General features: G+C 56.1%; 57 protein-coding genes and 1 pseudogene (1 of these 58 only partly in view). 37 read left to right on the top strand and 21 right to left on the bottom strand.

What is annotated here, in order from left to right; genetic code table 11:
• Window positions 1-204 (top strand): annotated as a pseudogene (locus AQ1_RS15250) (hypothetical protein); the annotation flags it as partial.
• A 175-nt stretch (window positions 205-379) separates the two neighbouring features.
• Here the strand turns inward: AQ1_RS15250 and AQ1_RS01150 are convergent.
• Window positions 380-814 carry a tetratricopeptide repeat protein gene (locus AQ1_RS01150; protein WP_042083167.1) on the bottom strand — a complete coding sequence of 145 codons (435 nt, stop codon included), beginning with the start codon at window positions 812-814 and terminating at the stop codon, window positions 380-382.
• A gap of 153 nt (window positions 815-967) precedes the next feature.
• Entirely contained in the window at window positions 968-2,011 is a 1,044-nt protein-coding gene (locus AQ1_RS01155; protein ID WP_042083170.1) for a GGDEF domain-containing protein, read from the bottom strand.
• 226 nt (window positions 2,012-2,237) lie between these two features.
• Here AQ1_RS01155 and AQ1_RS01160 point away from each other — a divergent pair, with 226 nt between their 5' ends.
• From AQ1_RS01160 to AQ1_RS01185, 6 genes are all read left to right on the top strand, one after another.
• Complete coding sequence (locus AQ1_RS01160; RefSeq protein WP_042083173.1) at window positions 2,238-3,197, top strand: homoserine kinase; 960 nt, start codon at window positions 2,238-2,240, stop codon at window positions 3,195-3,197.
• On the top strand, window positions 3,197-4,573 hold the full coding sequence (thrC, locus tag AQ1_RS01165; protein WP_042083176.1) for a threonine synthase: 1,377 nt from the start codon (window positions 3,197-3,199) through the stop codon (window positions 4,571-4,573). The genes AQ1_RS01160 and thrC overlap by 1 nt, the downstream gene beginning before the upstream one ends.
• Window positions 4,574-4,721: 148 nt before the next feature.
• On the top strand, window positions 4,722-4,979 hold the full coding sequence (locus AQ1_RS01170; RefSeq protein WP_042083178.1) for a helix-turn-helix transcriptional regulator: 258 nt from the start codon (window positions 4,722-4,724) through the stop codon (window positions 4,977-4,979).
• Window positions 4,976-6,274 carry a type II toxin-antitoxin system HipA family toxin gene (locus AQ1_RS01175; RefSeq protein WP_042083181.1) on the top strand — a complete coding sequence of 433 codons (1,299 nt, stop codon included), beginning with the start codon at window positions 4,976-4,978 and terminating at the stop codon, window positions 6,272-6,274. Before AQ1_RS01170 ends, AQ1_RS01175 begins: the two co-directional genes overlap by 4 nt.
• A gap of 34 nt (window positions 6,275-6,308) precedes the next feature.
• On the top strand, window positions 6,309-7,241 hold the full coding sequence (locus AQ1_RS01180; protein WP_042083307.1) for an NAD(P)H-dependent flavin oxidoreductase: 933 nt from the start codon (window positions 6,309-6,311) through the stop codon (window positions 7,239-7,241).
• Between the two features lie 140 nt (window positions 7,242-7,381).
• The gene (locus AQ1_RS01185; RefSeq protein WP_081836984.1) at window positions 7,382-8,539 is read left to right on the top strand and encodes a PA0069 family radical SAM protein; all 1,158 of its coding nucleotides are present in this window, start codon (window positions 7,382-7,384) and stop codon (window positions 8,537-8,539) included.
• A 34-nt stretch (window positions 8,540-8,573) separates the two neighbouring features.
• Here the strand turns inward: AQ1_RS01185 and AQ1_RS01190 are convergent, their stop codons facing one another.
• Together AQ1_RS01190 and AQ1_RS01195 are read right to left on the bottom strand one after the other, a co-directional pair.
• Window positions 8,574-9,080, bottom strand: a complete 507-nt coding sequence (locus AQ1_RS01190) for a type III secretion system chaperone family protein (RefSeq protein ID WP_042083183.1) — start codon at window positions 9,078-9,080, stop codon at window positions 8,574-8,576.
• A 284-nt stretch (window positions 9,081-9,364) separates the two neighbouring features.
• Window positions 9,365-9,754 (bottom strand): accessory factor UbiK family protein, encoded by a 390-nt coding sequence (locus tag AQ1_RS01195; RefSeq protein ID WP_042083187.1) that lies wholly within the window; start codon window positions 9,752-9,754, stop codon window positions 9,365-9,367.
• Between the two features lie 222 nt (window positions 9,755-9,976).
• On the opposite strand from AQ1_RS01195, the gene lgt reads away from it, so the two are divergent.
• The 5 genes from lgt (at window position 9,977) to AQ1_RS01220 (ending at window position 14,740) form a co-directional block, all read left to right on the top strand.
• Window positions 9,977-10,951, top strand: coding sequence for a prolipoprotein diacylglyceryl transferase (gene lgt, locus AQ1_RS01200; RefSeq protein WP_313979116.1), 975 nt, complete (start codon window positions 9,977-9,979; stop codon window positions 10,949-10,951).
• The gene (locus tag AQ1_RS01205; protein ID WP_313979119.1) at window positions 10,948-12,069 is read left to right on the top strand and encodes a class I SAM-dependent methyltransferase; all 1,122 of its coding nucleotides are present in this window, start codon (window positions 10,948-10,950) and stop codon (window positions 12,067-12,069) included. The genes lgt and AQ1_RS01205 overlap by 4 nt, the downstream gene beginning before the upstream one ends.
• Window positions 12,070-12,145: 76 nt before the next feature.
• A complete protein-coding gene (locus AQ1_RS01210) occupies window positions 12,146-12,922 on the top strand; it encodes a purine nucleoside phosphorylase YfiH/LACC1 family protein (RefSeq protein ID WP_042083189.1) in 777 nt (258 codons plus the stop codon).
• A gap of 219 nt (window positions 12,923-13,141) precedes the next feature.
• Window positions 13,142-14,074 carry a ribose-phosphate pyrophosphokinase gene (locus AQ1_RS01215; RefSeq protein WP_042083191.1) on the top strand — a complete coding sequence of 311 codons (933 nt, stop codon included), beginning with the start codon at window positions 13,142-13,144 and terminating at the stop codon, window positions 14,072-14,074.
• A gap of 177 nt (window positions 14,075-14,251) precedes the next feature.
• Window positions 14,252-14,740 carry a fasciclin domain-containing protein gene (locus AQ1_RS01220; RefSeq protein WP_042083195.1) on the top strand — a complete coding sequence of 163 codons (489 nt, stop codon included), beginning with the start codon at window positions 14,252-14,254 and terminating at the stop codon, window positions 14,738-14,740.
• Between the two features lie 114 nt (window positions 14,741-14,854).
• Here AQ1_RS01220 and AQ1_RS15390 read toward each other — a convergent pair whose 3' ends face one another.
• Window positions 14,855-15,688, bottom strand: coding sequence for a hypothetical protein (locus tag AQ1_RS15390; RefSeq protein ID WP_150006824.1), 834 nt, complete (start codon window positions 15,686-15,688; stop codon window positions 14,855-14,857).
• Between the two features lie 117 nt (window positions 15,689-15,805).
• Between AQ1_RS15390 and AQ1_RS01230 the strand changes: the two genes are divergently transcribed.
• Window positions 15,806-16,471: a Fe2+-dependent dioxygenase gene (locus AQ1_RS01230; protein ID WP_042083201.1), complete on the top strand. Its 666-nt coding sequence runs from the start codon at window positions 15,806-15,808 to the stop codon at window positions 16,469-16,471.
• 84 nt (window positions 16,472-16,555) lie between these two features.
• Here the strand turns inward: AQ1_RS01230 and apbC are convergent, their stop codons facing one another.
• Window positions 16,556-17,656 (bottom strand): iron-sulfur cluster carrier protein ApbC, encoded by a 1,101-nt coding sequence (gene apbC / locus AQ1_RS01235; RefSeq protein ID WP_042083203.1) that lies wholly within the window; start codon window positions 17,654-17,656, stop codon window positions 16,556-16,558.
• Between the two features lie 183 nt (window positions 17,657-17,839).
• Between apbC and hflK the strand changes: the two genes are divergently transcribed.
• The 4 genes from hflK (at window position 17,840) to AQ1_RS01255 (ending at window position 21,670) form a co-directional block, all read left to right on the top strand.
• Window positions 17,840-18,964, top strand: coding sequence for an FtsH protease activity modulator HflK (gene hflK, locus AQ1_RS01240; protein WP_042083205.1), 1,125 nt, complete (start codon window positions 17,840-17,842; stop codon window positions 18,962-18,964).
• Window positions 18,964-19,833 (top strand): protease modulator HflC, encoded by an 870-nt coding sequence (gene hflC, locus AQ1_RS01245; RefSeq protein ID WP_042083209.1) that lies wholly within the window; start codon window positions 18,964-18,966, stop codon window positions 19,831-19,833. Before hflK ends, hflC begins: the two co-directional genes overlap by 1 nt.
• 15 nt (window positions 19,834-19,848) lie before the next feature.
• Entirely contained in the window at window positions 19,849-20,046 is a 198-nt protein-coding gene (locus AQ1_RS01250; protein ID WP_042083211.1) for a DUF2065 domain-containing protein, read from the top strand.
• 103 nt (window positions 20,047-20,149) lie between these two features.
• A complete protein-coding gene (locus AQ1_RS01255; protein ID WP_052370698.1) occupies window positions 20,150-21,670 on the top strand; it encodes a Do family serine endopeptidase in 1,521 nt (506 codons plus the stop codon).
• A gap of 112 nt (window positions 21,671-21,782) precedes the next feature.
• Here the strand turns inward: AQ1_RS01255 and AQ1_RS01260 are convergent, their stop codons facing one another.
• Window positions 21,783-22,514 (bottom strand): YceI family protein, encoded by a 732-nt coding sequence (locus AQ1_RS01260; protein WP_081836977.1) that lies wholly within the window; start codon window positions 22,512-22,514, stop codon window positions 21,783-21,785.
• A 120-nt stretch (window positions 22,515-22,634) separates the two neighbouring features.
• Between AQ1_RS01260 and AQ1_RS01265 the strand changes: the two genes are divergently transcribed.
• Complete coding sequence (locus tag AQ1_RS01265; RefSeq protein ID WP_042083214.1) at window positions 22,635-23,411, top strand: hypothetical protein; 777 nt, start codon at window positions 22,635-22,637, stop codon at window positions 23,409-23,411.
• Between the two features lie 22 nt (window positions 23,412-23,433).
• Window positions 23,434-24,204: a hypothetical protein gene (locus tag AQ1_RS01270; protein ID WP_152550369.1), complete on the top strand. Its 771-nt coding sequence runs from the start codon at window positions 23,434-23,436 to the stop codon at window positions 24,202-24,204.
• Between the two features lie 66 nt (window positions 24,205-24,270).
• Here the strand turns inward: AQ1_RS01270 and AQ1_RS01275 are convergent, their stop codons facing one another.
• Complete coding sequence (locus AQ1_RS01275) at window positions 24,271-24,654, bottom strand: hypothetical protein (protein WP_150006829.1); 384 nt, start codon at window positions 24,652-24,654, stop codon at window positions 24,271-24,273.
• A 217-nt stretch (window positions 24,655-24,871) separates the two neighbouring features.
• Window positions 24,872-27,208 (bottom strand): M1 family metallopeptidase, encoded by a 2,337-nt coding sequence (locus AQ1_RS01280; RefSeq protein ID WP_042083222.1) that lies wholly within the window; start codon window positions 27,206-27,208, stop codon window positions 24,872-24,874.
• Window positions 27,209-27,354: 146 nt separating this feature from the next.
• Here AQ1_RS01280 and AQ1_RS01285 point away from each other — a divergent pair, with 146 nt between their 5' ends.
• Window positions 27,355-28,908 (top strand): GNAT family N-acetyltransferase, encoded by a 1,554-nt coding sequence (locus AQ1_RS01285; RefSeq protein WP_042083323.1) that lies wholly within the window; start codon window positions 27,355-27,357, stop codon window positions 28,906-28,908.
• Between the two features lie 12 nt (window positions 28,909-28,920).
• Here the strand turns inward: AQ1_RS01285 and AQ1_RS01290 are convergent, their stop codons facing one another.
• Together AQ1_RS01290 and AQ1_RS01295 are read right to left on the bottom strand one after the other, a co-directional pair.
• Window positions 28,921-29,844, bottom strand: a complete 924-nt coding sequence (locus AQ1_RS01290) for a cation diffusion facilitator family transporter (RefSeq protein WP_081836978.1) — start codon at window positions 29,842-29,844, stop codon at window positions 28,921-28,923.
• A gap of 36 nt (window positions 29,845-29,880) precedes the next feature.
• The gene (locus AQ1_RS01295; protein WP_042083224.1) at window positions 29,881-30,369 is read right to left on the bottom strand and encodes a hypothetical protein; all 489 of its coding nucleotides are present in this window, start codon (window positions 30,367-30,369) and stop codon (window positions 29,881-29,883) included.
• A gap of 80 nt (window positions 30,370-30,449) precedes the next feature.
• Here AQ1_RS01295 and AQ1_RS01300 point away from each other — a divergent pair, with 80 nt between their 5' ends.
• The gene (locus AQ1_RS01300; protein ID WP_390624377.1) at window positions 30,450-31,838 is read left to right on the top strand and encodes an amidohydrolase; all 1,389 of its coding nucleotides are present in this window, start codon (window positions 30,450-30,452) and stop codon (window positions 31,836-31,838) included.
• A 126-nt stretch (window positions 31,839-31,964) separates the two neighbouring features.
• Complete coding sequence (locus AQ1_RS01305) at window positions 31,965-32,381, top strand: DUF3775 domain-containing protein (RefSeq protein WP_042083329.1); 417 nt, start codon at window positions 31,965-31,967, stop codon at window positions 32,379-32,381.
• Window positions 32,382-32,488: 107 nt separating this feature from the next.
• Here AQ1_RS01305 and AQ1_RS01310 read toward each other — a convergent pair whose 3' ends face one another.
• On the bottom strand, window positions 32,489-33,124 hold the full coding sequence (locus AQ1_RS01310; RefSeq protein WP_042083227.1) for a glutathione binding-like protein: 636 nt from the start codon (window positions 33,122-33,124) through the stop codon (window positions 32,489-32,491).
• A 100-nt stretch (window positions 33,125-33,224) separates the two neighbouring features.
• A complete protein-coding gene (locus tag AQ1_RS01315) occupies window positions 33,225-35,315 on the bottom strand; it encodes a TonB-dependent receptor (protein WP_052370705.1) in 2,091 nt (696 codons plus the stop codon).
• 177 nt (window positions 35,316-35,492) lie between these two features.
• On the opposite strand from AQ1_RS01315, the gene AQ1_RS01320 reads away from it, so the two are divergent.
• Complete coding sequence (locus tag AQ1_RS01320) at window positions 35,493-35,990, top strand: transcriptional repressor (protein ID WP_042083229.1); 498 nt, start codon at window positions 35,493-35,495, stop codon at window positions 35,988-35,990.
• A gap of 179 nt (window positions 35,991-36,169) precedes the next feature.
• Window positions 36,170-36,796, top strand: a complete 627-nt coding sequence (locus AQ1_RS01325) for a nucleoside/nucleotide kinase family protein (RefSeq protein ID WP_150006833.1) — start codon at window positions 36,170-36,172, stop codon at window positions 36,794-36,796.
• A 23-nt stretch (window positions 36,797-36,819) separates the two neighbouring features.
• Here the strand turns inward: AQ1_RS01325 and AQ1_RS01330 are convergent, their stop codons facing one another.
• From AQ1_RS01330 to AQ1_RS14315, 4 genes are all read right to left on the bottom strand, one after another.
• Entirely contained in the window at window positions 36,820-37,197 is a 378-nt protein-coding gene (locus tag AQ1_RS01330) for an acyl-CoA thioesterase (protein WP_042083234.1), read from the bottom strand.
• 45 nt (window positions 37,198-37,242) lie between these two features.
• The gene (locus tag AQ1_RS01335) at window positions 37,243-38,436 is read right to left on the bottom strand and encodes a mechanosensitive ion channel family protein (protein WP_042083235.1); all 1,194 of its coding nucleotides are present in this window, start codon (window positions 38,434-38,436) and stop codon (window positions 37,243-37,245) included.
• Between the two features lie 75 nt (window positions 38,437-38,511).
• Window positions 38,512-38,745 carry a hypothetical protein gene (locus tag AQ1_RS01340; RefSeq protein ID WP_042083239.1) on the bottom strand — a complete coding sequence of 78 codons (234 nt, stop codon included), beginning with the start codon at window positions 38,743-38,745 and terminating at the stop codon, window positions 38,512-38,514.
• Window positions 38,742-39,566 (bottom strand): DUF1499 domain-containing protein, encoded by an 825-nt coding sequence (locus AQ1_RS14315; protein WP_161760365.1) that lies wholly within the window; start codon window positions 39,564-39,566, stop codon window positions 38,742-38,744. The genes AQ1_RS01340 and AQ1_RS14315 overlap by 4 nt, the downstream gene beginning before the upstream one ends.
• Window positions 39,567-39,675: 109 nt before the next feature.
• On the opposite strand from AQ1_RS14315, the gene AQ1_RS01350 reads away from it, so the two are divergent.
• The 4 genes from AQ1_RS01350 to AQ1_RS01365 all read left to right on the top strand — a co-directional run bounded on the left by AQ1_RS01350 (window position 39,676) and on the right by AQ1_RS01365 (window position 42,935).
• On the top strand, window positions 39,676-40,107 hold the full coding sequence (locus AQ1_RS01350; protein ID WP_042083242.1) for a CBS domain-containing protein: 432 nt from the start codon (window positions 39,676-39,678) through the stop codon (window positions 40,105-40,107).
• A gap of 107 nt (window positions 40,108-40,214) precedes the next feature.
• Window positions 40,215-41,633, top strand: a complete 1,419-nt coding sequence (locus AQ1_RS01355) for an aminotransferase (RefSeq protein ID WP_042083245.1) — start codon at window positions 40,215-40,217, stop codon at window positions 41,631-41,633.
• Window positions 41,611-42,321, top strand: coding sequence for a class I SAM-dependent methyltransferase (locus AQ1_RS01360; RefSeq protein WP_313979169.1), 711 nt, complete (start codon window positions 41,611-41,613; stop codon window positions 42,319-42,321). The genes AQ1_RS01355 and AQ1_RS01360 overlap by 23 nt, the downstream gene beginning before the upstream one ends.
• The gene (locus tag AQ1_RS01365) at window positions 42,318-42,935 is read left to right on the top strand and encodes a methyltransferase (protein ID WP_042083249.1); all 618 of its coding nucleotides are present in this window, start codon (window positions 42,318-42,320) and stop codon (window positions 42,933-42,935) included. The genes AQ1_RS01360 and AQ1_RS01365 overlap by 4 nt, the downstream gene beginning before the upstream one ends.
• Here AQ1_RS01365 and AQ1_RS01370 read toward each other — a convergent pair.
• The 3 genes from AQ1_RS01370 to AQ1_RS01380 are packed head-to-tail and all read right to left on the bottom strand — an operon-like array spanning window position 42,913 to window position 46,270.
• Window positions 42,913-43,917 (bottom strand): NAD-dependent epimerase/dehydratase family protein, encoded by a 1,005-nt coding sequence (locus tag AQ1_RS01370; RefSeq protein WP_052370709.1) that lies wholly within the window; start codon window positions 43,915-43,917, stop codon window positions 42,913-42,915. The genes AQ1_RS01365 and AQ1_RS01370 overlap by 23 nt on opposite strands.
• Window positions 43,914-45,137, bottom strand: a complete 1,224-nt coding sequence (locus tag AQ1_RS01375) for a hypothetical protein (protein WP_152550370.1) — start codon at window positions 45,135-45,137, stop codon at window positions 43,914-43,916. The genes AQ1_RS01370 and AQ1_RS01375 overlap by 4 nt, the downstream gene beginning before the upstream one ends.
• Window positions 45,138-45,166: 29 nt before the next feature.
• A complete protein-coding gene (locus AQ1_RS01380) occupies window positions 45,167-46,270 on the bottom strand; it encodes a sulfotransferase family protein (protein WP_042083338.1) in 1,104 nt (367 codons plus the stop codon).
• 256 nt (window positions 46,271-46,526) lie between these two features.
• On the opposite strand from AQ1_RS01380, the gene AQ1_RS14320 reads away from it, so the two are divergent.
• Window positions 46,527-47,150 carry a TIGR02466 family protein gene (locus AQ1_RS14320; RefSeq protein WP_052370712.1) on the top strand — a complete coding sequence of 208 codons (624 nt, stop codon included), beginning with the start codon at window positions 46,527-46,529 and terminating at the stop codon, window positions 47,148-47,150.
• A gap of 10 nt (window positions 47,151-47,160) precedes the next feature.
• Here the strand turns inward: AQ1_RS14320 and erpA are convergent, their stop codons facing one another.
• On the bottom strand, window positions 47,161-47,502 hold the full coding sequence (erpA, locus tag AQ1_RS01390; RefSeq protein ID WP_042083255.1) for an iron-sulfur cluster insertion protein ErpA: 342 nt from the start codon (window positions 47,500-47,502) through the stop codon (window positions 47,161-47,163).
• Window positions 47,503-47,654: 152 nt separating this feature from the next.
• On the opposite strand from erpA, the gene AQ1_RS01395 reads away from it, so the two are divergent.
• The 8 genes in view from AQ1_RS01395 to AQ1_RS01430 are tightly spaced (at most 38 nt apart) and all read left to right on the top strand, a layout consistent with a single transcriptional unit that may run on beyond the window.
• Window positions 47,655-48,881, top strand: a complete 1,227-nt coding sequence (locus AQ1_RS01395; protein WP_313979179.1) for a deoxyguanosinetriphosphate triphosphohydrolase — start codon at window positions 47,655-47,657, stop codon at window positions 48,879-48,881.
• Entirely contained in the window at window positions 48,878-50,632 is a 1,755-nt protein-coding gene (gene argS, locus AQ1_RS01400; protein ID WP_042083260.1) for an arginine--tRNA ligase, read from the top strand. The genes AQ1_RS01395 and argS overlap by 4 nt, the downstream gene beginning before the upstream one ends.
• A 38-nt stretch (window positions 50,633-50,670) precedes the next feature.
• A complete protein-coding gene (locus AQ1_RS01405) occupies window positions 50,671-51,528 on the top strand; it encodes an SPOR domain-containing protein (RefSeq protein ID WP_042083263.1) in 858 nt (285 codons plus the stop codon).
• On the top strand, window positions 51,525-52,544 hold the full coding sequence (gene nagZ / locus AQ1_RS01410) for a beta-N-acetylhexosaminidase (RefSeq protein ID WP_042083264.1): 1,020 nt from the start codon (window positions 51,525-51,527) through the stop codon (window positions 52,542-52,544). The genes AQ1_RS01405 and nagZ overlap by 4 nt, the downstream gene beginning before the upstream one ends.
• A 25-nt stretch (window positions 52,545-52,569) precedes the next feature.
• On the top strand, window positions 52,570-53,256 hold the full coding sequence (locus AQ1_RS01415; RefSeq protein WP_042083265.1) for a site-2 protease family protein: 687 nt from the start codon (window positions 52,570-52,572) through the stop codon (window positions 53,254-53,256).
• The gene (locus tag AQ1_RS01420) at window positions 53,253-54,068 is read left to right on the top strand and encodes a segregation and condensation protein A (RefSeq protein ID WP_042083266.1); all 816 of its coding nucleotides are present in this window, start codon (window positions 53,253-53,255) and stop codon (window positions 54,066-54,068) included. The genes AQ1_RS01415 and AQ1_RS01420 overlap by 4 nt, the downstream gene beginning before the upstream one ends.
• Window positions 54,069-54,077: 9 nt before the next feature.
• Complete coding sequence (gene scpB / locus AQ1_RS01425) at window positions 54,078-54,800, top strand: SMC-Scp complex subunit ScpB (RefSeq protein WP_042083268.1); 723 nt, start codon at window positions 54,078-54,080, stop codon at window positions 54,798-54,800.
• Window positions 54,797-55,560, top strand: partial view of an ABC transporter ATP-binding protein gene (locus AQ1_RS01430; protein ID WP_042083269.1) — the 5' portion only. 280 nt of this gene lie beyond the right edge of the window; only the first 764 of its 1,044 coding nucleotides appear in the window; its start codon is at window positions 54,797-54,799; its stop codon lies beyond the right edge, outside the window. The genes scpB and AQ1_RS01430 overlap by 4 nt, the downstream gene beginning before the upstream one ends.

A 55,560-nucleotide genomic window follows, 5' to 3' on the forward strand; every position in this document is an offset into this window, starting at 1 on the left:
GATGAACGGATCGGCAAAGTCGAACGGATCGCCAACGAAGCCTCCGCTTTGGCACCCCTGATCGAACGCTGGAAAGATCAGGACCTGCTGGTGCTTTTCGAGGCCACCGGTTCTTATGATAGCTGCCTGCGGCGGGCGCTGGCAGACGCTGCCATTCCCTTTGCCCGCGTCAACCCGGCCCCCGAGCCGGGGTCCACCTCGTGACGGGCTCGTGCGTGGCAAAGATGGATCCCGGGTCAAGCCCGGGATTACGATATTTGTGGCCCGGGATGACGCAAGCTGTGCCCCGGGATGAGGCAAGTTGTGGCCCGGGATGACGAAAGAAGGGGGGCAACGGAAAGAATCAGGGCCTGCTGGTGGTTAGAGGCGGATCAGAGCCTCATTTCGGCTCATTGCTTTCGGGATCAATTGAAGCGAGCGCCTTGCCCGCGATATCTTTCACCGATTGGCCATAGCCGGAAGCCAGCCCCGCGCGGGGATTTTGTTCCAACTCAAGCACACGCCGATAAAGCGCTGCGGCTTCTTCCATGCGGCCGGTTTTTTGCAAAACCAGCGCCAGATTGATCAGCCGGTAAGGATCGTTTTCATCATAGGCCTCGGTATTGCGCAGGCGTTGTTCTGCCTGATTGAAATCACCAAGCAAAATATCCTTCATGGCATAATGATCGGCAGTTGCGGGCTCGATGAGCGCCGCATTGCGCGAGGCATGATAATCCGGCGCATCCGATACCGTTGCGCAGGCCGCTAAAGAGGCTATCGACAGCCCTAAGATGACAGGCCGTGCAAGAAGCCCAGAAATTTTTGTTGTACGCATATCATCTCTCCCGCAAATCTTTGTTACGGGGAAATGATAACTTCATGACAGCTATATGACAAATTCTTTATTTATGCACAATTTTTCAAAGCCTAAATACATAAAAACAATAACTTGAAATTGAACGAATGGACAGTTTTATTGTCATCAGGCCTAACCGAATTGTTGTAATTGCGAATCCAGGGCCATTTCGATTCGATTTCGGCCATCGCGTTTGGCGCGATAAAGGGCTTCATCGGCCCGTTGAATGAAATCATCCAGCCGTTCGCCATGGATGAAGCTCGCCACGCCGAAAGAGGCGGTGATTTTGCCATAGCTTTCTGATGTCAGCCGGTTTTTAAGGGCGCTTGCGGAAATGGATTGGCGAATATGTTCCGCCACAGTCATAGCGCTTTCGGTTGAGGTTTGGGGGAGGATGGCGATGAATTCCTCGCCGCCATAGCGCACGGGCAGGTCTTTGCCTTTCAGGGTCAGCTTCAATTTCGCGGCAACGATCTTGAGAACTTCATCGCCGATTTTATGGCCATAGCGATCATTGAATTCTTTGAAATGATCAATATCCATCATGATGAGAGACAAAGTCTCGCCGCTTTCCGCCGCATCCATGGCGCTTGCTTTCAAGACATTGAGGAACTCACGCCGATTGGCAAGCCCCGTCAGAGGATCGGTGGTAGCGTCCTTGCGCATCTGAACCAGCGACGAGCGTAATTCAGTGATTTCACAGCCCGTGACGCTGAGGTTTTTTTCAAGGCTGCTGCTGATTTCAGTGATCGCCCGCGCTTCTTTCAACAGGCCCAAAGCCAGCCTTTTGATTTCATCACCGCTGGCCAGATTGCCAGCTTCCGTTGACAGGCTGGCCACGCGCTTGCCAAATTTCTGGCTGCCCGCTTTGGTATCCTGCACATGGGTCAGAATCGTTTTGGCGATGGTTTCAAGGCGTTCGGTGGCTTCATGAACTTCCCGGCTGCCGCGTCCCGAGCCAAAATATTGTTCCGCGATCTCGGCATTGCGGTCTTCGTTGAAATCGCAACTATTGCTGATCAGCACATCGATGGTCGTTTTCAGACTCTGATTGCGGCCCGTGGCATAGCTATACCAGATCTGGTAATTTTGTGGTGTAGGCGGAATTTTATGCTGTTTCATCAGCGCAAGGGCGCTTTGTGCGAATTCTTCTGCCTGATCCAACCCGTCGTACATACTGACCGCCCTGAAATCATTCCTAGCCTTCTTATGCCAGAGACCCGTTAAGGAAAAATTGTAAGAGCAGGCAATTCAAAGGATATTATGTTTGATTTTTTTGCATTTCCGCGCGCATAAATTCTAATCATTGATCAGTTTTTATCCCTGCTTTCATCTCTGGCCTTGCGGCAAGGCATAATTTTATGTCCATTATGCCGCCCAAAGAGTCTATATCCGGGCACCTATGGCCGTATTTACCACAGTTTCCGAAAGCGACCTTGCGCACTTCCTTGCCGATTATGATCTGGGCGAGGCGGTGACTCTGACGCCCATTGCCGAAGGTGTGGAAAATACCAATTACAAGCTTTTGACCAGCACCGGCCTTTATGTGCTGACCTTGTTCGAGCGGCGCACCCCTGCGGATGCCTTGCCTTATGTGGTGGATCTGATGCTGCAGCTCGATGCCCGGGCGGTGCCGGTGCCCCGGCCCATTGCCGATCGGGAAGGCCGGGCGCTCAAATCCCTGTGCCAACGCCCGGCTTTGATCGTCAGTTTTCTGGAAGGCAAATCCCTGCTCGATCCGGGGGTTGATGCCTGCCGCGAGGCGGGCGGCGGGCTGGCCCGGCTGCATCATGGGGCTGAGGGTTATGGCGGCTTTCGTCCCAATCCATTTGGGCTTTCAAGCTGGGGGCCATTGGCTGAAAGCTGCGAACAGGCAGCAGACCGCGCGGCCAAAAGGCGGCTGCCATCCATCTTGCGCGCCCTTGATCGGCTCACCGATAGTTGGCCCTATCATCTGCCGATGGGATCGTGTCACACGGATTTTTTCCCCGATAATGTTTTTTTCAGCGATGGCCGCTTCAGCGGGGTGATCGATTTTTATTTTTCCTGCGATGAATTGCGCGCCTATGATCTGGCGGTGGCCTTGGCCTCATGGTGTTTTGATGCGCAAAATCGCTTTGTGCCGCGCCGCGCCGAAGCGATGATCGCGGGCTATAGCGCACGGCGTGGCCTTTCGGCGGATGAGCGGGTGGCCCTGCCTTTATTATGCTTAGGCGCTGCGGTGCGCTTTACCCTCACGCGGCTTTATGATCGCCTGCATCCACAAAATGATGCGCTGGTGAAGGAAAAAGACCCCGAGGAATTTGCCACCCGCATGGATCTTTTCTACGACATGACAACAGCCGGAAAAGGGCTTTTCTGATGCGCTATACCAGCACCCGGGCGGATTTGGATATTGATTTTGCAACGGTGGTGGCCAGTGGCCTAGCGCCCGGCGGCGGGCTTTATCTGCCCCAAAGCTGGCCCCATATCGATCAAGCCGAACTGGAGCGGCTGGGGGCGGGCAGCTATGCCCAAGCCTTGGCTTTTGTGGGGGGGCTGTTTGATGGCGGCGCGCTTTCCGCTGCAGCCTGGCAGGAAATTGCCCATAAAGCTTTGGCCGGATTTCGCCATTCTGCCATTGCCCCCCTCAATCAGCTTGGTGCTGATCATTGGCTTTTGGAGCTGTTTCACGGCCCCACTTTATCTTTTAAGGATTATGGCCTTCAGCCCCTGTCGCAATTGCTGGCGGCTTTATCGGCGCATAAGGCGCGCAAGCTGTTTATTCTGGGGGCCACATCGGGGGATACCGGCTCGGCGGCGATTGCCGCTTTCCGGGGGCAGCCGGGGGCGCGGATTGTGATCCTGCATCCCCATGGCCGGGTATCAGAGGTGCAAAGACGGCAGATGACAACGGTGGATGATGCCAATGTTCTCAATCTGGCGGTGGAAGGCAGCTTTGATGATTGCCAGCGCTTTGCCAAAGCGCTTCTGGCCGAGCGTGCCGAACGCACTGACGAGGCGGTGTTGTCGGTCAATTCCATCAATTGGGGGCGGCTTTTATTCCAAACCGCCTATTATGTGTATATCGGTGCGCAGATGGCGCGGGCAGGCCGGGCCTTTGCCGTGGCGGTGCCAAGTGGCAATTTCGGCAATGCCTTATCGGCCTTGATTGCCGCAAAAATGGGGGTGCCGATCCGTCATCTGATCGTGGCCACCAATGCCAATGATGCCTTGAGCCGGATTTTTACCGAAGGCAAAACAACCCGTGGGCCGGTGCGCCAAACCCTCAGCCCGGCGATGGATATTCAAATTCCCAGCAATCTCGAACGCCTGTTGTTCCTGCTCAATGGCTGCGATGCAACGAAAACCGCCGCGCAAATGGCGGATATGGCGGAAAGCGGGCATCTTGCCTTGCCGCAAAACTGGGCCGATGATCTGCCCTTCAGCCTTGAAGCCCATGCGGTGGATGATGCTGAAATTCTGCAAACTATCCGCGAAACCTTTGCCGGAACCGACCGGATCATCGATCCCCATACGGCGGTAGCGGTGGCGGCGGCCCATCGCGCAAAAGGGGCGGCGGGCTGTGCTGTTCTGTCGGTTTCCACTGCCCATCCGGCAAAATTTCCCGATGCGGTGGAGCAGGCCCTTGGTTTTGCGCCGCCCGTGCCCGAGCCTTTGGCCCGGGTTTATGATGCGCCGGAACGCTTTGAAATCGTGCCCTCAAGCCTTGATGCCGTGCGCGCTGCTATCGGCTGAGGGGTCGAAATGACGAAAAAACGGATTATTTTCCCGCTCGGGACTATTTCAGACCTGTGAGCCACTTCAAGATAGAAATTTTCCCGTTCGGGATATTTTTATAGACAGCCTTCAGGAATCCATGATACTTTCCCGTTCGGTAAAGATCATGACAAGACGCAACCTTACCACCGCTGATATCGGCGACATCGTCCGAACCACTCGCAAGGCCGCTGGCCTGCGGCAGGATGAGCTTGCGGGCGCGGCTGGCGTCGGCCTGCGCTTCATCGTCGATCTTGAAGCAGGCAAGCCGACCGCGCAAATCGGTAAGGCGCTTCTGGTCCTGGCGGCGCTGGGATGCTCGCTCGATATCATACCGCCGCCCAACACCAAAGGAGTTCGACCCAAAGGCCCTCAGACGCCATGATACGCACCCTTGATATCTGGTGGAACGGGCGCCTGGTGGGCCAGTTGACGCAAAACCAGCATGGCGAACTCGGCTTCGCCTATGCGCAGGCGTGGCTCGACGACGAGGATGCGCAGCCCTTGTCCGCTTCGCTGCCCAAGCGGGCAGAGTCGTTTACGCGCCGCGAATGCCGCCCGTTCTTTGGCGGGTTGCTGCCGGAAGAAAGCCAGCGCGATGCGGCGGCTCAGGCACTTGGCGTGTCGCGCGCCAATGATTTTGCCCTTCTTGATCGTCTTGGCGGCGATGTCGCGGGCGCGCTCCAACTCCTGCCACCCGGCGAAAATCCGGCTCGTCTTGCCTCCGAACAGCCGCCAATTCCGCTTGACGATGCGGGCCTGATCCGGGTGTTGGATGCGCTTCCCCGCCGCCCGCTGCTCGCAGGCGAAGACGGGCTGCGCCTCTCTCTCGCGGGGGCGCAATCGAAGCTGCCGGTGGTTCTGGTGGATGGCGCAGTGGCCTTGCCTGCCCCCGGCCAACCCACGACGCATATTCTCAAGCCCCCGATATCGCGCCTCAAAGCCACGACCGAGAACGAGGCCTTCGTGATGCGCCTTGCGGCCGCAATCGGTCTCGATGTTGCGCCGGTCGAAGCGCGTATCATAGAGGGTCGAACGTTTCTGCTGATCAAGCGCTATGACCGTGCCTTCGGCCCCGGTGGCATGGTGCGCCGGATCCATCAGGAGGATTTCTGTCAGGCGCTCGGCGTGCCGACGGAAACCAAATATGCCAGTGAGGGCGGCCCGACCTTCAAGGATGGCTTCGCGCTGCTCCGCCGCATCGCCGCAAGGCCCGCTGTCGATGTGCTGAAGCTTTTGGATGCGGTGATTTTCAATGTGATCGCCGGGAATGCCGATGCGCATGGCAAGAATTTCTCGATCCTTTATGATGCCAAAGGCCCGCGCCTCGCCCCGCTCTATGATCTGCTGGCAACCCTTGCCTATCCTGATCTCTCGCTGAAATTCGCCATGAAGATCGGGAAGCGCGCCACGCTAGCCGAATTGGATGCAAAGAGCTGGGCAGCCTTTGCGGCGGACGCGGGGCTGGGCCTCCCCTTGATCCGCCGGAGGATCAAAGAGATCAGCCAAAGCGTGATCGCGCGAACAGGCGATGTTGCGGCCGGGTTGGCCCGCCCTGGCTTTGACCAGACGGCTATCGAAAGCTTTGCCGAAATGATGTGCGCGCGAGCGGAGCGCTGCGCTTTGACCTCCCTGAAACGAGGCGATGACAGCCCGCTTTTTTCCCGGCACAGTGGGTGAAGCCTATCGGATTGTGCAAAAGGAGACCTGCCCCATGACCATGCCCGCTGCCCTTAAGGGGCGCTTGCGCCTGCCGGTGATCGCCGCGCCGATGTTTCTCGTTTCCGGCCCGGAACTGGTGATTGCCTGCTGCAATGCCGGGGTGATCGGCACTTTTCCCAGCCTCAATGCCCGGCCCATCGAACAGCTTGATGGCTGGCTTCAGGATATGGAAAAGCGCCGAACCCCTGATGCCGCGCCTTTCGGGGTCAATCTTATCGTTCATCGATCCAATAGCCGTTTGGCCGAAGATACAGCCCTTGTGGTGGCGCATCAGGTGCCCATCGTGATTACATCGGTGGGACATCCGGGCGATATTGTGGCCCAGGTTCATGCTTATGGCGGGCTGGTTTTTCATGATGTGATCAATATGCGCCATGCCCAAAAGGCCATCGAAGCCGGGGTGGATGGCATCATCGCCGTGTGCGCCGGGGCCGGTGGCCATGCCGGGCAGCTTAGCCCCTTTGCTTTCATCCCCAAGCTGCGCGAACAGTTTGATGGGGCGATCATTCTGGCGGGCAGCATGTCCGATGGAAAGGGGGTGCGGGCCGCCGAAATTCTGGGCGCGGATTTTGCCTATCTGGGTACGCGCTTCATCGCCACCCGCGAAAGCATGGCCGATCAGGCCTATAAAGAAATGATCGTGCAATCGGATATCAGCGATATCGTCTATACCGATCAGGTGTCTGGGATCATGGGCAATTTTCTGGCCCCCAGCCTTGCGGCGGCGGGGGTTGATCCCACCCCGGGGGCAGTCGCTAAATCGGTGGATATGGATTTATCCATGCGCGAAACCGGCGAGAAGAAAAAAGGCAAGGCCTGGAAATCGATCTGGAGCGCGGGCCAGGGCGTGGGCGGTATCAGCGATTGCCCCTCGGTTCAGGACCTTGTGGATAAATTGGCGGCGGACTATGAAAACGCCGGATAAAATGTTCTTGATATGTTCTGTTCTGTCCCTTATCATCAGGCATTATGCAGGATTGCCCGCCCATAGATGAAGACCCATTCCCATCGGCAGCCTATGCGGATGGGTATGGGGGCGATGATGAAAGCTTTGCCACGAGCCCCATGGGTTTCATCAGCCCTATGGGTTCTGCCAATCCTGTGCGGGCGTCCCTGCGGCGGGGCCGGGGGGCGGTTTCCAATGCATCGGGGCGGCATGAGCCTTTATCGCGTCAGGCCGTTGAGGATGGGTGGGCCGAGGATGAGGCGGATCTGGCGCCCCTTGCTACCCATATCACTTTGGAAAAAGCGCGCAGGATCATCACCAAAAACAGCTCGCCCGATATTCCTTTTGATCGTTCGATCAATCCCTATCGGGGGTGCGAACATGGCTGCATCTATTGCTATGCCCGGCCCAGCCACGCCAATATGGGGCTGTCGCCGGGGCTGGATTTTGAAACCCGGCTCTTTGCAAAGCCCGATGCGGCCAATCTGTTAAGGGCAGAGCTTGCCCATCCCCGCTATCGCTGCGCGCCGATTGCCATTGGCACCAATACCGATCCCTATCAACCGATCGAGCGTGATCAAAAACTCATGCGGTCGATTCTCGAAATATTGGATGAAACATCTCATCCGGTGACCATCGTTACCAAATCGGCCCTGATTTTGCGGGATATTGAACTTTTATCATCTTTGGCCCAGCGCAATCTGGTCAAAGTCGCGCTGTCTGTCACCACCCTTGATCATCGGCTGGCCCGCCGGATGGAGCCACGCGCCAGCACACCGGGTCGCCGCATCGAGGCTATGAAGGCGCTGGCCGAAGCCGGGGTGCCGGTAGGGGTGATGGTGGCCCCGGTAATCCCGGCCCTGACTGATCATGAAGGCGAGAAAATCCTCGCCGCCGCCTATGCAGCCGGGGCCCGCGAGGCAGGCTGGGTGATGCTGCGGCTTCCCCATGAAATCAAGGATTTATTTGCGGAATGGTTGCAAGAAGAACGCCCGGATCGGGCATCGCGCGTCCTGAATCTGGTGCGTGATATGCGCGGTGGGCGGCTCAATGATGCGCGCTTTGGCCATCGGATGCGTGGCGAAGGGGCCTATGCCGAGATGGTCACCGCCCGGCTGCGGCTGGCCATCACCAAAATCGGGTATAATCGGGAGATCAGAAAGCTCGATTGCAGCCTGTTTACCCCGCCCCCCAAAGCCAGTGCCAAGGGGGACCGGGGTTCAAATGGGGGGGATGCGGGCGACAGGCTGCAATATTCGCTCTTTGGCGATGGCTAGCTTCCGTCTTAAAAATCAGGCTTCTGCTTACGGTTCAGGCTTCGCCCATGGTTTCCAGCATGGCGGCATCAAGGGCTTCGCGCGGGGTTTTACCGGCCCAAACCACGAATTGAAAAACCGGGTAAAAGCGTTCGCATTCGCTCAAGGCCGTTTCCACCATCACGGCCAGATGATGGCCGGATAGGCCGCAGCCCTCTTCATCGGCGATGGTGGCATGGCGATACATCAAAAGCCCTTCATCGCACCACATTTCAAAATGCCCCAGCCACAGCCGCTCATTGATCAGGCCCAATGTTTCATAAACAGCGGCGCGTTTGGCTTCGGGAACCCGGCCATCAAAAACACAGGCAACCTGCAAAACACGTTCTTCTTCGCGCCAGAAAAAACGAAGCTGATATTCGCAATAGCCGCCGGTCACCGCAGCGGTCAATTCATCGTCTTGTCGATCATAAACCCAATCATTGGCATTGGCCAAATCTTCAACCAGATCAAGGGGATTGGATTCTGTGGCGATGCTGTCGTCGGCAATGAGCGTTGTCATGCGCTGTCACTCCTTTGGCTGCTTCCCTGTAGAAGCCACCGGGGCTATGCGGGCCACCGGCTGGTCTCGTCAAGACAGTCTTGTCGATCTTGCCAAAACACCAACATCTGCCAGGCCACTGGTTTTTGGCCAATGAACTGGCCGCTCTGTGACATTTGACACGAGAGCAATGGTGCCAGCTTGCCAGGCACTGTGCAAGGGAACTCTGGGGAAGCCGCCTCAATATCTTGTGGATAACTGCAAGATCTGGTTAAATTTTCGTTACAACTTACCAGACCTAGTATTCAATCGGTTTTGGGGCCTGTTGATCGAGTGCCCGCGGTTTTATTGGCGCTTGTTTTGCCTGTGGCCGGTTTGGCTTGAACGGGCTTATCGGCGGCCTTGCCAGCAGTGGTGGCTGGCTTTTTGGGACCGCTTTGGGCGCTCATCTCAGCTAGCCGGTCTTCAAGGGCCTTGAGCCTGTCGTTCAGGCGATCATTTTCCGCCCGGGCTTTGGCCGCCATTTCCTTCACCGCGTCAAACTCTTCGCGGGTCACAAGGTCAAGCTCGCCCAATCGACGATCGAGAAAAGCGCGCACGGCCCCTTCCGCTTCGGAGCGAACGGATGTCAGCGCCCCTGCGGCGCCGGTAGCAAGCTTTGCCAGATCATCGAAAAATCGGTTATCGGTCTGCATGTTGGTTCAGTCTTTCAAGCGTTTAGAATCACCCTCCGAATATGGGGGGATAGCCGGCTTTTTGCAAAGACTGTTTTTTCGCCCGCCTGACAGCTTTGGTTCTCCGGCGATCCCTGCCGGCTTTCTGCAAAGCGTGCCCCCATCAAACTTGACTTCGTGCTTGTGGCGCGGATGATGTGCCCCCACGAAGGGGCCGAGATAAACGGAAGGGCACAGGCGACCATGCTGGAATTTATTGATATGGGGCTGCAGCCCATGGCCAGTGGGCCTGCCTTTTTGCTGGCCAATGGGGTGTTGGCTTATCCCCAGATCGATCCTGTTCTGGTCAGCATTTTCGGATTTCCCATCCGCTGGTATTCCCTTGCCTATCTGGTCGGCCTTTTGGGGGGCTGGCTTTGGGTGCGCAAGGTTGCCGTGGCTTTGGCCGTGCCGATCACCCGCCGCCAGATCGATGATTTTCTGACATGGGCCACCTTGGGGGTGATTCTGGGTGGTCGTTTGGGCTATGTGCTGTTTTACAAACCCGCTGCCTATCTTGATAATCCCATGGCTATTCTGCGCCTTTGGGATGGGGGGATGTCGTTTCATGGCGGGCTTTTGGGGGTGACGCTGGCGATCATCTTTTATGCCCGGGCGCAAAAGCTGCCCTTGCTGGGTTTTGCCGATATGATCGCCGCCGCTGTACCCATTGGCCTGCTTTTCGGGCGGCTGGCCAATTTCATCAATAGCGAATTATGGGGCCGCCCCAGCACGGTGCCCTGGGCGATGATTTTCCCCACCGATCCCGTGCAGGTGCCGCGCCATCCCAGCCAGCTTTATGAAGCCCTGCTGGAAGGGCTGCTTCTTTTCATTGTGTTGAACGCCCTCATTTATTGGACGCATAAAGCGCGAAAATTGCCGGGGCTGATCGTGGGGCTGTTTTTTATCGGCTATGGTTTGGCGCGCTATCTGGTGGAATTTGCCCGCCAGCCCGATCAGCATCTGGGGCTGTTTGCCGATTTCATCTCGATGGGCCAGATCCTCAGCCTGCCGATGATTTTTTTCGGCCTCTGGGTGATCTGGAGCGCCGCCACGGGCCATTTCCCCCGCTGGCTCGATCCCATTTCTGCGGCCCAATCGCGCAAGAGTGCCCAAATGCGTGGAGCCGGGCAGGCCTCAGAGCGTTCGGCATCCAAAAATGAGCGGGGGCAGCGGTGAGCACCACGCCCCTTGCCCGGCTTTTACACGAGAGGATCGCGACCGATGGCCCCATGACCGTGCATCGCTATATGAGCGAAGCGCTGATGCATCCCGATCATGGCTATTATCGCAAGAATGATCCTTTGGGGGGCGCGGGCGATTTCATTACGGCCCCGGAAATATCCCAGATTTTTGGCGAATTAATAGGTCTTTGGTTGGCGGATCGCTGGGAAGCCATGGGCCAGCCACGGCGGGTGCGGCTGGTTGAGCTGGGCCCCGGGCGGGGCACCCTGATGGCTGATGCCCTGCGCGCGCTCTCTGTCGTTCCCGGCTTGAAAGAAGCGGTGACGGTGCATTTCGTGGAAGCCAATGAAGCCCTGATCAAGGCGCAAGCCCAGCGATTGGGCCGCATGGGGATCGCCAAGCCACAGTGGCATGATCATTTCGATGATGTGCCCGATGGCCCGATCCTGTTGATTGCCAATGAATTTTTCGATGCCTTGCCGATCCATCAACTGGTGAAAACTGAAAAAGGCTGGGGCGAACGGGCCATCATCAGCGATGGCCAGACTTTTTCCTTTTGTTTGTATCCTGCTGATCAGGATCAGATCGATCTGGTCGATCTGGTGCCTGAAGCCCTGCGGTCTGCCCCCATTGGCAGCATCGTGGAAATCTGCCCGGCGGGATTGGCTGTGTGCGAGGATATCAGCCGCCGGATTCTGGCTTTTGATGGGGCGGCCCTGATCATCGATTATGGCCATTGTGTTTCCGGAGTGGGGGAAACCCTGCAGGCCGTGCGCCGCCATCAAAGGGTGGATATTTTCCACCGCCCCGGGCAAACCGATCTTACCGCCCATGTGGATTTCCAGCAATTGGCGATAACCGCCAGACAACATGGCGCGGCGGTGGCGGGGCCGATCACCCAGGGGGATTTTCTCAAGGCTTTGGGCATCGATGTGCGGGCGGCTCTTTTATGTTCACGCGCCGGGGAAAAACAGCAAAAAGAGATCAAGGCAGCGGTGCGGCGCTTGACGGCCCCCGATTTGATGGGCGATCTTTTCAAGGCGATGGCCATTGTGCCCGAGCGGCATCTTCTTCCCGGATTTAGAAGGGCAGCCCATAGTGACACCGAATGAACCCACGTCTTCGGCAAGGGGTCCGTCTCTTCAGTCGGATGCGCCTCACCCCATTCCGTCCGCATTACTGGGGCAGATGCCGGGCGTGGTTCATGGATTTTTCAGCCGGTCGGGCGGTGTTTCAACCGGCCTTTATTCCAGCCTCAATGCCGGGCGTGGTTCATCGGATAAGGCGGCTGCGGTGGCCGAGAATCGCCGCCGGATCGAAGGGGCCATGGGCGGTCTGACGCTGGTCACCCCCTATCAGATCCATAGCAATCTGGCCCGCCCGATCTGGGGGATCAAAGTCGCTTCAAAAGATCGGGGCGCGGAGGGCGATGCTTTATATGATGCGGATGATCCGCCACGCTGCGATGCTTTGATCAGCGATCAGCCCGGCCTGCTTTTAGGCATTGTGACCGCCGATTGCGCCCCGGTTTTATTGGCCGATCCCAAAGCCGGAGTGTTGGCAGCCTGCCATGCGGGCTGGCGCGGTGCGGCATCCGGGGTGATCGATGCTACGATTGAGATGATGATCGCTTATGGCGCGCGGCCCGATCGCATGAGCGCGGCCATCGGCCCGATGATTGCACAGGCCTCTTATGAGGTGGGGGCCGAGGTGCGGCAGGCTTTTTTGGATCAGGACCCCGCTTTTGCGGCTTTCTTTGTCGAGGGTGGGCGGCCAGAAGCCTTTCAATGCGATCTGGAGGGGATCGTGGCGGCCCTTCTGGCTCGTGCCGGGGTGAGGGCGGTTGATCCCCTGGGCCTTGATACCTATCGCCTTGCGGATCGGTTTTACAGCTACCGCCGGGCCACCCACCTTGATGAGCCCGATTATGGCCGTCAGCTTTCGGTGATTGGGTTAAAGCCATGAAGTTTGGCCCCCGCTTTGGGGCATTCCATAGGCTGTTTTCTTATGAGGCGTTCTTTCCTGAGGATGGTCTGTTTACAGCAGGGGCGGCGCTTGCTAAGAGCGCTGCAAGATTGTCGCAGAACGGTTGGGCGACCTGACCACCGGGCTTGTGATGGGCATGGCCAGCCATGGCCGCAGCCGATGCGGTGATGGACGCAAAAGACGCATACGGAGCAGAGTATGAAAATCCTGACCGGTAATTCCAATCCGCCACTGGCCGAAGCCATTGCCGCCTATCTCAATATTCCCCTTACCAAAGCCAGCGTAAAGCGCTTTTCCGATCAGGAAATTTTCGTGGAAATCCATGAAAATGTGCGCGGTGAGGATGTTTTCGTGGCGCAATCCACCAGTTTTCCGGCCAATGATCATCTGATGGAATTGCTGGTGTGTATCGATGCTTTAAAGCGGGCTTCGGCCCGACGAATCACCGCTGTTCTGCCATATTATGGCTATGCCCGCCAGGATCGCAAACCGGGGCCGCGCACGCCGATTTCAGCCAAGCTGGTGGCCGATCTGATCACCACGGCAGGTGCGGATCGGGTTTTGACCATGGATCTTCATGCCGGTCAGATTCAGGGCTTTTTCGATATTCCCACGGATAATCTTTATGCCCTGCCGGTTTTGGGCCGCGATCTGCGCGATCATTACAGCCAGGATGATCTGATGATCGTATCACCCGATGTGGGCGGCGTGGTGCGGGCCCGGGCCTATGCCAAGCGGGTGGGCGCACCTTTGGCCATTGTTGATAAGCGCCGGGAGCAGGCCGGTGTTTCAGAAGTGATGAACATCATCGGCGATGTGAATGGCAAGGTGTGTGTGCTGGTGGATGATATCGTCGATTCGGCGGGCACCTTGTGCAATGCCGCCGATGCCCTGATGCAGGCGGGGGCAAAGGCGGTTTCGGCCTATGTCAGCCATGGTGTTTTATCGGGCGGGGCGGTGGCGCGCATCGGGGCTTCATCCCTGAAGGAACTGGTGATCACCGATTCGATTTTGGCCACGGAAGCGGTGCGCCTGTCTACGAAGGTGCGGCGCATCACCATTGCGCCCTTGATTGCCGAAGCGATGAACCGCATCAGCCATGAAACATCGGTTTCAAGCCTGTTTGATTGATTTTCCCTTTTTCATTTTTTGGGTCTGATTTTCGGTGCCTTTTTCAAATGGTCACCAAAACATGCCTTATTTTGCCATAATCAAAACCGCCATCCTTAATGATGCGTAAAGATCGACAGTGCCTGCTGAATAATCAGCGCACAGACAAGCTTTATCAGCGCATAGGAGGCGAAGACGATGAAATTTCGTTTGGTTCTGTCTGCCCTTTTGGCCCTCTTCATGGTGGCCCCGGTGGCTGCCGATGATCATAAATCCGGGAAAACGATTGTTGAGATTGCCGCAAGCAATGACGATTTTTCAACCCTTGTCGCAGCCGTGAAGGCGGCGGGCCTGGCGGAAACTTTGTCGGGCAAAGGGCCCTTTACGGTTTTTGCCCCCACCAATGCCGCTTTTGCCGCATTGCCCGCAGGCACGGTTGAAAGCCTGCTGAAGCCGGAAAACAAGCAAAAGCTTGTTGATATCCTCACCTATCATGTGGTGTCGGGCAAGGTGATGTCGGCAGATCTGGCCGGGAAAACGATCGACGCCAAAACGGTTGAGGGCGGCACTCTTGCCATCGATGCCACATCGGGGGTTTCGGTTAATGATGCAACGGTGACAACAGCCGATATCGCCGCCTCGAATGGCGTTATTCATGTGATCGATCAGGTCCTTTTGCCCAATTAAGCAGGGCCTGTTGATCCATATTTGAATGAAAAGAAAGAGCGGTTCCATCATCAGGGGCCGCTCTTTTTTATAGTGCAGCCCCCTTGTTTCGAGGGGCTGGCTCTGATCGGGTGTTTATTGCAGGCCCGATGCCAGAAGCGAGACCCGCCCCGCTTTGGCCAGCAAAAGCCCCGGATCAAGGGCTTTGTCGGCGGGCTTCAGGCTTTCGGGATAGGCTGATGAAAAAAGCGCCAGAGTTTCATCAAGGGCATCGCGAAAACGGGGATCGAGTTGCTCGCGGATCAAATCGGCGCGCCTTTGGGCGGCTTTCAGATAGCCATAGCCATCAAGCCAGGCATCCTTATTATCCCCGGCAGCCACGAGGCGATATTGCAAAGCAGCGCGATCCACCATATCGGCGATCACTGCCGCTTCGATGGCGGCGGTGCTGTGGTTGGCTCGGGGGGCTTTTTTCGCTGCGGCATCAGTGGCGGCCAGCACCGTTTTGACCGCCGCTTCCACCTTTTGGGTGGGTTTACCGGCGAAAGCCAGATCACCAGCCTTGAACATGGCCTCCACGAAGGGATCGACCCCTTGGGCTTTGAAGGCCGCTTCCAGATCATAATAAACTTCTGAAATGGGGTGAACGAACATTTCCGCCCCGGCCTGATGATCTTCAGCGCGATAAGCGGCCAGACCGGCCAGATAATGCGCCCTGATCACATCGAGAGCGGTGAGATAGACCACCGGATCATGCTGGGCGGCAACAGGATCGACCCCGCTTTCACCCCCTTCGCCGCCGCCTTCACCGCCTTCGCCGCCTTCGCCACCGCCCTCTCCGCCCTGTTGGACCACGCTGGCATAAGCCGTTCTGGTCAGATCGTCTCCGCGTGGGTTATGAGCGTGCTCCACAGCGTCTTGGTTGGCGGCCGTGGATAGCCCCGGCTCTGATAGAGGTTTATCAGCCATGGCCATCCCCCCTGTCGCAAGGCCCGGGGTGATCAGCGCGGCTGCGCCAAGGCTTGTCCAAAGTCTGCGACGACGCCATGGTGTCATTGTCTTGTCCTGAATCTAGGATTGCAAATCATGTTCATTCTCATTAGTGATGCCTTGAATTCTGATGATCTGTCAAGTTTACAAAAGATGCTGCCCGAGCTTGAGTATGAGCCGGGGGCGAAAACGGCGGGCTGGCATGCACGCGCGGTGAAATCAAACTGGCAGGCCAAATCGTCTGCCGCGCGCAGCCATTGCCAAAGGCGGATCAAACAGGCTTTGCTGGAGCATCCCCTGTTCAAGGCCGTGGCGTTGCCTGCGCGGATTGCTGATCCCCTGATCAGCCGGACGGCGCCGGGGGAGGGCTATGGCCGCCATGTGGATGATGCCCTGATGGGGCCAGCCTTGCTGCGTACTGATTTATCCTGCACGGTTTTTCTGAATGATCCCGAAAGCTATGAAGGGGGGGAACTGGTGCTGGCGGGCTTGGGTGGCGAGGAAGCCTTCAAGCTTCCTGCTGGCAGCCTTGTGCTTTATCCTTCCACCAGCCTTCATTGGGTTGAGCCGGTGCGTTCCGGCTTGCGCTTTGTGGCAGCCACATGGGTGGAAAGCCTTGTGCGGGATGCGGGCGCGCGGGAGGTTTTATTCGATCTGGGGCGCGTTATGGAACAGCTCCATCAGCACGAAGGCAAATCGGAAAGCTTTGATCTCATCGCCAAAAGCCGCGCCAATCTGCTGCGGCGCTGGGCTGGTCAGTGACCAGCCCCCTTTATCGAATACGCGCTGGTCAGTGACCAGCCCCTCTTTGTCGAACAAGCGCTGGTCAGTGACCAGCCCTCAGCGTTATTTGGCAGAGAGGCGAGCCGCGATTTTTTCGGCAATATCAAGATAGGCACGGGCCTGCGGACCATCGGGCGATACCGAGACCACCGGGGTGCCTTGATCGGATGTTTCGCGGATATCCATATGCAGGGGAATTTCGCCTAAGAAATCGGCACCCAAAGCGGCAGCGGTTTCGCGCGCCCCACCGGTTCCAAAAATATCGGCGCGATCCCCGCAACTGGGGCAAAGGAAATAGCTCATATTCTCGATGATGCCGAAAATCGGCACATCCACCTGCCGAAACATCGCCAATCCCTTACGGGCATCGATAAGGGCAATATCCTGAGGTGTGGAGACGATTACCGCCCCCGCCAAAGGCACTTTTTGGGATAAAGTGAGCTGCGCATCGCCGGTGCCGGGGGGCATATCCACCACCAATATATCCAGATCCCCCCAATGCACATCGCCCAAAAGCTGGGTGACGGCCGATCCCACCATGGGGCCGCGCCAGACCATGGCTTTTTCCTGATCCACCAGATAACCGATCGACATGGTTTTGATCCCATGGGCGATGATCGGCTCGATAATTTTTCCCGCCACATCTGGCTTGCCTTGCGCCCCCACAAGCCGGGGCACCGAGGGGCCATAGATATCGGCATCCAAAAGCCCGACATTGAGGCCCCGACGCGCTAAAGCAAGGGCGAGATTAACGGCGGTGGTTGATTTCCCAACCCCCCCCTTGCCGCTGGCGATGGCGATGATCGCCTTTACATCCTTGATCCCTTCCAGGGGAGGCGCGGGCTTTGGACCCTGTTTTCCCGGCATCTGAGGGGGGAGAGCGGGACGAGCCGCGGCGGGTGTGGAGCCCTGCGGGCGTTCGGCGGTGAGCACCACCGTGCTTGATAAAACGCCGGGAATGGCCTTCACCACCTGTTCGGCCCGGGCGCGCAAAGGCTCGGATCGGCTGGCCTTTTCGGCATCGGGAAGCTCAAGCGAGAAACCGATATGGCCATTTTTTATCACCAGCCCTGTTACATAGCCCAATGACAGGATATCCTGCCCGCTTTCGGAGTCGATGACGGTTTTCAAGGCATCGAGAATTTGTTGTTTATCGACGGTCATATTGGGCCTTTATCTTTAGTCAAATGGATATTTATCGTGACTTTGTGTCATAGAATGGAAAGCTGACATTGCGACAGGTCCCCGTCTTTCATATATAGCGTTACAGGAATTCTTTGCAAAAGCGCTGTTTTGAATCGCAGTGTTTGAAGCGCTCTGTTTTTAAATCAAGGGGAGAGAAAATTTATGCCCTGGCAAAATACCGGCGGCGGTGGCGGAAATGGCCCATGGGGTGGCGGGCCGCAAGGGCCTCAGGGGCCTCAGGGGCCAAGACGACCCCAAGGGCCTCAGCCCGATCTGGATGAGATGATCAGAAAAGGCCAGCAGCGCTTGAAACAAATGCTGCCCCAGGGCGCAGGCGGTAAAAGCGGGATCACCCTTTTGATCATTTTAGGGCTCATTCTTTGGGCGGCGACCGGGATTTATCGGGTGAATGCCGATGAGCAGGGCGTGGTCTTGCGCTTTGGCGCGGCGGCCGAGCAGCCGACGCTTCCCGGCCTGCATTGGCATTTGCCATGGCCGATTGAAACCGCTCTTACCCCAGCGGTTACGGTTGTTAATCGGGTTGATATCGGCTTTCGTCAGGGCATGGGGCAGGGCAATCGTCCGGCAGCTTTGCTTGATGAAAGCCTGATGCTTACCGGTGATGAAAATATCGTGGATGTATCTTTCACGGTTTTTTGGCAGATCAAGGATGCCACCAAATATCTGTTCAATATCCAAAGCCCACAGGAAGGAACCGTTAAATCGGTTGCGGAAAGTGTGATGCGGGAAATCGTTGGGCGCACCAACATCCAGCAGGTTTTGACCGAGGGGCGCGGTGCGATCGAAACAGAAGCCCAAACCCTGATCCAGCAATCCTTGGATACCTATGAAGCGGGGATTTTGGTTGGAGGCGTGAAGCTTGAAAAGGTTGATCCCCCCATGCAGGTGATCGATGCTTTCCGCGATGTGCAGGCCGCTGAAGCGGATCGTCAGCGTTTTCGCAATGAAGCGGATCGCTATGCCAATCAGATCATTCCCGAAGCTCGCGGGCGTGCCAATCAGATCCTTCAGGAAGCCGAAGCCTATAAGGAACAGGTGATTGCCGGTGCTCAGGGGGATGTGGCGCGTTTCTTATCGGTTTATGAGGAATATGCTCAGGCCAAAGATGTGACGCGCACCCGCATCTATCTGGAAACCATGGAAAATATCTTTACCGATATGGATAAGGTGATCATGGATCAGAATGCCGGTTCGGGTGTTGTGCCCTATATGGCGCTGCCTGCAATCAAGGGCCGCAATGACAAAACATCAGGCGGAGACAGATAATGAACGCACGCTCGATATTTTTGCTGATTGTGCTGGGCGTGGTGATTGCCATTGCCAGTACCGGCTTGTTCACCGTGCGGGAAACCGAACAGGTTATCGTGATGCAATTCGGCGATCCCCGAAGGGTGGTCAAGGAGCCGGGGCTGCATTGGAAACTACCCTTTTTACAACAGGCGAATTATTTTGATTCCCGCATTCTCAATCTTGATATCGACACGCAAGAAGTGATTGCCTCGGATCAAAAGCGCTTGCAGGTAGATGCTTTTACCCGCTTTCGGATTACCGATCCTTTGCTCACCTACCAAACTGTGCGGAATGAATTAGGGGCGAAAAGCCGCATCGATACCATCGTGGCATCTAATCTGCGGCAGGTTCTGGCCTCTGAACCTTTGCGCAACATCGTGTCTGGTGAACGCGCCAAACTGATGGAAAGAATCCGCGAACAGGTTAATCTCAATGCTGATCGCTTTGGTGTCGAAGTGGTTGATATGCGCTTGCGCCGAGTGGATTTGCCGGATGCCAATTCGCAGACCATTTTTGATCGGATGCGGACCGAGCGTGAGCGTGAAGCTGAAGAAGCCCGGGCGGAAGGCCGTGAATTGGCGGCGCGGATCAGGGCGCAGGCTGATCGCGAACGCACTGTTTTGCTGGCTGAAGCCGGCCGTGAAGCGCAAAAGCTGCGGGGTGAAGGCGATGGGGCTGCGGCCAAGATTTTTGCCGAGGCTTTTGGCAAGGATGTGGATTTCTTTGAATTCTACCGCTCTATGGAAGCCTATCGCAACGCATTGGGTAATCAATCCACCACCATTGTTTTGTCACCGGATAGCCCTTTTCTTGAGTATCTTGGTAATCAGAACGCGAAAAAATAAACTGAGGCTAGCCCCATGAGCTTTCTATGGACTGATTTTGTCGTGGCTTTGGGGCTGGCTTTTGTTCTGGAAGGTGTGGCCTATATTTTGATGCCGGATCAGATGCGCCGCTTACATGCTTTGGTGCTGAGCTCGGAGAATGAAAAGCTGCGCCTTGCGGGCATTGGCGGCCTGCTCTTTGGCTTTGTGATGATTTGGGTGGGGCGTTTTTGATCCGCCCACAAGCCCGGCCATAAGTCCGCCCATAAACTGAGCAAGAGACGATCAGGGAAAATGAGGGGATATGAGCAGGTGAATTTGTATAAAAGGAGGTGTTATGCGCCATAAAAATGCGACAGCGATAGCGATAACAAAAGCCGGTGATGGATTGAGCGCCAGAACTGATCCCAGAACTGATGCCAGCCGTGAAAATCGGATCAAGCATCTTTTCTTGTGGGTGGGGTTGCTTGCGGCGGTGATTTTCCTTGCCACAGCCTCTCTATCGCAGGCCCGGCAAATGCCGGAAAGCTTTGCGGATCTGGTGGAAAAGCTGTCTCCGGCGGTTGTCAATATTTCCAGCGTGCAAAATGTCGAAGCCACGGCTCAGCGCTCCCCTTTTCCGCCGGGCTCGCCTTTTGAAGATTTTTTTGATGAATTTTTTGATCGCCGTCAGCCCGGGCAGGGGGGGGATGGGCAAGCCCCTACGCGCAAGCTGCAAAGCTTAGGGTCTGGCTTCATCATTGATCCCAAAGGGCTGGTGGTGACCAATAACCATGTCATCGAAAAAGCCGATGAAGTGACCGTGCGCACAGTGGATGGCGAAGAATATCAGGCTGAGGTCATCGGGCGCGATCAGGAGGGTGATCTGGCCCTTTTGCGGATCAAATCGGATCAGGATTTTCCTTTTGTGAAATGGGGATCGAGCAAAAAAGCCCGGGTTGGCGATTGGGTTTTGAGCATCGGCAATCCTTTCGGCCTTGGGGGTTCGGTGACGGCGGGGATCATTTCCGCCCATCATCGCCAGATCAGCGGTGGTCCATTTGACGATTTCATCCAAACCGATGCCTCGATCAATCGGGGCAATTCGGGTGGGCCTTTGTTTAATCTTGATGGTGAAGTGATCGGCGTGAATACCGCCATTTTCAGCCCCACGGGCGGGAATGTGGGCATTGCTTTTTCCATTCCATCGGATCAGGCCCAGCGGGTGATTTCGCAGATCGAAGAACATGGCTATGTGCGCCGGGGCTTTTTGGGTGTGCAGATCCAGGCCGTGGATAAGATGACAGCGGAAGCCCTGGGCCTTGAAAAGGCGAAGGGTGCCTTGGTCAATTCCGTGACCCCCGATAGCCCGGCGGCCAAAGCCGGGATCCGGGAAGGCGATATCATCGTCGAATTCAATGGCGAAGTGGTGGAAGACAGCACGGCTTTGGTGAAGGTCGTCAGCGCTTTGGGTGTTGAGGAAGAAGCGACCCTGACGGTTTTGCGCGATGGCAAGCGGGTCAATCTTTCGGTGGTGACAGGCGAACGGCCAAGGCCCGAAGATCCCACAACCCCTGCTCAGCCTTCGGTGACCGAAGAACTGGGCATGAATTTGTCAGGTTTGACGGTGCTGCTGCGCCAGCAATATGATGTGCCCGATGATGTGAATGGCGCCATCGTTCTTCAGGTGGCCCCTGATCTGCGCCAGCGGATTGCCCCCGGCGATGTGATCGTCGAGGTGAATCGCAAGGCCGTGTCCTCACCCGAGGATGTGAGTGCGGCGATTAAATCCATCCGCGAAGAAGGGCGCACGGCGGCCCTGCTCAGGGTTTATCGTGCCGGTAATTATTATTTCATCCCCATCCCGTTGGATGAATAATTTATGAGGCCCTGATCTTTCAGTGCCACAGGCACAATGGGGCGAAGAGATGAAAAGGGCTGCTTTCGGGTGGCCCTTTTTTGTGTTTATGGCCTTTTTCCAGGGGGATTTTTTATGGCTGATGGATCAATTCCGCCTCGATCATGATCGCCACCTCATGCCCCACGGCGGGAGACCATTTGCCAAGGCCAAAGGCTGAGCGATCCAGATGGGTGCGGGCGGAAAATCCCAAAGTGGGGGCCCCGGTCAGAGGATTTTTGGCATAGCCATTAAAGGTGACCTCAAGGCGGATGGGGCGGCGGCGGCCATTCATTTCCAATTGGCCTTCGATGGTGCCATCCACCCCATTCTGGCTGCGGATGCTTTCGGCAGTAAAATGGATCTCTGGATAGCGGGCCAGATCAAATAGATCCGTGCGCAGGATGTCATCAATCGTTGAACTGCCGCTATTCACTGATTGCAGGGGGATACGCACATCCATCTTGCTTTGCAGTGGATCATCAGGCTTTAAATCAAGGCTGATGTCGATGGTGTCAAAACGCCCGGTAAACTGGCTATAGCCCAAATGGTTCAGGCTAAATTGCACCGAGACATGATCGGGATCGGCGCGATAAATCCCGGCGGGGGCTTTGCTCAAGCGGGTTGTGACATCATGGCTCAACACCGCGATGCCCTGCTCGATTTTTGTGCAACCGGATAGCAGGACCAGCACGGTAAAGGTGAGGATGAAGGCTAAGGCCAGGCGGATCCCAGCAGGCCGAGTTCTTGTAACAGATGGGGTGGCAGGCCATTTATGGATGGAATAAGAGGCGAGAGCGGCTGGATGGAAGCGATCAGGCTGCATGGTTTCCGGTCCTTTTGGGGTAGTCCCATCGCGCCCAAATGGGATTATGAGAGAGGGATGTTCAGCAGATGTTCAGTCCCTTTATAGCAGACTATCAAAAGCAGAGTGCAGGAGGTTAGCATGAAAAGCGCAGATGCGATCAAAACCACAATGGCTCGCATTGTTTATCCACCAAGTGCGGCATTGGCTTTATGCGCATTGTTCGCAATCCCGGTGCTGGCCCAAACTTCACCCACATCCTCTGCGATTGCTCCCCAAATGGATGGCTATCAGATCGAAACGGTGTTCAGTAAAACCTTGAACAACCGAATGAAATCGATTGATGATCTGGAGCGAACATTTGAAAAACGCTTCCGCAAAACCGGTACCGATGACAGTACATCCCAGCGCAGTGCTATCCACCGCTTTCCCAAAAGCCGCACGATAGGCACCCAATGGGCGGGGGAAACACTGATCCCTGATGCCGAAAATTATACCATGGGCAATCTCATCGCCGCTTTGGCGGCCGATAATCTCAATCGCGCGCTTCCTGATTTCAAAGGAACTCTGCGCCTGACCATTGATCGTTTGAAGGTTTCGTCTCATCCCATCGCCTTTCTCAATGCATCCAATTCCTATGTTATGGGCAAGGTGGAATGGCTCGATTCTGAAGGTCATCTTGTAAAATCACAGGATGTGACCGCCAATCTGGTGATCGATCCCAGTGTTGATCTGAACTATGATGGGCCCAAATATGCCTTCATCGAAACGGATGAAGCGGATCGTGTGGGGCCCACCCTTGCCTATTTTGTTGAAAAGGCTCTTGAATCCCTATGGCCTGAGCAGGATGATAAGATCAACGGGCCGGTGATCATCCGCCTGAGCGGCCCCAATGAATCGATTATATTCAATAATTAAAAGCATATCAGGCGACCGGGGGATGAGGATGCGCAAGGCCGGGTTTTTGGCGGCAGCGATCAGGATAGGGGTTGGGTTGGCGTTGGCTTTCGGGCTTGTTTTGCCGCCCACCACGGCTTTGGCTGAAAATAAGGCCACAAAGACGACTGTTGAGACAGGGGCAGCATTGCATCCTTATGAATTGACGATTGAATTTTCCGGAAAGCTCAAGCGCCATATGCGCGCCATCAACCGCATTGAGCGTATTCAGGAAGAACGCTTTCGCCGCAGCTTATCCTTAAACGATGGGGGTGCCGATGTTCAGGGGAGCGAAAAGCCCACCGCCCCCCGATTGCCTTGGGCCGGGGCGGCGCTGATCCCTGATTTGCATGCCTTTTCGGTGGAAAATCTGCTCATCGCTATGGTGGAGCATAATATTGCCAAGGCCCAGCCCGGTTTTAATGGCAGCATCCGTTTGAAGATTGATCGGATCAAGCTTGATGATCATAGCGAGCCTTATTTGCGGGCGTCCAGCAGCTTTGTGGTGGGCAAGATCGAAATGCGCACGCGCGCGGGCGAGAAAATTATCGAGGATAAAATGACCGTAACATTGGAAGCGGATAGGCTGATGCGCACAGGCCCTGCGCAACAGGGCTTTATCTTTTCCAGATATGAAGCGGACTATCGTTTGGCACCGGTTCTGGCGCTTTTTGTGGAACAGGCGCTGGAAAAAGCCTGGCCCCAGAAATCGGAGGAGATCGAAGGGCCGATTTTCATCATGCCCGATCCGGCGGATGTGTCAGCCGCCCGCTAAAGATGAAGGATAAAAGCGTGCGGATTTCTCAGGAAAGTCCCCCTTTCCTTCAATCGATAGGTTCCTTCAATAAAGCAGGGTGCTTTTGGCTTCGGCATAGGCAAGGCCGAAGCTTTGGCAGCCCTTCTCAGGGCCTTCGGCACGACCGAAAGCGGCATGGGCATTGAACTCTACCCGTCCCCCCGCCAGCAAGACCCGGTCTTCGCTTTCTTTCGCCAACCGAGCCATAGATTTGGCAATGAATTCTTCGATGTCATCGCCATCATAGCCGCAAAATTCGGCATTGCCAGCGGTGCGCCCCAGCTTTTGCGCCAGTATAATGAGATAGGATTTATCCGGTCCTTGTTGCGGACCCATGCCCTGCGCCTTGGCAGGCAAGGCCAAAATCGACCCGGAAAGCCCGGCACAGATGCCGATCATCAAGAGCCAGGAGTGATTAAATCGAAGCATCGGTCTTTCCTCGCATTTGTCCATCTCCAGCCTTTTGGGCATGGGGAGCTAGATCGCTCTTTTGATCACGCAATTTGCACTTCAAAGTTGTTTTAAGGAAAGCGTGCTGCCGCTTGCCTTCGTTTGATCCTTTTAGGCGATTTACGCCAAACTGCCAAGAGAACCCGCAGCGGGAATCGCAAAGGCTTGCCGAAAAGAACTCCGCTCATGGCCTGCCTCATCCCCCATTGCTTTTGGCTTCATCATCCGCGCCGCCCTCAAGCTTTTGCATCAGGTTTTTTTGCGGCGCGCGTTTGAACAGCTCCAGCCGCGTTTCCACCGGCTTTCTTGGCCAATGATTATTGGTCATATCGGCATCGGCGGTTTCCAGATTGGGATCAATGCTGATCGATTGGATGGTTTGATCGGTGATGATCAGCTTGGTGACATGGGATTGATTGCTGCGCCAGATTTCTGCCGGGATCGGGCGCTTTTCTGTGCTGCCATCTTCATAGGTGATTTCCAAAAGAATGGGCATGACCAGCCCGCCTTTATTGCTGAAATCAAGGAAATAAAGATTGGAGCCAAGCGCCAGAAGCTCTTGTTCCCATGGCTCCAGCTTTGCGATCAGCTTTTCTGAGGCCTTGCGATCAGATGGGGCGACCGTGAATTCATCATGCGCATTATAAAAATCGCGCAGATGGGGTTCGCGGTCGGTGCGGCGTTCCATCCCTTCGTCGCGCTGCAGGGTGATGGAACGGGGGGCCTCAGCTTTTTGGGCGCGTTTCCATTCGGCCTCCACATCGGGATTTTTGGTATCGATGGTCGCCAATGTGATCTGATCAAGGCTGATATCCACATGATCGGTGGAATAAAACCAGCCCCGCAAGAACCAATCGAGATCGATGCCGCTGGCATCTTCCATGGTGCGGAAAAAATCGGCGGGCTGGGGCCGTTTAAAGGCCCAGCGCCGGACATATTCCCGGAAAGCGAAATCAAAAGCCTCGCGCCCCATCACCGTTTCGCGCAGGATAGTGAGAGCGGCAGAAACCTTGGCATAGCCGGTGATACCGCGATTGATATAGGCGTCCGACTGGGTCATGATCGGCACCTGATTGGGTCGGGTCATTCTTTCAGCCAGGTCACGCGGTTCGCTCCGCAGGGGGGCATCGGGATCAAATTCGGCAAGCGCCAGTTCATCGAGGAAGGAATTGAGCCCTTCATCCATCCACAGCCAGTGGCGTTCATCGGAATTGACGATCATCGGGAACCAATTATGGCCCACCTCATGGATCACCACCCCGATCAACCCATATTTGGTGCGTCGGGAATAGGTGCCATCTTTTTCCGGGCGCGGGGCATTGGCTGCCAGCATGGGATATTCCATACCCGAGCGGATGGGCGCATTGATCGATGTGGCATGGGGCCAGGGATAATCCATCGCCATCCGGCCATAGGTTTCAAAGGTTTGGATGATCGCCGGGGTGGAATAGCGGCTCCATAAAGGTTCGCCTTCCGCCGGATAAAGGGATTGGGCCATCACCATGCGGCCATCAGCAGTTTCATAACCCTGCGCATCCCAAATAAAGCCGGGGGCGGCGGCAAAGGCAAAATCGCGCACATTTTCAGCCTTATAATGCCAGATTACCTCGCTATCGGCTTGGCGCACGGCATTTTCCGCCGCTTCATCAGGGGTGATGATGAACAGTGGCTTTTGGGCGGTTTCCGCCTGTTCCAACCGCTGGCGTTGGGTGCGGCTCAAAACCTTATCGGGATTTTGCAAAACCCCGGTGGCAGCGAGGGTGAAGGTTTCGGGCACGGTGATCGAGACATCAAAATCGGCAAAATCAATGGCGGGTTCGCCATACAGAAAGGCCTTGGTGATCCAGCCGCCATAATCGGTATAAGCGGCCAAACGCGGATACCACATCGAGATGAAATAATTCGGGCTGCCATCTTGCAAAATTTCATAGGCTGTCCGGTTCGACAGCTCTTTCGCCGATAAGATATTATACTGATAATCGATAATCAGGCTGGTGCTGGCCCCCGGTGCCAAAGGCTGGGGCAGATCCACGCGCATCATGCTATCGGTGATCATTGTGGGCAGGGCTTTGCCATTCTGATCGGTAACGGCTTTGATCTGATAGCCAAAATCGCCGCTTTCGATCAACCGCATTTCGCGCAAACGGGCATAGGACAGGCGACCGGCCAAGGGATCGCTCAGGCTTTCCTGCGATGTGGAATGAGGCTTGAAGCGGTTTTGATCAAGCTGTAGCCACAAATAGGAAAGACGATCAGGCGAGCGGTTTTCATAGCGCATCTCATTCCGTCCTTCGATCCGCTTATTTGCATCATCAAGGCGCACATCGATTTTATAATGCACATATTGCTGCCAATATTCATGCCCCGGCGCGCCGGATGCCGCCCTGATGCTGTTGGGGCCCGGCCATTGTTCTTCCAATTGCCGGAAGGCATCATGATGGCCCGCTTTGGTTTGTGCCACCGGATGGGCATCGGCCATGTGGGCCATGAAGGATGTGATCAGAAAAATTGACAGTAAATGCACGACCCGCATGAAACGATCCCTTTTATTTTTTGGGCAGCTTTAACCAATTTGCTATTTCGCAGCATATCTGTAGAAGACTAGCAAAAGGCGAGATGAGAGGGCAATGCGTGTTGCAACAGGCTCATGCGCTTTTGCAGGAAAAGGAAGAAGACCGGATGGCCGATCAAACCAAAAAGCGCAGTTTATATATCAGGCAATTCCAGTTTTCCGATATTGATGATGTGGTGGCGCTTTTGAAAAAAGCCTATCCCACCATGCCCACCATGGCTCCGGAAAATCTTCGCGGGCCCCTCAGCCGCTATCCCGAAGGCCAGTTTGTCGCCATTTTGGATGAGGCCATCATCGGGGTGTGCCTCACCTTTCGAATTTCTCAATCCATTGCCTTAAAGCCCCATAGCTGGGCCGAGATTACCGGCAATGGCTTTGCCTCGCGCCATGATCCCGATGGATCCGTGCTCTATGGCATGGAGGTTGCGGTCGATCCCGATGTGCGCGGCTTGAAAATCGGCCAAAGACTTTATGATGCGCGGAAAAAACTGGCCCGCGAGCAGGGCTTGAAGGGCATTGTTTTTGCGGGCCGGATGCCCGGCTATGGGCGGCGGCGGCGGCGCTTTCCAACGCCTGAAGCCTATCTGGAAGCGGCCCAGGATCGCCGGGTGCGCGATAGCGTGATCGGCTTTCAATTGCGCAATAATTTCGAGCCGGTGCAGATTTTGCACGATTATCTGCCCAGCGACAAAGAAAGCTTTGGCTGCGCTGTTTTGATGCAGTGGCATAATCCCGATATTGCCAATACCGAAGAAACCAAAGGCATTCATCGCAGCCGGGTCAGCGGGCGTCCGGTGCGGGTGGCCACCGTTCAGATGGAAATGCGGGCGGTGGATTCCTTTGAGGAATTCATCAAGAATGTGGCCTATTTCACCGAGGTCGCAAGCGATTATCGCTCTGATTTCGTGGTGTTCCCTGAACTCTTTACCCTGCAATTACTCTCTGCCGAGCCGAAAAAGCTGACCCCTCAGGAAGGGATTGAGGCGCTGACCCGCTATGCCGAACAATTTCGCGAAACCATGCGCGATCTGGCGATGCGCTATAATATCAATATCATTGGCGGCTCAACCCCGGTGCGCATGGAGGGGGGGGATGTGAAAAACATCACCTATGTATTCCTGCGCGATGGGGCGGTTCATGCCCAGGATAAAATCCACCCCACCCCCAATGAGCGTTTCTGGTGGAATATCAAGGGGGGAACAGAGGTGGCGGCGATCCCCACCGATTGCGGCATGATCGGGGTTTTGATCTGCTATGACAGCGAATTTCCCGAACTCGCCCGCCGATTGGTGGATCAGGGCGCCCTGATCCTGTTCGTGCCTTTTTGCACCGATGAACGGCAAAGCTATTTGCGGGTGCGCTATTGTGCCCAGGCGCGGGCGGTGGAAAATCAAAGCTATGTGGTGATGGCGGGGAATGTCGGCAATCTGCCGAATGTCGAGAATATGGACATTCAATATGCCCAAAGCTGCATCCTCACCCCTTGCGATTTTCCCTTTGCCCGGGATGGAATCGCCGCCGATACCACCCCCAATGCCGAAACCGTGGCTTTTGCCGATCTGCATCTTGATGATCTGGTGCGGGCGCGCAATTCCGGCACGGTGACCAATCTGAAGGACCGGCGCTTTGATCTTTATCATATCGATTGGGAGCGCAAATAAATCCCAGTGGAATCATCTTGGCGGATGATCGGCGCAGCCATCAGATTCGATCTGAATGGTGCTGTGGGTGATGCCATAGCGTTTGGCAAGGAAATCTTTTACGCGCAGTAACACATCATCGGCGCGATCTTCGGGCCGGATGGTGATATGCATGGTCAAAAGCGGGCGTTCGGCGGTTAAAAGCCAGACATGCAGATGGTGCACATCGCAAATTTGCACGATTTCGTTTGAAAGTTCACGCGCCAGAGTTTCGGGATCGATATGATCGGGCGCACCTTCCATCAGGATATGCAGGGTTCGCCGGGTGATCGACCAACCGGCGCGGATCAAAAGCCCCGCCACCAGCAAGGACAGCAGCGGGTCGATGGGGGTCCAGCCCGTATAAAGAATGACGATGGCGGCGATGATCGCGGCGATTGAGCCCAGAATATCGCCAATCACATGCCATAAAGCCGCGCGGATATTGAGATTGTTTCGATCCGCCCCGTGGATCAGACGAAAAGCGACGAGATTGACCAGAAGCCCGACGATCGCCACCGCCAGCATCGGTCCGGCCATCACCTCGGGCGGGGAGGCGATGCGCTTTAACGCCTCGATCACGATCCAGATCGTCAAAACTAAAAGCGCCAATCCATTGATGAAAGCGGCGATCACCTCGAATCGGTAATAGCCAAAGCTTTTGCCCCTATCATGGGGGCGGCGAGAGATGCGAAAGGCGGAAAAGGCGAGCGCCAGCGCCGCCGCATCGGTCAGCATATGCCCGGCATCCGCCAAAAGGGCGAGGGAGCCGGATAAAATCCCCCCCGCCACTTCGATCAGCATGAAGCCGCCGATCAAAAGCATCGCAAAGAATGTGCGGCGCTCGTTCAGATGATCATGCCCACCGCTATGGCTGTGGAGGGCGCCATGGCTGTGGCTGTGATGATCTCTATGCATGAAGGGAATCCGGGGACTTTGGCCGAGTTTACTGGTTTACCGGCTTTTGATCATGTCGCGATGGAAAAAGAGCAGAGCTGCGCTGGAAATCCACACCAGCAGCGCCATGATGAACAGGCTGCCGCCATCGCTGGCGATTTGATCGGCTTCGCTGCCCACCACAATGCCAAGAGGGGTGAACAGATGGAAGAAGATCGCGCCGCTGATCACCCCAAGGGCCAAGAGCGCGCCCACGGCATGGGTTTTTGCGGCCCGGCCTTGCCCCTTCAGGCCGCCCAGGGCCGCCCCCGCAAGCAAAAGCAGGCTGGCGATCAATTCCGCCACCCCCACGATCTGTTGGCTGAAAATGCCGCCGGGGGCAAAAAGCCCGGAAAGGCCAAGGCTGCTTTGGGCCCAGCCCTCAATGGTTTTGAAAATATAGACCGGCTCGGGTGCTCCGGTAAATTTGAAAGCCAAGGATTGCACAAAAACAAAGGCAATGAACACGGTCAGCAACCAGGGCAGAATTTTTTTCACAAAAGTCATGGCTCTCTCCTTTATTTCGCATCATGCTTGCATCTTATAATGTGAGAGTGCCACTAAAAATGACAAAGGGGATCAAGATGATGTGTTTGCCAAAAATTTCGGGGCCGAGGTCATGGCGGCGGGGCCGTCATCATCTGGGGGCTTTCGCGCTGATGGCGGCCTTCTTTGCGCCCGGCCTCGGTTGGGCGCAGGTGTCTGGCTCGCAATCGCCCGCAGATGATGCCGCCATCGAAAGCGGCATTGAAAGCGATTATGCTTATCTTGAAAAGCTTTATACCCATCTTCATGCCCATCCTGAATTGTCGTTTCAAGAAGCCGAGACCGCAGCCCGTATGGCCAGCGAGCTTGGGGAATTGGGTTTTGATGTCACCCCCGATGTGGGCGGCCATGGGCTTGTGGGGGTTTTTAAAAACGGCCCCGGCCCCACGCTTTTGATCCGCGCCGATATGGATGCCCTGCCGGTGAAGGAAATGACCGGAAAGCCCTATGCCTCAACGGTAACGGCGGTGGAACAGAATGGCCAGGATGTGCATGTGATGCATGCCTGCGGTCATGATGTGCATATGACCGTTTTTGTTGGCACGGCGCGGCGGCTGGTGGCTTTGCGCGATCAATGGTCGGGCACTTTGGTGATGATAGGCCAGCCGGCGGAAGAACGCGGAGCCGGGGCCAAAGCGATGATTTCTGATGGTTTGTTCGAGCGCTTTCCTCGTCCCGATTATAACATCGCGCTGCATGTCAGCTCATCTTTGGCGGCGGGCAAGCTGGCTTATGTTTCGGGCTATGCCCTTGCCAATGTGGATTCGGTGGATATTGCTGTGCACGGCATTGGCGGGCATGGCGCCTATCCCCATGCCACCAAAGATCCGGTGGTGCTGGCCAGCCAGATCGTGATGGGCCTGCAAACCATCGCCAGCCGCGAGGTGGACCCGCAAGATCCGGTGGTGGTGACGGTGGGATCGATCCATGGCGGCACCAAGCACAATATCATCGGTGATCGGGTCGATCTGCAACTGACCGTGCGCAGCTATTCCGATGCCACCCGCAATCGCGTTTTGGCAGCTATCGAGCGGATCACCAAAAATACCGCGCTGGCTTTTGGCCTGCCGTCAGATCGCTTGCCCGAAGTGGTGGTGAAGGATGAATTCACCCCCTCCACCTATAATGATCCCGATCTCACTGCGCGATTGGTTGCAGCCCTCAGCGGGCCTTTGGGGGCAGAGAATGTGTTGGAAACCCAGCCGGTGATGGGGGGTGAGGATTTTGGCCGCTATGGCCGCGAAGGCATTCCCAGTGTGATTTTCTGGCTGGGTGCGGTGGAGCCTGAAAAAGTGGAAGCGGCAGCGCGCGGAGAGATCAGCCTGCCATCCCTTCATTCGCCATTTTTTGCGCCCTTACCCGAACCCACGATCAAAACCGGGGTGGAGGCGATGACCCATGCAGCCCTTGATCTGTTTGGCGGCGAATAGGATTTGGGGTGGGGCTTTTGATGTGGCTAAGCCTTCATTTTGATCATTTGTGATCCGATGATGGATTGACCAAGGGGCCGATCCGGGGTCATGCTTTTCTTTGCAGTGTTGGAGGGAGGAAGAACCATGATTCCCGGAAAGCCGCCGCAAGAGCAGATAGACGACGATGACAGCCCGCTTAATATCACGGTAGACACCGTTTCCCATATCATCGAACGGGTGCAGGAAGCCTATGGCGATCTGCCCCATGATCATGAAGGGGACGGGGATGTGGATGTGACGGAGCGCCGAGGCGCCGAAGCCGATTTCAATGCGCTGGCAGAATTCATCGATGATTTGAATGAGGATGAACGCATCGATCTGGTGACCCTGATGTGGGTGGGGCGGGGCACCTTCAGCGTCGATGAACTGCCCCAAATCAGGGCAGAAGCCCGACGCGAGGCCACCCACACAACCGCTGAGTATCTGCTTTCCACCCCCTTGCTCGCTATCTATCTGGCTGATGGGCTTGAAGCCTTTGGGTTGGCGGTGGAAAGCGATTAAGGGGATCAGGCACGCCGCTTAGAGCATTTTCCGATCAAAGTGGATCGGATCAAATGCTCTAAATATTTGTTTGACCGCGTCGTGATTCTACTCCGCTCGAAATCGCTCTAGACATCGGGGACGCAGACACCCTTTTGCACGGCCGGACGCTTTGAGATTTCAGTCAGCCATCTTTGGATATGGAGCATATCGGGAAGTTTGCCCTGCGTTTCTTCCTGCAGGAATTTCAAGCCGAATTTGGTCCATGAAAAGCTGGCGATATCGGCGATGCTATAGTCGTCTCCGGCCAGATAGGCGCTTTTGGAAAGCTGGTTATCCATCACCGAAAGCAGGCGGCTCGATTCATCGCGATAGCGTTCGATAGCATAAGGCACGCGATGGGGCGCATAATGATAGAAATGAAAAGCCTGCCCCATCATCGGGCCCAGATTGGCCGCTTGCCAGATCAACCAATTCATCACCCGATAGCGATCTTCGCTCTTCTCAGGCAGGAATTTCCCGGTTTTCTCGGCCAGATAAAGCAGGATGGAAACTGATTCGAAAATCGTGATATCGCCCGATGGGCCATCATGATCGACCAGTGCAGGGATTTTTCCATTCGGGTTGATGGCCAGGAATTCAGCGCGTTTTTGCAATCCCTTGCCGATATCGGTGGGAAAAACAGTATAATCCAGCGCACATTCCTCAAGCATGATCGAGGCCTTGTGCCCATTGGGGGTGGCCCATGTATAAAGATCAATCATGGCATCTCCTTGGTTTGGTGTTTTTTGACCTCCGGTTCAGGCAGATTACCAAAAGGCGCCGATGGGGCCCTTTGATCATGCGCGGGTAAACCTCAATTCCCTAAAAACCGGCACGAAGGATGAACCGCACGGTGCGGCCCGGCGCAGGCACCAGATCTTTGAGGAAGCTGGTGTGAAAGCGAATATCGCTATCAGCCAGATTGCGGCCCTCAATGATCAGTGAAATATCCCGCTCTTCAAAGGGATGAACGACAAGACTGGCCGTAAGGTTCACATAATCATCCGTTGGCAGTTCAAATTCGCCAATATCTTTTTGGCTTGCGGCATATTCCGCGGCGATATGCACATCAAAATAATGGCTTTCATAATCGCTGCCAAGGGTGAATGACAAAGGCGGAATGCGGGACAGGGGGGTATCACTGGCCGTTTCCTTGGCATTCACAAAATCCAATTGCGCATTAATGGAGAAGGCCTGTTCGCCCGCCCGCCAAAGCTCATAATCTGCTTCAAGCTCAAGGCCATAAAAGCGGGCATTGGTGGCTGTGAATTGGGCCACGGGCAGGCCATCTTCTTCCTCGCCGGTAAAGCGCTCGAAAATGAAATCACTATAATCATAATAAAAGCCATTGATCAGGAATTCAAAAGGACCGCCGGCCTTTTTCAGATTGAGTTCAAGGCCTTTCACCGTTTCTTCGCCCAGATCCACATCGCCCAATTCAAAGGTGAAGGTGGCCAGATGCGGGCCATTCGAGAAAAGCTCGTCGGCATTGGGGGCGCGTTCAGTGCGAAAGCTGTTGATCCCGATCAGATAACCATCTCTCAGAGCATAAGAGGCCCCGGCAGAGAGGCTGATGCCGGTAAAATTGCGCTCGACCCCTAAATTATCGGATTGCACATCCTGACGATCAAGCCGGGCCCCCGCATCAAAATGCCAGGGTCCGATTTCATAGCTTTGGAAGCTGTATAATCCCCATTGAAACGTTTCATTGGGGGGAACGAAGGCTTCAGCCCCAATGGCTTCAAAATCGCGGCTGCGCAGATGCAGGCCGCTGGTGCCGGTCCAGCCTTCATGTGCGATCTGATCCAGATCGATCCGGCCTTCCCACTCATCATTCAAAAACAGGGTACCAATCTCGCCGCCTTCGAGCTCAGCCTGATCATAATCGGCATAGCCAAAGCGAAAGCGGGCCTGATCAAAGACCAGAAAATCGCTGGTCCATTCCCCGATCAGATCATAGCGCGTCTGTTCGATATCGATCCGCACGCCTTCTTCGCCGCCCGCTTCACTGTCTGTACTACCGCCTTCTTCCTCTTCTTCCTCAAGCTCTACAGGGATGCCATAATTATTATCGAGCCGGGTGACAGAGGCGCCCAGAAAGCCATGCCGCCCAACATAAGATAAGCCGCCCGTGATCCCCCAATTTTCCAGATCGGAATTCTCGGCCCGGCCAAAAGGCTCGCTTTCCCCGGAGGCCAGTGGATTGGCGGCCCGCTCGCGATCCGATCGTAAAAAGCCCGGAGCCTTGAAATCACCGGCATCACGATAAAAGCCATCCACATGGGCCATCAGGCCCCCAATGATATTGGCATTGAGCGCGCCGCTATTGAGCACTTCATCGCCATTGGTGCCATAGCTGGTGCGAAATTGCCCATCCACCCGGCCGTTTTCGGGCAAGGCACGGGGCACGCGATCGTCGATCACATTCACCACCCCGGCAATCGCATTGGCCCCATACATCAAGGTGGCAGGGCCACGGATCACCTCAACCTTGCGGGCCGTTGCCAGATCCACCGCCGGGGCATGATCGGGGCTGGTGGTCGAGGCATCAAAGGTCCCCAGATCATTGATCAGGATGCGCAGGCGATCCCCTCCCAAACCGCGAATGATCGGGCGGCTGGCCCCCTGGCCAAAGGATGTTTGCGATAGACCGGGCAGGCCATCAAGGCTATCGCCAATGGTGCTGCGCAGGGTGCGGGCTAATTCTTCACCCGCTAAAACCGATGTGCCCTGCAGGATTTCAAAGCGGGATCGTCCGCCGGGATGCGCCGAGACGACGATTTCTTCAATGCCGCCACGATCATGTCCGGGATGGCCTTGATCAGTGGCCATCTGGGCATTGGCCATCCCATGAAGGGCCGTGCCGCTGGCAAGGCTGATGATAAAGAGACGATAAGCTTTTTCCCGCGCCATGGTGATCGGTCCTCAATCTGTGTTTATGGGTATTTGTTTCTTGAGGTCTGTAATGTTATATTATCTCATTATCGTCAAGTCCTAATATCCTGTTTGAAACGTTAAATCCGAAAAGCGCCAAATCAGGTAGAAATGCATGTCGTGATCGCGCTAAGCTGGTGAGATGAGAGGGAGGCCATGGTGCAAAATCAAACCGATCCAGCGATTATATCCAATCATCGGTCCCATGATCATGAACAATGTCAGTCTGAAGCGCTTGATGCCGCGCGGCTGATCTGCGCCCGCCGGGGCACGCGTTTGACCGAGATGCGCCAGCGGGTTCTGGAACTCATCTGGAATGGCCATTCGGCGGTCAAGGCTTATGATCTGCTCGAGATGCTGTCTGCCCCTGATCGCGCGGTGCGCCCTCCCACGGTTTATCGGGCGCTGGAATTTTTGCTGGAAAACAGGCTGATCCACCGGATTGAATCGCTCAATGCCTATGTTGGTTGCCCATCGCCCGGCGAATCTCATGTCAGCCAGTTTTTGATCTGCGAAAATTGTGCGGTGGTGACCGAGCTTTTAGGCCAGGACATCGCAAGGCTGGTGCGTGCAGAGGCCGATCAGCATGGCTTCCTGATCCGCCGCCAAACCGTTGAGGTGCACGGTTTGTGCCAGCAGTGCCAAGCCGCCTGAGTCCGGCCTGAGTCCGGCCTGAGTCCCGCCCCAGTCTGGCCTGAGTCCCGCCCGAGTCCGGCCTGATCCCTGCTTTTGTCACAATTCTCTCATTTCAATGTCACGCGGCTTAAACGCAGGAGGTGCATTATTTAATGAATTGACCTGATAGCGAGAGCGCCGTGTTTCTTGGAAAGATTGTGGGTGAAACGACCCCGGATCATCAACAGATCAACTTAGCCGGGCGGCTGGTGTTTTTGATCGGGCCTCCGGGTGGCGGTATGCGCCGGCTGGTGCATCAAGCCCGCGCGCATCATCTGGGCCGGGGCCGGGTGATTTTCCCGCGGCGCTATCTTGCGCTGGCCTCTGATATCGCCAGCAAAAGGGAGGCGCGATCGCAGACTGAAGATGCGCATTATCTGCCCCGCGATGTTTTTCATGATTATGTGAACCAGGGCTTTTTTGCCCTGCATTGGGGCGATGGCTCGACACTCTATGGCATCGGACGCGAGATCGAAAGCTGGATGGATGCCGGTCTTGATGTGGTGGTGCCAGCGGATATGGATATTCTGGCCCGGGCGCAGGCGCGCTATCCTTCCATGAAGGCCGTGGTGGTTTCCCCCAATGCTGATGCGATGAAGGCATGGATGGCGGGATCAGAAACGGTGGTCTCATCTTGCGATGCCGGGGCTTTCAGGCAGGCGCAATTCCACAGGGCCGATGGGGGCTATTTTGCGCGTGGTTTTCCCAATCTGCCGATGGTGCAAACAGATGAGGATTTCACCAAGGCCGCAGAACGCTTATTGGTCCTTTTGGCGCGATCCTGAAAATCTTGATAAGGGCGGATGGATCAATCCGGCTGATCCACGGGGCGCGGGCGGCCTTCGCTATCCACTGCCACAAAGATGAAGGTGCCTTCGGTGACGGTAAATTCTTCCTCAATGCCTCGGCGGGTTACACAAACCTCAACGCTGATATGCATGGATGTGCGGCCCACAGATTTGATATCGGCATAGCAGCTGATCAAATCCCCCACATGCACCGGGCGGTGAAATTTCATACCCTCGATGGCTACGGTAGCCACCGCGCCCTTGGCCCGTTTGCTGGCGGTGATGCCACCCGCCACATCCATTTGCGACAGCAGCCAGCCGCCGAAAATATGGCCATTCAGATTGAGATCAGCAAGGCGCGGAGCCGTGCGAATGATCGGATCGCGTTTTATGGTCATGGGGAGGGTCTCTGTTGGGGACACTGAAAACACAGCGTCGTATTGTTAAGAATTTTTTTGAACGATTTCGTTGGTTGCTGTCAAGGATTGGGCCGCCGCATCGGCCTTATTGGCAGATTGGGGGAAGGTTTCAGCGGCATCGGGCATGGTTTCCACATAAAGCGAGCGACTGGGGAACGCAAATCCGGCTCCTGCTTCTTCAACGATGTCCTTGATTTTGAAGGCCAACCGCTCTTTCACCTCAAGCCATTCGCCCCATTTTGTGGTGCGGGTAAAGCAATAGAGCAAAATATCGATGGAACTGGCTGAAAAGGCATCGATGCGCACAAAGGTGCTGGCCATTTCGGGTTTGGCAAAATCATCACTTTCCAGAATATAAGCCTCGATCCCATCACGGATGCGGCGAAGCTGGTCGCCGGTTGTGCGATATTCCAGCCCGATGATCCATTTGATGCGGCGATAGGTCATTCTCTGGAAATTGGTGACCGCATTATCCGATAATTTGGAATTGGGCACATAAACCGGGGCCTTGTCGAAACGGCGGATTTTGGTGGTGCGAAAGCCGATTTCCTCCACATCACCTTCCACAACGCCATCAACAGAAATCCAATCGCCGGGATGAAAGCGGCGTTCGCCAATCACGAAAAGCCCCGAAATCAGATTTTTGAACAGATCCTGCGCCCCCAAAGCCACCGCCACGCCAAAAAGCCCAAGCCCCGCGATGATCGGGGCAACAGCAATGCCCCAGATTTCAAGTATGGCCGCAGAGCCCAGCAAAATGAAGGCAACCTTGGCCGATTTGATGATCCAATCCACCATCGCCGGGGTTAAAATCCCCCGGCTGTGCATCAAGATGCCGCCGATGGGGGAAACGATCCGATGCAAGGTCCAAAACAAAGTAAAGGTGACGAGGGAGCGGTTAATATGGTTGAAGAACGCTTCCACATCCTCGCCAACGCTTAAAACGCTGGTGGCAAAAAAGATCCCCATAACAATGGGAATGAAGCGAACAGGGGCCCGGATGACCTCGAGCACCTGATCATCGATATCTGTTTTTGTGCGCGTGGCCGCCCGTTTCAAGGCCGATAAAATAAAGCGGGTGAGCAGATTGCGCAGCATGATGAAGAGGAGGAAAATCCCCAAAGCGATCAGGCTGTCGGCTATATGGATGCCAAAAACCCCATGCTGCCAAACATCGACGACAAGATCCCAAAAATCCTGAAAGGATGCGATAGTCATAAACGGGGTCCGCTGATTTTGGGGCTATTAAAGCCGGGATGTGATGAAGGGCTTTAAAAACCCGCAAAGATGCGATTATTCATGTTCATCGCCATAGGCGGATTGATCATGGCCCGAACGAGCCGAATAAAAAACCAGCCACATCAGCCCTACACCGATGCCAATGGTAAAGACAATCCCCAATCCCATGGCGATCATGCCATGGAGACTAAGGGGTATATCCGTGATTTCCTGCATCACGATATAGGATGTGATGGCGGTGGCCAAAAGCAGGGCACCCAGGATGACAACTGTGAACACTGTTTTCATGAGCGGGATATGGCCTTTTCTGACATGGTTTCAAGGAAGGCGCGGATGCGTTTGGCATTGGCCCCCAGATCGCTGATCCCAATGCGGGAAACAGAGCGCACATCCACCCGGGTTTGATCATCCTCATAGCGCAGGCGCACCACGATATCATCTTTGAAACCATACCAGAATGTGGTGTCTGTGGCCTCGATCAGAGCGCTTTCGGGCAGGTCGCTATCGGAAATGCTTTTATCCTCGATTTCGGCGGCGGCGATCTCCCACCCCAGATCCTTGGCAGCGGCCAGTGCCAGCTTGTGCACCTCATCAAGGGGCAGATCGAGCATTAAGGGGCCAAGATCGCCATAAGCTTCCCGGTGATACACCAGCCAGCGCGTTTCGGGGGCCAGATCAGTCAGATCGCTGCGCCCGCGATCCGGCACGATCATCGGGCTGCCATCACGCGGGCTCAGGCTTTGAAAGCGCGGCGGATCGGCAAGATCGGTGGTGACATCATGGATCGGCACGGCGGCGGTGGCATCGCTGCGCAAAAGATAAAGCGTGGTGACAACGGCACCGCTTAAAAGGATCGATAAGGCCAGCCGCCCGCTGATGGCATTATGGCCACCCGCTGCGGCGATCAATAAAGCCAGAATGCTGACCACGCCGGTGAAGGCGGCAATGTAAAAAGCCCAGCGCATCATGCTGATTGCCATCCCGAACGACCAAAGCTCGATCCGCACGCCGGGGCCGGGGGCGATCATCAGGAAAAGGGCGAGCAGCGAGAGCAATAAAAGCCCGGCGGATAAGAAACGCCAGTTTCGCGCCTGTTGTCTGAAAGCCATGGTCATACACCCTATGGTTATGGTATTCTTAACCTCATTTCGCAGTTTTTACAGCATAGCCAGTCAAAGCCATATTCGCCAGTACAGAGGATAATAAGGGGAGAGTTCTATGACTGTAGCTTCGATTTTGAAAGAAAAAGGCTCGGCTGTTACCACTATTATGGAAAGCGCCAGCCTGCGCGACGCAGTGGCTATGCTTGCCGAGAAAAAAATCGGTGCCGTTCTGGTGCTCGATGATGAAGGGAGCATTGCAGGGATGCTGTCGGAACGCGATGTGGTGCGGGAATTGGCCATCCAGGGCCCTGCGCTTTTAGATCGTTTCGTGCATGAGGTCATGACCCGCCATGTGGTGACCGCATCCCCCGATGAAACCATTGCGTCGCTCATGGCGGTGATGACGAAGGGCCGCTTTCGCCATGTGCCAGTGGTGCACAATGATCGGCTTTTGGGCCTTGTTTCCATTGGCGATATCGTCAAAATCCGCATTGCCGAGGCGGAGATGGAAGCCCAATCGCTCAAAAGCTATATCTGCACAGGTTGACGGGCTTCTGTTTTCCTGTGGATCAAGGGCGGATAGCGCGATCTTAAGGCTTTCTTAGCCATGACCATCGTATCAGGGGTATGATATTCCTGTGAAAAAGGATCGTCATGGCCTCTCAGCATAAAACATCAGCCGTGCCCACAGCACCAAGCCCCGAACAGCGCGCGCAGCAGCGCCAGATTCTGCGTGAGGGGGATCGGCGGCATCATATTCACCCCTTTACCGATCATCAGGCGCTGGCCCAATCGGGGGCGTTCATCGCCGAACGGGCATCAGGCTCCACCCTTTATGGTGAAGGGGATCTGGCACTTCTGGATGCAATGGCGGGTTTGGCCTGCGTAAATGTGGGCTATGGCCGCCCGGAACTGGCACAAGCAGCCAGCGCGGCGATGCGCGATCTGGCCTATTATCACAGCTTTCAGGCGGTCACCAATCCCCATGCCGCGGCCTTGTCGGCACGGATCGCCGAACTGGCGCCGGGATCGCTCAATCGGGTGTTTTTTGCCAATTCCGGTTCGGAAGCCAATGAAACCATCCTGAAATGTGTGCGCGCCTATTGGCGGCTTAAAGGCGCACCAGAGCGTCAGCATATCATCGCCCGGGATTACGCCTATCATGGCTCCACCATGCTCACCACCAGCCTGAATGGCCTGCCGGTGATGCATCAGGCTTTCGGCCTGCCCATGCCCGGCATCAGCCATATCGAAGCCCCTTATTGGTATCGTTTGGGGGGTGATCTTGATCCTGAAGCCTATGGCCGCAAAGCCGCCGCCGCTTTGAAGGCTAAAATCATGGAATTGGGGCGCGATCAGGTTGCCGCCTTCATTGCCGAGCCTATACAGGTGACATCGGGCGTGATCATGCCGCCATCGAGCTATTGGCCGGAGATTTCCGCCATCTGCAAGGAAGAAGGCATTTTGCTGATCGCCGATGAGGTGGTGACCGGATTTGGCCGCACCGGCCATTGGTTTGCCCAAAATCATTATGGCTTTGAAGCCGATTTCATGACTCTGGCAAAGGGCCTGACTTCGGGCTATATGCCTCTGGCGGCGGCGGTGGTCGCAGATCCTATTGCCGATCTGGTGCTGGATCAGGGCGGCGCCTTTCAGCATGGGTTCACCACATCGGGCCATCCCGTGGCCTGTGCGGTGGCCCATGAAAATCTGGTGATCATCGAACGCGAACATCTGGTGGAAAAAGCCGGTCAATCCGGGGCCATTCTGCACCGGGCTTTGGCATCCATCATTGGCGATCATCCTTTGGTGGGTGAAATCAGGGGCATCGGCCTTTTGGCCGGGATCGAACTGGTGCGCGATCGTCAAAGCCGCAGCGCCTATCCTTTGGAGATGGGATTATGCAGCCATATCGCCAATGCCGTGCTGATGAAGGGGGTGATCATTCGCCCCACGGGCAATTCTTTGGTGATCTGCCCGCCCTTCATCATTACCGAGGCGGAAATCGACCGGATCGTTTCGGCCCTGGCGCAGGGGCTGGATGAGGTTTATGCACAAATCCAAAAAGGATGAGGCGATAGCCTGCCCGCTTTGCGGTATGGCCGGGGCGATGCCCTTCATCGAGATCGAGGGCCAAGCCTATCATGCCTGCGAGCAGTGCGAGATCCGGTTTTTACATCCGCGCCATCATTTGCCGCCCATGGCCGAAAAAGCCCATTATGATCAGCATGAAAATGACGTGGATGATCCCGGCTATCGCCGCTTTTTAGCCCGGCTTCTCGATCCCTTGCTGGCTTATCTGGATCAAAACCCCGCTGGCCAAAGTTTAGCTGAGAGGCCCCTTCAGGCCCTTGATTTTGGCTGCGGCCCCGGTCCGGCTTTGGCGATGATGATCAAGGAAGCAGGCCATCATTGCGCCCTTTATGATCCTTTTTTCCATCCCGATCAGGCGGCCATCGATCCGGGGGAAAAGGCGGGGGCTTATGATATCATCTGCTGCACCGAAGTGGCCGAGCATCTTTATCGCCCGGCTCAGGTGTTCGATCAGCTTGTGAAGCTGTTGGCACCTCAGGGGGTTTTGGCGATCATGACCTGTTTTCAAACCGATGATGCCCGCTTTGCCCAATGGCATTATCGCCGCGATCCAACCCATGTGATTTTCTATCGCCTGCGCAGTTTTCACGTTCTGGCCGATCGCTTTGGGCTATGCTGCCACAGCCCGGCGAAGGATGTGGTTTTTCTCAAAAAGGCAGGGCAATGAGCACGGAGCTGCATCTGGCCCGCCTTGATCAGCTGGTGGCGGACATTTTGGCCTTGGGCGCGCGGTCGGTGCTGGATATGGGCTGCGGCGATGGGGTTTTGATCCTTGAATTGCTGAAATATCCGGTGATTGAAAAGCTCGCCGGGATGGATGTGGGGGAAGAGGCGATCCGCCGCCTGCGCCAGACGCTGTCCGCCCTGCCGCAAAAAGATCGTGATCGCGTCACCCTTGCCAAAGGATCGATGCTGGATGCCGATCAGCGCTGGCAGGGATTTGATCTGGCGGTGATGCTGGAAACCATCGAGCATCTTGATCCCGCCGATCTTTCGCGCCTTGAGCGCCGATTATTTCATGATTTTGCCCCGCGCTGGATCATCATCACCACCCCCAATAGCGAATTCAATGATTTGCTGGGGGTGCCGCCCCATCGTTTTCGCCATCCCGATCATCGCTTTGAGTGGGATCGTGCCCGCTTTGCCGCCTGGGCCCGTGGGGTGGCCAAACGCCATGGCTATGCTGTGGATTTAAAGCCATTGGGCGGGGCCCATCCGCTTTTGGGCGGGCCATCGCAAATGGCTTTATTTGCGCGGATCAGCCCTTTGGATCAAGAATAGCCTCAGCCGTGCGCCTTAAAATCTGGCTGGCAGGCAGCGGCTGCCAATGCAGCAGGGCGCGGGCAAGGCTGCTATCATAGCGGCGGAAAAATCGCGCCGCCCGCACCCCTTCCACCGAAGCGGCGGGGGCTTTGCCGTTCAGTCGGCTGATGATGTTGCCCCCATGGCCGGCCATCGCCGCCAGCCAATAGGGGATGGTTTTGCGGGGCATCGGGCGGTCGCTGATCTGCGCGAGATGATCAAGCATGGCCCCAAAGCCGATGGTCTCGCCCGCCAGCACAAAACGGCTGCCATCCGGGGCATTTTGGGCTGCGGCCAGATGCGCTTTTGCGGTTTGATCCACATCGATCAGATTGAGCCCCATCTCCAGATAAGCGGGGGGTGGATGGTGCAAAAACCCTTTGATCATATCGGTTGGTTCGGTTGCGAAATGATCGGGCGGCCCCATGGGCACCGTGGGATAAAGGATCAGGATGTCCAGCGATCCGCCCATGGCCCGGCGCAAGGCTTCATCGGCCAGCCATTTGGATCGGCTATAGGGGCCGGGCATGGATTCCAGCGGCGGTTTGGGATCATGTTCGCTGATCGGTTCGGGATTGGGATCGCGCCAATCGCGCAGGATCAGGGCGGTGGAGGTGGCAATCAGCCGCCGCACCCCAAGGGCCTTGGCCGCGGCAATCACCCGGGCCGTGCCCTGATGATTGATCTGCTCATAAAGCCCGGGATCAGCCGCCCAAAGCCGGGCATTGGCGGCCAGATGATAAACCGTTTCGCAGCCCTTCATGGCGTTCATCAGGGCATCTTGATCAAGGATCGAACCGGGATGACCGATCACGCCTTTTGGCAAAAGATCGGGTGGCAAAAGATCGGGGCGGGCAGCGGGATCAAGCACACGCACATCAGCCCCAAGTTGATGCACCTGCCGGGCAAGGCTGCTGCCGATAAAACCCGCGCCGCCGGTGATTAAAACAGGCCCATTCATGGCTTATCTCCTTGGCCCATCGTCGTTTTTTCCTTGGCGGAATGGAGCGTGCAGATGGCCAGTCCCTCGCCAAAGGCCGACCCCATGATCAGATGCGATCCGCTTTTCACAGCACTTGTGGCCCCGGGAAAAACCTTGCCATCGATCTTCAGCACTTTGCTGAGATGCACCCTGCCATCAGCCGTCAGTTCCAAGCGATAAATGATGCTGTCAGGCTGGCTGAAGGGGGCATTGAAGGCGCGAAAAAGGGCATAGGACAACAGATGATCAAGGGCGGCGATATAAAAGGCCCCATCATCGCCACGGTTGATATTATCGGGGGCGGCAGCAAGCGCAATCAGCTTGGGCAGGCCAGCGAGAGCAGGGGCGGGAGCGAGAGCAGGGGCGGGAGCGGGATTTCGGACATCGCCCAGATCAAGGATGCGCAGGTTTTTGCCCCGGGTTTCCGCGATGATCAGATGGGGCCTGCCATCAAGATCGGCGACGGCAAGGCCATTGGCGAAAGCAAGATCATCACGCAGTTTGGTGGCGCCTTGGGCATCGAGCAGGGCCACCGCACCATTGGCTCGGTTGAACATCTGATCGGCCCAGCGCCCGCTTTTGCTGCAGCTTGCCAGATCATTGCTGATGAGCAGGCGATCCGGGGCCAAAGCCACAACCATATTGGGATGGCACAGCCCCGTGCCGATAAAGGATTGATGGGTGATATGAGTGATCAAGGTGCCGCTTTCATCAAGGCCCAAGGCGATGATCCGGGGCTGATCCGTGATCAGCCTGCCCCGGCTGTCATGATAAGGCGCGCGATCGATGCTGTATAAAATCCGCTTATGATCCGCATTCCCATTCCCATTCCTATCCCCATTCCCATCCCCATTTTGGCCGATCCATAAATCCAGCCCATGGGGGCGCATGGCATCATGATCTGCGCGCGTCAGAGATGTCACCGTCAGGCTTTCGCCGCCCTTTTCAAGATCATCAAGCGCCAAAGCCAGCAGGCCGCCGGGATAAAGGGATGGCGCGGGCGTTTCATCAAGGGCGATGCGGCGGTTATAGGCGGCCAGATAAAGCATGCCGCGCTGATGATCAACGGCCATATCTTCCACGCCGACAACAAGGCGCCCATCTTCATCATGAAGGGCGAGCGAACGGCAATGGCTTGCACCATAAGGCAAGAGCGGCGCATCAGGCTGATCGCATGCGGCAAGGACAAGGGAGAGCATCACAGTCAAAGCCCTATGCCGGCCCCGCATCAAAGCGCATCCTCATAACCCCAATGGCGGATATGGTCGCCCCAGCGATCCATCAGTTTCTGGCGCAGATCAGGCGGGGCGGTGAAGCTGTTTTTCTGATAATCGGCAACCGAGCCAAGATAGCGTTCAAACACCGGGCGGGCGGCAGCAAAACCATCCATGTCGAGGCGATCATAAATATGGCCGATTTCAGCCATGGGATCGGCCTGGAAAGCATCAAAGCTTAATTCATGAAATTGATGGGCGGGCAGATCGGCGGTTTCCCGGCGCAGATTGTGCATCATCCGATCATAGGTCGCCAAAATGATCTCATCGATATCCAGATGCCCGTAATCCTGCAGGGCAAATTGCGCAAACAGGGCTTGATAGAAATTGCGCATGGATAAAAACACCTTCGCCGGATTGCGATGGATGTGGATGAATTTGGCATCCGGCCACAGGGCGCGCAATTGGGCCGGGCGCGCAGTATAAACCGGATTTTTGATCAAAAGCTGGCGGCCCGGTTGGGCGATGGAGAGCTTTTTATAAAACAGACGCAAAATGCCTTCCCATTGGGTGCGTTCCTTAGCGCTTACACCATCAAGAAACACCCCCGATTGGAAATAGTCGTCAAATTTTTGGGGATAATAAAGCCCGTGATAAAAAGACAGCGCCGACATATTGGCGAGGGCGATTTCATCTTCCTGCGGAGAATCCGCATCCACCCGCACCCGATCAATATAGCGATGTTCTGGCAGCTTTTTCACGAGCAATGGTTCGAGCGCCCGGCCCAAAAGCAGAAAATCCCATGGCAAAGCAGTGGCAAAGGGGGAAACATAGCCAAAGCGATCAGATTTCGAGAGCACATTATAAAGATGGGTCGTGCCTGATCGCCAATGCCCCAAAATAAAAATCGGTGCCTGATGATCTCCAGCTTTGGGGCGCAGGGCCAAGGTGCCGCGCTCGATCAGGGAAAAAGGCAGCCGCCCCAGTGCTGCCCCGAATGCGGCCAGCATTTTCATCCGGGCATGGGGGGCAAGCCCGCCCGAACGTCGCCACACGGTCCACAGCGTTGCAAGATTGGCACCATAAAGCGGATGGGATGGATCAGCCTTTTTCGACATAAAAGCAGGGCCTTTTCGGGGCAGGGGATGCGATAGACCTGTGATCGCCCCGGTGGGGCCGCTTGTCAAGCCAAGGCCATATCACAGCCCGGCGATATTTGGAAAAAAAGCCAAAGAAAAAGACCGGGGAAAAAGGCTGGGGAAAAACAGCTTTGTGCACCATTTATCCTTTGCGCGGATCATGAAGCACGATAAGAAACATTTGATAGGCAGAGCCTTGTGGAAATACAACCCTTGGAAGATGAGGAGACGGCCCATGTCCCAGCCCGAAAACACCCCAAAACCAAAAGGCGATGTGCGGCCCATTTTTCCGGCAGGCGCGGTGGTTCGCTATGAAAATCCTGATCACAAGGCGATAGCGGTGGATGATCTGCACTATGAGCCGAATTTTGGCTCGATCACGGAATCAACCAGCCAGAACCGTAATATCTTGAAGGAAGATCGCTTCCGGGCTTTGGCGAAATTTCTCGATGGCTGTGTGAAAGATTGTCTCGATCATGTGTATTGCTATGATTATGAAGCCTTTTCCATCGTTCATGCGTGGGTCAACCGGGCTCCTGAAGGCGGCTATCAGCGGATGCATCAGCATGGCAATTCGATATTAAGCGGGGTTTATTATCTGAAGGCGGATCGCCAGAACAGCGCGCCTTTGATGTTTGAAAAGCCGGAAATCAACACGCAACCTTATCTGGCGATTGCCTCAAAGCAGCAAAATATCTTCACTGCCAATCGCATCGCCTATCCATCGCAATCGGGGATTTGCTATCTTTTTCCCAGCCAGATCCGTCATGGCTATGAAACCCCCACCAAAGGCGGTGAGCGGATCAGCCTTGCTTTCAATGTGATGCTTTCGGGGGTGGGATCGTTTTATCGGATTTAGGGTCAGGTGATCACACCGAAAAAGATGATCCGCAGCCGCAGGATGATTCGGCATTGGGATTTTTGACCTGAAAGGACGCGCCGATCAGATCTTCAACATAATCCACCTGCGCCCCCAGCACATAAAGCAGGGACATATCATCCACCAAAACCTTCACCCCATGCTGATTGGATGCGATATCGCCGGGTTCGGACTCTTTGGCCAGATCGAATTTATAGCTGAAGCCTGAACAGCCGCCGCCCGCCACCGAAATGCGAAAGGCCAGGCCATCTTCGCCTTCGCTGGCAATCATCTGCTTGAGCCGGCTGGCAGCTTTTTCGGTCAGGGTCACGGGGGCGGGCGCATCAGCCATGGTCGGGTTTCACCTCTATTGCAGGATCAGTGTACAGCAAAGCATCTCACCCTAGATTTAGGGTTTCGATGCCATCTGTCAATGTATCTGATGGGCATCTGATGGGCACCAGATGGATTGCGCCCCGGCGAAAGAGCCGATAAGCATGGCGGATGAGCAGTTCGCACCAAAACGCGCCGCATCTGGCGATGGAAATTTTGCTGGCCCCCTATGCATCACGGGGCAGCCAAAGCCGTGGCCGCCTTGTGCCCGAGGGCGAAAGCGCCACGCGCTCGGTTTTCCAAAGGGATCGGGATCGCATCATCCATTCTTCGGCCTTTCGCCGGTTGAAACACAAAACGCAGGTTTTCGTGTATCATGAAGGCGATCATTTCCGAACCCGGCTCACCCACAGCATCGAAGTTTCCCAGATCGCCCGGGCCTTGGCGCGGTCTTTGCGGCTGAATGAAGATCTGGCCGAAGCGCTGGCGCTGGCCCATGATCTGGGCCATCCGCCTTTTGGCCATGCGGGCGAAACCGCATTGGATCAGGCCATGGCCCCTTATGAAGGCTTTGATCATAATGCCCAGACCCTGCGGCTGGTGACCAGCCTTGAACGCCGCTATGCCGCTTTCGATGGGCTCAATCTGTGTTGGGAAACCCTTGAAGGTTTGGCCAAGCATAATGGCCCCCTGGTGGAAAGCCCCATCGATCCGGCGCATCCCCCCGCCGCCTTGCCCTTTGGCTTTCGCGATTATCTGCCCGTGCAGGATCTGGAATTGCATAGCTGGCCGGGTGCCGAAGCGCAGGTGGCCGCCATTGCCGATGATGTGGCCTATAATAATCACGATATCGATGATGGTTTGCGGGCGGGGCTGTTTTCCCTTGATGATCTCGCCGCTGTTCCCTTTGTGGCCGAAAGCCTGCACGAGATCGACAAAGCCTATCCCGATCACCCCCAAAGCGTGCGCATTCATGAATTGGTGCGCCGCCTGATCGGGCGGATGACCGATGATATTTTGGCCGAATCACAAGCGCGGATCGCGGCGCTTGATCCGGCTTCGGTGGAAGATATCCGTGCGGCAGGCCATGCGGTGATCGGCTTTTCCGATGAGATGCAGCAGGCGGTGAATGGCTTGCGGGCTTTTTTGTTTCACAATATGTATCGGCATCGCTCGGTGCGGCGCACCACATCCAAGGCAAAAAGGGTGGTGCGCGATCTGTTTGATTTGTATATGAGCGAGCCTGAGCTTTTGCCTGCTGAATGGGCCCGGCGCGCCCATGGGCCCAACAGCACCGAAACGGCGCGGGCGGTTGCCGATTTTATCGGCGGCATGACCGATCGTTTCGCCCTGCGCGATCATGAAAAACTCTTTACCATATCGGCAATTCACATATGAATGTATTCGCACATTTCCAAAGCCTTTTGACCACCGCCATCAAGGAAAGCGCGGCGGAAGGCTTTTTGCCCCCGGACCTTGATCTCGGCCCGGTCACCGCAGAACCGCCCCGCGATCCCGATCATGGGGATGTGGCCAGCAATGCGGCTTTGGTGCTGGCCAAACCGGCGGGCAAAAATCCCCGCCAGATCGCCGAGGATCTATCGGCCAGATTGCGCAGGGTGCCCGATGTGGTGGAGGTGGATGTGGCTGGACCGGGCTTTATCAATCTGCGCTTTTCCCAAGCCTTCTGGCAGCGCGCTTTGGCCGCCATCTTGCGGGTGGGGACCGATTTTGGTTCCTCATCCATGGGGGCCGGGGGGGCTGTGAATGTGGAATATGTCTCGGCCAATCCCACCGGTCCAATGCATGTGGGCCATGTGCGCGGGGCCGTGGTGGGCGATGCTTTGGCCAATCTTCTGGCAAAAGCCGGGTTCAGCGTGACCCGGGAATATTATAATAATGATGCGGGCAGCCAGATCGATGTTTTGGCGCAATCGGCCTATCTGCGCTATTGCGAAGCCCGGGGGCGCGCGGTCGATAGCATCCCCGAAGGCCTTTATCCCGGCGATTATCTGGTGCCCGTGGGGCAGGCCCTGGCCGAACTCCATGGGGATGCCTGGCTTGATCAGCCCTCGGATATGTGGCTGGAGCCGATCCGCAGCTTTGCCACCGAGGCGATGATGGCCATGATCCGCGAGGATCTGGCGGCCTTGGGGATCACCCATGAGGTGTTTTTTTCGGAACGCAGCCTGCATCAATCGGGCCGCATCGATGAAACCATCGCCTGGCTGGAAAAGGAAGGCTATGTTTATGAAGGGGTTTTAGAACCCCCCAAGGGCAAAAAGCTCGAAGATTGGGAACCCCGGCCGCAAACCCTGTTTCGGGCCAGCCGCTTTGGCGATGATAGCGACAGGCCGTTGAAAAAATCGGATGGCAGCTACACCTATTTTGCCGCCGATATTGCCTATCATTATGATAAATTCATCCGTGGCTTCAATCATATGGTGCTGGTTTTGGGGGCCGATCATGCAGGCTATGCCAAGCGCATGGAAGCCGCGGTGAAGGCGCTATCGGGGGGCAAGGCCATTTATGATGTGCGCTTTTGCCAGCTTGTGCGGCTTTTTCGCAATGGCGAACCGGTGAAGATGTCGAAACGGGCGGGCACCTTCATCACCTTGCGCGAAGTGGTGGATGAGGTGGGCGCAGGTGCTGTGCGCTTCATGATGCTGATGCGCAAGAATGATGCGACTTTGGATTTCGATTTCACCAAAGTCAAAGAGCAATCGAAAGATAACCCCGTCTTTTATGTGCAATATGCCCATGCCCGGGTGCAATCGGCTTTGCGCAAGGGCGAGGACACGTTTCCCCATGCGTGTTTTGATGATGCGGCACTCGAAAGCGCCGATCTTGGCCTTTTGCAAACCCCGGCAGAAATCGCCCTGATCCAGCGTTTGGCGCTTTGGCCGCGTTTGATCGAAACGGCGGCAGTCGCCCATGAGGCCCATCGCGTTGCTTTTTATCTTTCCGACGTGGCATCCGATTTTCATAGCCTTTACAATCAGGGTAATGATGATCCGGGGCGTCGGTTCATTTTGGAAGATCATGAAGATCTGAGCCTTGCGCGCCTTGCTTTGGTACGGGCTACGGGATTGGTGATCGCTTCGGGCCTTGCTGTTTTGGGCGTTGAACCGCTTGATGAAATGCACTGATATATTTGGGGAGGGGCCAAAGGCCCGATGGATGTGCGATGGTAAATGATAATGACGCACCGGCCGATGAAGCGGCCAATGAACGAGCCAAAGAGCAAACGCCGCCATGGCTTCAGCCCGTGGATGAAGCGGTGGCCGAACCGCCCGCCCAAGGCATCGCGGCCATTTTCGCGTTGATCCCAAAGCCCTTGCTGGCGGCTTTGTCTTTGGGTGTGATCGCCCTTTTTGGGGGGCTGATCTGGATGCTTTATGATCAGCAGGAACAAGGCGGCGAAGTGGTGCGGCTGTCTGCTCCTGATGGCCCAACCAAGATCGAACCGCAAGATCGCGGCGGGATGCAGGTGCCCCATCAGGATAAGCTGGTGTTCAATCGGGTGACCGGGGAGCGCTTGAGCACCGATGTCACCTTACGCGCAGGGGCGGAAACAGCGCTGGAAAAACCGAAAATCCCCGATATTGCTCCCCTTGAAACCGAGGCTCCGGCAGAGATCAGCGCAGAAATCAGCGCAGAAATCAGCGAAGCCAGCGCCGCAGAGGTGGTGGAGGCTGAGGTTCAAGCTGAAACTAAAGCCGAGGAAACGTCTCAAACTGACCAGATAACGGCGTCGGCTGATCCTGCTAAAGTGGCTTCAGCGGGCCTGCCCAAGGATTTATGGGCGATCCAGATCGCAGCTTTTCGGATGAAAAATGATGCGGTGGCCTGGATGGTGAAAACCAAATATGATCATGCCAAGGTGTTTGGCGGACTGGCATCTGAAATCGTTGAGACAAAGCGGGATATGGCAACTTATTATCGCGTGCGTTTTGGCTCTTTTCCAGATCGATCCGCCGCCCTTGCCAAATGTGATGAGGCAAAATCGGTTGGTTTGAATTGTATTGTGGTGACACCCCGGTGACGCGCAGAAAACCCATCATTGTCGGGGCGGCAGGTCCTGAACTGACCGCAGAGGAAAAAGCCCTTTTTGCCGAAGAACGCCCGGCGGGGCTGATCCTGTTTCGGCGCAATTGTGCCGATCCGGCGCAGCTTGGCGATCTGGTGGCATCTTTTCGCGCAGCGGTCGAGGATGATCAGGCGCTGGTGCTGATCGATCAGGAAGGCGGGCGGGTGGCCCGGCTCACCCCACCCCATTGGCGGGCCATGCCCCCGGCGGCCTTTTTTGGCCGCATCGCCGCCGAAGATTTCATCGAAGCCGCCGCCGCCCTGCAATTGGCCACCACCTTGGTTTCCAGCGAATTGCGGGCCATGGGGATCACGGTCAATTGTGCCCCGGTGCTCGATCTTGCCTGGCCCCATGCCCATGATATTATCGGTGATCGGGCTTTTAGTGCTGATCGTGACATGGTGAGCCGCCTGGGGCGGGTGAGCATGGATGCGATGATTGCCGCCGGGGTGCTGCCGGTGATCAAGCATATCCCCGGGCATGGCCGGGCGATGGCCGATAGCCATCTGGCGTTGCCTTTTGTGGATGCCGATATGGATAGCCTGTGCGAAACCGATTTCGCCCCCTTCGAGGCTTTGGCCGATGCCCCGATGGCGATGACCGCCCATATCCGCTATGGGGCGATCGACCCCGATCTGCCCATCACCTTGTCGAAAAAAGGCATCGAAGATGTGATCCGGGGCGATATCGGTTTTGATGGCGTGCTTTTATCCGATGATATCACTATGAAGGCGCTGGATGGCCCGATGCCCCAACGCGCCGTTCTGGCGCTTGAGGCGGGCTGCGATCTGGTCTTGCATTGTTCGGGGGATTGGGCCGAGGCCCGGACGGTTCTGGATGCGGTGACGCCGATTTCCTCTGAAAGTGCGCGGCGCATTTCAGATGCCCTGGGGCGCATCGCATCGCCGGTTGAGGCTGATCTCGATAATGCCAGCGCCCGGCTTTCGCAGTTGATCCGGGCCTGGTCATGAGCGGGATGGCAAAGGATCGGATGTGATGGAATTTGGCGAGATCATCGCCCGTATTGCCGTGTGGGTTTTGCCGGTGTTGCTGGCCATTACCCTTCATGAAGCGGCCCATGGCTATGTGGCCTTATTGAATGGCGATGATACCGCCAAGCGGGCCGGGCGGGTTTCGGCCAATCCTTTGGTGCATATCGATCCCTTTGGCACGGTCTTGCTGCCCTTGATCCTGATCGTTCTGACCGGCTTTGCTTTTGGCTATGCAAAGCCGGTTCCGGTGGATTTTGGCCGTCTGCGCCATCCGCGCCGGGATATGATTTTGGTGGCTTTGGCGGGGCCGGGGGCCAATCTTGTGATGGCCATCATAGCGGCGGTGCTGTTGCCGGTGGCGGGGGGCATCGGGGGCGGCTTTGGCAATTGGCTGCTCAACATGCTGCATGTGATGGTGTTTTTCAATTGCCTGATCGCCATTTTCAATATGCTGCCCATCCCCCCCCTTGATGGCGGGCGGGTGATGGTGGGGCTTTTGCCTTATGCCTTGGCCTGGCGCTATGCGCAGCTTGAACGCTTTGGCCTTTTCATCGTGGTGGGGGGGCTGTTTTTACTGCCCATGCTCACCCGGCAATTGGGGCTGGATTTCGATCCGGGGCGCACGCTTTTGCTGGTACCCAGCCAATGGCTTTATGATGGGCTTTTGGCGACCATCAGGATGGGATTATGAGTTCCTATCCCCCATCGGATGAGAAGGCCCCGCGCCCGCCATCGGGCGACAGGGCGGATGATGGGGATGAGGCGCTTGTTCTTGATGTTGAAGGATTTGAGGGCCCGCTTGATGTTCTGCTGCTTTTGGCGCGCAGTCAAAAGCTTGATCTGGCCAAAATCTCGATCCTTGATCTGGTGGAACAATATCTGGCCTTTATGGCCCGGGCGCGGCGTTTGCGGCTGGAATTGGCGGCGGATTATCTGGTGATGGCAGCGTGGCTTGCCTATTTGAAATCACGGCTTTTATTGCCTCGCCATGATGATGAAGACGAGCCAAGCGCCGAAGAGATGGCCCTGCGCCTTCAGATGCGCCTGCAAAGGCTGGATGCCATGCGCGAAGCCGGAGCGGCCCTGATGGGGCACGACAGGCTGGGCCGTGATGTGCATCCCCGGGGCGCCCCCGAAGGGCTGCGGGTGGATCGTCATGCCCTTTATGATCTGAGCTTTTATGATCTTTTGCGCGCTTATGCCGATCTTTCGGTGCGCGCCACGGTGCACTCCATTCATATCCCAAGGCGCCCGGTTTATTCTTTGGAAGAGGCGATCAAGCGGCTGAATGATCTGATGGGCAGTGCTTTCAATTGGACAACTTTGCGCGATTTTTTGCCGCAGAATATTGATGATCCGCGCTTGCGCCGGTCGGCTTTGGCCAGCATGTTTGTGGCAAGCCTTGAACTGGCCCGCACGGGTCAGGCCGAATTGCAGCAGATGGAGCCTTATGGCCCGCTTTATCTGCGCCGCCCCGCCCATAGCCCCATATTTGATCGCTGATATGCCGATATGATGACGGAAAAGCCGCAATCTGAAACCGAGGATGCGCCATCGCCCGATATTTTGCGGATGGTGGAAGCGCTGATTTTTGCCGCCGAGCATCCCTTGAATGTGCAGCAATTACAAGATCGCTTGCCTGCCGGAACGGTGATGGATGCGGTGGAGCAGGCTTTGGCCGTGTTGCAGGCAAGCTATCGCGGGCATGGGATCAGTCTGGAGCAGGTGGGCGGCGGCTATCAGTTTCGCACGGCATCCGATCTTGCCTTTTTGCTGCGTCAGGATGTATCCGAACCGCGCAAATTATCGCGGGCGGCGGTGGAAACTCTGGCGATCATTGCCTATCATCAGCCGGTGACCCGGGCGGATATCGAGGATATAAGGGGCGTTGGCCTGTCGCGGGGCACTTTGGATGTTTTGCTGGAAGCGGGATGGGTGCGGCCCCGGGGGCGTCGGCGCTCCCCCGGTCGGCCTTTGATGTTTGGCACCAGCGATGCCTTTCTCACCCATTTTGGCCTCGGGTCGATTGATGATCTGCCCGGATTGGCGGAATTGAAGGCGGCGGGCCTGCTCGATAGTGTTGATGATGCTTTGGCGCGATTGGAAGCATCCGCCCGCGAAGACGCGGCGATGGCGCCGGATGATGAGGGGGATGGGCAAACCGATCTTGAGGAGGTGATCGCCCGTCATGCTGCGAAAAACGGCGATCCCGACCTTGCGGAGGATGAGGAATGAGCTTCGCCCTTGATCTTCATGGCTTGGGTTTTGCCTATGATGGCCGGGATGTGGTGCTCGATGTCTCCTTTTCCGTGGCAGCGGGTGAGATTGTGTGTTTGCTCGGGCCCTCGGGTTGTGGGAAAACCACCACCTTGCGGATTGCGGCGGGGCTGGAACGGCCAGGCCGAGGATCTGTTTATGTGGGTGGCAGGCAGGTGGCAGGCCCCGGGGTGCACGAACCCCCCGAACGGCGCCATATCGGTTTGGTGCTTCAGGATTTTGCGCTGTTTCCGCATCTGACCGTGGCCGATAATGTTGCCTTTGGTTTGAAAAAAATGAGCCGGAGCGACCGGCAGGCGGTGGTGTACGAGCTTTTGGCGCAGGTGGGACTGCTTGATGAGGCCAAAGCCTGGCCCCATCAATTATCGGGGGGGCAACAACAGCGCGTGGCCCTGATCCGGGCTTTGGCCCCGCGTCCCCATGTGATGCTGATGGACGAGCCTTTCTCGGGCCTTGATGTCACCTTGCGTGCCGATGTGCGCCAGCGCGCGGTTGAGGTTTTGAAAAGCCGTGCGGTGCCCACCCTGATCGTGACCCATGATCCCGATGAAGCCTTGGCGGTGGCGGATCGCATCCTGATCATGCGTGATGGGCAGATCGTGCAATCGGGAACGCCGGAAGAGGTGTATCTCAATCCCGTCGATCCTTTCGTGATGAATTTTTTCGGGGCGCCGAATCGGCTGGCAGGCACCGTGCGCAATGGCTGTGTTCGCACCTT

Source organism: Iodidimonas nitroreducens (assembly GCA_000710935.1).
Classification (GTDB): domain Bacteria; phylum Pseudomonadota; class Alphaproteobacteria; order Sphingomonadales; family Rhodothalassiaceae; genus Iodidimonas; species Iodidimonas nitroreducens.

Bases quoted from the DNA above. Each gene is read 5' to 3' on its own strand.
- AQ1_RS01195 (WP_042083187.1), bottom strand. From the start codon at position 9,754: ATGCAGACCGATAACCGATTTTTCGATGATCTGGCAAAGCTTGCTACC.
- AQ1_RS01395 (WP_313979179.1), top strand. From the start codon at position 47,655: ATGAGCAGTTCGCACCAAAACGCGCCGCATCTGGCGATGGAAATTTTG.
- AQ1_RS01160 (WP_042083173.1), top strand. From the start codon at position 2,238: ATGGCCGTATTTACCACAGTTTCCGAAAGCGACCTTGCGCACTTCCTT.
- AQ1_RS01340 (WP_042083239.1), bottom strand. From the start codon at position 38,745: ATGAAAACAGTGTTCACAGTTGTCATCCTGGGTGCCCTGCTTTTGGCC.
- AQ1_RS14315 (WP_161760365.1), bottom strand. From the start codon at position 39,566: ATGGCTTTCAGACAACAGGCGCGAAACTGGCGTTTCTTATCCGCCGGG.
- AQ1_RS15390 (WP_150006824.1), bottom strand. From the start codon at position 15,688: ATGGCTGATAAACCTCTATCAGAGCCGGGGCTATCCACGGCCGCCAAC.
- AQ1_RS01350 (WP_042083242.1), top strand. From the start codon at position 39,676: ATGACTGTAGCTTCGATTTTGAAAGAAAAAGGCTCGGCTGTTACCACT.
- AQ1_RS01230 (WP_042083201.1), top strand. From the start codon at position 15,806: ATGTTCATTCTCATTAGTGATGCCTTGAATTCTGATGATCTGTCAAGT.
- AQ1_RS01265 (WP_042083214.1), top strand. From the start codon at position 22,635: ATGAAAAGCGCAGATGCGATCAAAACCACAATGGCTCGCATTGTTTAT.
- AQ1_RS01285 (WP_042083323.1), top strand. From the start codon at position 27,355: ATGGCCGATCAAACCAAAAAGCGCAGTTTATATATCAGGCAATTCCAG.
- lgt (WP_313979116.1), top strand. From the start codon at position 9,977: ATGCTGGAATTTATTGATATGGGGCTGCAGCCCATGGCCAGTGGGCCT.
- AQ1_RS01360 (WP_313979169.1), top strand. From the start codon at position 41,611: ATGCACAAATCCAAAAAGGATGAGGCGATAGCCTGCCCGCTTTGCGGT.
- AQ1_RS01370 (WP_052370709.1), bottom strand. From the start codon at position 43,917: ATGAATGGGCCTGTTTTAATCACCGGCGGCGCGGGTTTTATCGGCAGC.
- AQ1_RS01220 (WP_042083195.1), top strand. From the start codon at position 14,252: ATGAAATTTCGTTTGGTTCTGTCTGCCCTTTTGGCCCTCTTCATGGTG.
- AQ1_RS01295 (WP_042083224.1), bottom strand. From the start codon at position 30,369: ATGACTTTTGTGAAAAAAATTCTGCCCTGGTTGCTGACCGTGTTCATT.
- AQ1_RS01330 (WP_042083234.1), bottom strand. From the start codon at position 37,197: ATGACCATAAAACGCGATCCGATCATTCGCACGGCTCCGCGCCTTGCT.
- AQ1_RS01310 (WP_042083227.1), bottom strand. From the start codon at position 33,124: ATGATTGATCTTTATACATGGGCCACCCCCAATGGGCACAAGGCCTCG.
- AQ1_RS01270 (WP_152550369.1), top strand. From the start codon at position 23,434: ATGAGGATGCGCAAGGCCGGGTTTTTGGCGGCAGCGATCAGGATAGGG.
- AQ1_RS01355 (WP_042083245.1), top strand. From the start codon at position 40,215: ATGGCCTCTCAGCATAAAACATCAGCCGTGCCCACAGCACCAAGCCCC.
- AQ1_RS01315 (WP_052370705.1), bottom strand. From the start codon at position 35,315: ATGGCGCGGGAAAAAGCTTATCGTCTCTTTATCATCAGCCTTGCCAGC.
- AQ1_RS01190 (WP_042083183.1), bottom strand. From the start codon at position 9,080: ATGACAACGCTCATTGCCGACGACAGCATCGCCACAGAATCCAATCCC.
- AQ1_RS01415 (WP_042083265.1), top strand. From the start codon at position 52,570: ATGGAATTTGGCGAGATCATCGCCCGTATTGCCGTGTGGGTTTTGCCG.
- AQ1_RS01300 (WP_390624377.1), top strand. From the start codon at position 30,450: ATGTGTTTGCCAAAAATTTCGGGGCCGAGGTCATGGCGGCGGGGCCGT.
- hflK (WP_042083205.1), top strand. From the start codon at position 17,840: ATGCCCTGGCAAAATACCGGCGGCGGTGGCGGAAATGGCCCATGGGGT.
- AQ1_RS01170 (WP_042083178.1), top strand. From the start codon at position 4,722: ATGACAAGACGCAACCTTACCACCGCTGATATCGGCGACATCGTCCGA.
- AQ1_RS01420 (WP_042083266.1), top strand. From the start codon at position 53,253: ATGAGTTCCTATCCCCCATCGGATGAGAAGGCCCCGCGCCCGCCATCG.
- AQ1_RS01290 (WP_081836978.1), bottom strand. From the start codon at position 29,844: ATGCATAGAGATCATCACAGCCACAGCCATGGCGCCCTCCACAGCCAT.
- AQ1_RS01150 (WP_042083167.1), bottom strand. From the start codon at position 814: ATGCGTACAACAAAAATTTCTGGGCTTCTTGCACGGCCTGTCATCTTA.
- AQ1_RS01365 (WP_042083249.1), top strand. From the start codon at position 42,318: ATGAGCACGGAGCTGCATCTGGCCCGCCTTGATCAGCTGGTGGCGGAC.
- apbC (WP_042083203.1), bottom strand. From the start codon at position 17,656: ATGACCGTCGATAAACAACAAATTCTCGATGCCTTGAAAACCGTCATC.
- AQ1_RS01175 (WP_042083181.1), top strand. From the start codon at position 4,976: ATGATACGCACCCTTGATATCTGGTGGAACGGGCGCCTGGTGGGCCAG.
- AQ1_RS01380 (WP_042083338.1), bottom strand. From the start codon at position 46,270: ATGTCGAAAAAGGCTGATCCATCCCATCCGCTTTATGGTGCCAATCTT.
- AQ1_RS01250 (WP_042083211.1), top strand. From the start codon at position 19,849: ATGAGCTTTCTATGGACTGATTTTGTCGTGGCTTTGGGGCTGGCTTTT.
- AQ1_RS01280 (WP_042083222.1), bottom strand. From the start codon at position 27,208: ATGCGGGTCGTGCATTTACTGTCAATTTTTCTGATCACATCCTTCATG.
- AQ1_RS01180 (WP_042083307.1), top strand. From the start codon at position 6,309: ATGACCATGCCCGCTGCCCTTAAGGGGCGCTTGCGCCTGCCGGTGATC.
- argS (WP_042083260.1), top strand. From the start codon at position 48,878: ATGAATGTATTCGCACATTTCCAAAGCCTTTTGACCACCGCCATCAAG.
- AQ1_RS01335 (WP_042083235.1), bottom strand. From the start codon at position 38,436: ATGACTATCGCATCCTTTCAGGATTTTTGGGATCTTGTCGTCGATGTT.
- AQ1_RS01155 (WP_042083170.1), bottom strand. From the start codon at position 2,011: ATGTACGACGGGTTGGATCAGGCAGAAGAATTCGCACAAAGCGCCCTT.
- AQ1_RS14320 (WP_052370712.1), top strand. From the start codon at position 46,527: ATGTCCCAGCCCGAAAACACCCCAAAACCAAAAGGCGATGTGCGGCCC.
- AQ1_RS01185 (WP_081836984.1), top strand. From the start codon at position 7,382: ATGGGTTTCATCAGCCCTATGGGTTCTGCCAATCCTGTGCGGGCGTCC.
- thrC (WP_042083176.1), top strand. From the start codon at position 3,197: ATGCGCTATACCAGCACCCGGGCGGATTTGGATATTGATTTTGCAACG.
- AQ1_RS01275 (WP_150006829.1), bottom strand. From the start codon at position 24,654: ATGCTTCGATTTAATCACTCCTGGCTCTTGATGATCGGCATCTGTGCC.
- AQ1_RS01255 (WP_052370698.1), top strand. From the start codon at position 20,150: ATGCGCCATAAAAATGCGACAGCGATAGCGATAACAAAAGCCGGTGAT.
- AQ1_RS01305 (WP_042083329.1), top strand. From the start codon at position 31,965: ATGATTCCCGGAAAGCCGCCGCAAGAGCAGATAGACGACGATGACAGC.
- scpB (WP_042083268.1), top strand. From the start codon at position 54,078: ATGATGACGGAAAAGCCGCAATCTGAAACCGAGGATGCGCCATCGCCC.
- AQ1_RS01405 (WP_042083263.1), top strand. From the start codon at position 50,671: ATGGTAAATGATAATGACGCACCGGCCGATGAAGCGGCCAATGAACGA.
- erpA (WP_042083255.1), bottom strand. From the start codon at position 47,502: ATGGCTGATGCGCCCGCCCCCGTGACCCTGACCGAAAAAGCTGCCAGC.
- hflC (WP_042083209.1), top strand. From the start codon at position 18,964: ATGAACGCACGCTCGATATTTTTGCTGATTGTGCTGGGCGTGGTGATT.
- AQ1_RS01320 (WP_042083229.1), top strand. From the start codon at position 35,493: ATGGTGCAAAATCAAACCGATCCAGCGATTATATCCAATCATCGGTCC.
- AQ1_RS01210 (WP_042083189.1), top strand. From the start codon at position 12,146: ATGCCGGGCGTGGTTCATGGATTTTTCAGCCGGTCGGGCGGTGTTTCA.
- AQ1_RS01375 (WP_152550370.1), bottom strand. From the start codon at position 45,137: ATGCTCTCCCTTGTCCTTGCCGCATGCGATCAGCCTGATGCGCCGCTC.
- AQ1_RS01260 (WP_081836977.1), bottom strand. From the start codon at position 22,514: ATGCAGCCTGATCGCTTCCATCCAGCCGCTCTCGCCTCTTATTCCATC.
- AQ1_RS01215 (WP_042083191.1), top strand. From the start codon at position 13,142: ATGAAAATCCTGACCGGTAATTCCAATCCGCCACTGGCCGAAGCCATT.